Source organism: Georgenia sp. SYP-B2076 (genome assembly GCF_003991205.1).
In the GTDB taxonomy this organism is placed as follows: Bacteria; Actinomycetota; Actinomycetes; order Actinomycetales; family Actinomycetaceae; genus Georgenia.
In genome coordinates this window covers 1-57,671 of sequence record NZ_RXOZ01000031.1, presented here as the reverse complement: position 1 = coordinate 57,671, position 57,671 = coordinate 1, and the positions used below count along the sequence as shown (strand labels likewise).

The 57,671-nt window shown below is 70.2% G+C and carries 48 protein-coding genes and 1 pseudogene (1 of these 49 running past the window's edge); 42 read left to right on the top strand and 7 right to left on the bottom strand.

Annotated elements, in window-relative coordinates; translation table 11 throughout:
• The 13 genes from EJK16_RS11550 to EJK16_RS11490 all read left to right on the top strand — a co-directional run.
• A protein-coding gene (locus EJK16_RS11550; RefSeq protein ID WP_127129450.1) for a Xaa-Pro peptidase family protein crosses the window boundary here: on the top strand, nucleotides 1–504 show its final stretch. Its footprint begins 771 nt before the window's first position; only the last 504 of its 1,275 coding nucleotides appear in the window; the start codon falls outside the window, past its left edge; the stop codon is at nucleotides 502–504.
• Nucleotides 505–565: 61 nt separating this feature from the next.
• Entirely contained in the window at nucleotides 566–2,038 is a 1,473-nt protein-coding gene (locus EJK16_RS11545) for an NAD-dependent succinate-semialdehyde dehydrogenase (RefSeq protein WP_127129448.1), read from the top strand.
• A gap of 10 nt (nucleotides 2,039–2,048) precedes the next feature.
• A complete protein-coding gene (locus EJK16_RS11540) occupies nucleotides 2,049–3,716 on the top strand; it encodes an amidohydrolase (RefSeq protein ID WP_164737311.1) in 1,668 nt (555 codons plus the stop codon).
• Nucleotides 3,717–3,859: 143 nt separating this feature from the next.
• Nucleotides 3,860–4,318 (top strand): RidA family protein, encoded by a 459-nt coding sequence (locus EJK16_RS11535; protein ID WP_127129444.1) that lies wholly within the window; start codon nucleotides 3,860–3,862, stop codon nucleotides 4,316–4,318.
• Nucleotides 4,319–4,594: 276 nt separating this feature from the next.
• Nucleotides 4,595–5,431 carry a branched-chain amino acid ABC transporter permease gene (locus tag EJK16_RS11530; RefSeq protein WP_164737310.1) on the top strand — a complete coding sequence of 279 codons (837 nt, stop codon included), beginning with the start codon at nucleotides 4,595–4,597 and terminating at the stop codon, nucleotides 5,429–5,431.
• 56 nt (nucleotides 5,432–5,487) lie between these two features.
• A complete protein-coding gene (locus tag EJK16_RS11525; RefSeq protein ID WP_164737309.1) occupies nucleotides 5,488–6,459 on the top strand; it encodes a branched-chain amino acid ABC transporter permease in 972 nt (323 codons plus the stop codon).
• Entirely contained in the window at nucleotides 6,456–7,724 is a 1,269-nt protein-coding gene (locus EJK16_RS11520) for an ABC transporter substrate-binding protein (RefSeq protein WP_127129439.1), read from the top strand. The genes EJK16_RS11525 and EJK16_RS11520 overlap by 4 nt, the downstream gene beginning before the upstream one ends.
• On the top strand, nucleotides 7,724–8,524 hold the full coding sequence (locus tag EJK16_RS11515; RefSeq protein ID WP_127129853.1) for an ABC transporter ATP-binding protein: 801 nt from the start codon (nucleotides 7,724–7,726) through the stop codon (nucleotides 8,522–8,524). The genes EJK16_RS11520 and EJK16_RS11515 overlap by 1 nt, the downstream gene beginning before the upstream one ends.
• A complete protein-coding gene (locus tag EJK16_RS11510) occupies nucleotides 8,524–9,231 on the top strand; it encodes an ABC transporter ATP-binding protein (RefSeq protein ID WP_127129437.1) in 708 nt (235 codons plus the stop codon). Before EJK16_RS11515 ends, EJK16_RS11510 begins: the two co-directional genes overlap by 1 nt.
• A 251-nt stretch (nucleotides 9,232–9,482) precedes the next feature.
• Complete coding sequence (locus tag EJK16_RS11505) at nucleotides 9,483–10,382, top strand: hypothetical protein (RefSeq protein WP_164737307.1); 900 nt, start codon at nucleotides 9,483–9,485, stop codon at nucleotides 10,380–10,382.
• Between the two features lie 6 nt (nucleotides 10,383–10,388).
• Nucleotides 10,389–10,913, top strand: coding sequence for a DoxX family protein (locus tag EJK16_RS11500; protein ID WP_127129433.1), 525 nt, complete (start codon nucleotides 10,389–10,391; stop codon nucleotides 10,911–10,913).
• Nucleotides 10,914–11,024: 111 nt separating this feature from the next.
• Nucleotides 11,025–11,861, top strand: a complete 837-nt coding sequence (locus EJK16_RS11495; RefSeq protein ID WP_127129431.1) for a fumarylacetoacetate hydrolase family protein — start codon at nucleotides 11,025–11,027, stop codon at nucleotides 11,859–11,861.
• A gap of 241 nt (nucleotides 11,862–12,102) precedes the next feature.
• A complete protein-coding gene (locus EJK16_RS11490) occupies nucleotides 12,103–12,879 on the top strand; it encodes a sulfite exporter TauE/SafE family protein (protein ID WP_370276023.1) in 777 nt (258 codons plus the stop codon).
• A 75-nt stretch (nucleotides 12,880–12,954) separates the two neighbouring features.
• Here EJK16_RS11490 and EJK16_RS11485 read toward each other — a convergent pair whose 3' ends face one another.
• Nucleotides 12,955–13,662: a FadR/GntR family transcriptional regulator gene (locus tag EJK16_RS11485; RefSeq protein ID WP_127129427.1), complete on the bottom strand. Its 708-nt coding sequence runs from the start codon at nucleotides 13,660–13,662 to the stop codon at nucleotides 12,955–12,957.
• Nucleotides 13,663–13,878: 216 nt separating this feature from the next.
• Between EJK16_RS11485 and EJK16_RS11480 the strand changes: the two genes are divergently transcribed.
• The 10 genes from EJK16_RS11480 to EJK16_RS11435 all read left to right on the top strand — a co-directional run bounded on the left by EJK16_RS11480 (nucleotide 13,879) and on the right by EJK16_RS11435 (nucleotide 28,296).
• A complete protein-coding gene (locus EJK16_RS11480; RefSeq protein ID WP_127129425.1) occupies nucleotides 13,879–15,609 on the top strand; it encodes an amidohydrolase in 1,731 nt (576 codons plus the stop codon).
• Nucleotides 15,610–15,927: 318 nt separating this feature from the next.
• Nucleotides 15,928–16,899, top strand: coding sequence for an ABC transporter substrate-binding protein (locus tag EJK16_RS11475; RefSeq protein ID WP_127129423.1), 972 nt, complete (start codon nucleotides 15,928–15,930; stop codon nucleotides 16,897–16,899).
• A gap of 204 nt (nucleotides 16,900–17,103) precedes the next feature.
• Nucleotides 17,104–18,603, top strand: a complete 1,500-nt coding sequence (locus EJK16_RS11470) for a CoA-acylating methylmalonate-semialdehyde dehydrogenase (protein WP_127129421.1) — start codon at nucleotides 17,104–17,106, stop codon at nucleotides 18,601–18,603.
• A gap of 399 nt (nucleotides 18,604–19,002) precedes the next feature.
• A complete protein-coding gene (locus tag EJK16_RS11465) occupies nucleotides 19,003–20,721 on the top strand; it encodes a gamma-glutamyltransferase family protein (RefSeq protein WP_240645979.1) in 1,719 nt (572 codons plus the stop codon).
• A gap of 130 nt (nucleotides 20,722–20,851) precedes the next feature.
• Nucleotides 20,852–22,237 carry an FAD-binding oxidoreductase gene (locus EJK16_RS11460; RefSeq protein ID WP_205739727.1) on the top strand — a complete coding sequence of 462 codons (1,386 nt, stop codon included), beginning with the start codon at nucleotides 20,852–20,854 and terminating at the stop codon, nucleotides 22,235–22,237.
• 63 nt (nucleotides 22,238–22,300) lie between these two features.
• Complete coding sequence (locus tag EJK16_RS11455; RefSeq protein WP_127129415.1) at nucleotides 22,301–24,019, top strand: amidohydrolase; 1,719 nt, start codon at nucleotides 22,301–22,303, stop codon at nucleotides 24,017–24,019.
• 15 nt (nucleotides 24,020–24,034) lie between these two features.
• The gene (locus EJK16_RS11450; protein WP_127129413.1) at nucleotides 24,035–24,916 is read left to right on the top strand and encodes an alpha/beta hydrolase; all 882 of its coding nucleotides are present in this window, start codon (nucleotides 24,035–24,037) and stop codon (nucleotides 24,914–24,916) included.
• Nucleotides 24,917–25,124: 208 nt separating this feature from the next.
• Nucleotides 25,125–25,517: a RidA family protein gene (locus tag EJK16_RS11445; protein ID WP_127129411.1), complete on the top strand. Its 393-nt coding sequence runs from the start codon at nucleotides 25,125–25,127 to the stop codon at nucleotides 25,515–25,517.
• A gap of 157 nt (nucleotides 25,518–25,674) precedes the next feature.
• Nucleotides 25,675–27,030 (top strand): amidohydrolase family protein, encoded by a 1,356-nt coding sequence (locus EJK16_RS11440; RefSeq protein WP_127129409.1) that lies wholly within the window; start codon nucleotides 25,675–25,677, stop codon nucleotides 27,028–27,030.
• A gap of 243 nt (nucleotides 27,031–27,273) precedes the next feature.
• Nucleotides 27,274–28,296: a LacI family DNA-binding transcriptional regulator gene (locus tag EJK16_RS11435; protein WP_127129851.1), complete on the top strand. Its 1,023-nt coding sequence runs from the start codon at nucleotides 27,274–27,276 to the stop codon at nucleotides 28,294–28,296.
• A 4-nt stretch (nucleotides 28,297–28,300) separates the two neighbouring features.
• Here EJK16_RS11435 and EJK16_RS11430 read toward each other — a convergent pair whose 3' ends face one another.
• Nucleotides 28,301–28,621 carry a hypothetical protein gene (locus EJK16_RS11430; protein ID WP_127129407.1) on the bottom strand — a complete coding sequence of 107 codons (321 nt, stop codon included), beginning with the start codon at nucleotides 28,619–28,621 and terminating at the stop codon, nucleotides 28,301–28,303.
• A gap of 35 nt (nucleotides 28,622–28,656) precedes the next feature.
• On the opposite strand from EJK16_RS11430, the pseudogene EJK16_RS11425 reads away from it, so the two are divergent.
• Nucleotides 28,657–29,247, top strand: a pseudogene (locus tag EJK16_RS11425) (branched-chain amino acid ABC transporter permease); the annotation flags it as partial.
• Complete coding sequence (locus tag EJK16_RS11420; RefSeq protein ID WP_127129405.1) at nucleotides 29,244–29,975, top strand: ABC transporter ATP-binding protein; 732 nt, start codon at nucleotides 29,244–29,246, stop codon at nucleotides 29,973–29,975. The pseudogene EJK16_RS11425 and the gene EJK16_RS11420, both read left to right, overlap by 4 nt.
• Before the next feature lie 106 nt (nucleotides 29,976–30,081).
• Here the strand turns inward: EJK16_RS11420 and EJK16_RS11415 are convergent, their stop codons facing one another.
• Together EJK16_RS11415 and EJK16_RS11410 are read right to left on the bottom strand one after the other, a co-directional pair.
• Nucleotides 30,082–30,771, bottom strand: a complete 690-nt coding sequence (locus tag EJK16_RS11415) for a GntR family transcriptional regulator (RefSeq protein ID WP_127129403.1) — start codon at nucleotides 30,769–30,771, stop codon at nucleotides 30,082–30,084.
• Entirely contained in the window at nucleotides 30,768–31,295 is a 528-nt protein-coding gene (locus EJK16_RS11410; protein ID WP_127129401.1) for a VOC family protein, read from the bottom strand. Before EJK16_RS11410 ends, EJK16_RS11415 begins: the two co-directional genes overlap by 4 nt.
• A gap of 174 nt (nucleotides 31,296–31,469) precedes the next feature.
• On the opposite strand from EJK16_RS11410, the gene EJK16_RS11405 reads away from it, so the two are divergent.
• The 13 genes from EJK16_RS11405 to EJK16_RS11350 all read left to right on the top strand — a co-directional run bounded on the left by EJK16_RS11405 (nucleotide 31,470) and on the right by EJK16_RS11350 (nucleotide 50,016).
• Nucleotides 31,470–33,656 carry a thiamine pyrophosphate-dependent enzyme gene (locus tag EJK16_RS11405; protein WP_127129399.1) on the top strand — a complete coding sequence of 729 codons (2,187 nt, stop codon included), beginning with the start codon at nucleotides 31,470–31,472 and terminating at the stop codon, nucleotides 33,654–33,656.
• Nucleotides 33,657–33,658: 2 nt separating this feature from the next.
• Nucleotides 33,659–34,903 (top strand): dihydrolipoamide acetyltransferase family protein, encoded by a 1,245-nt coding sequence (locus tag EJK16_RS11400; RefSeq protein WP_127129397.1) that lies wholly within the window; start codon nucleotides 33,659–33,661, stop codon nucleotides 34,901–34,903.
• Between the two features lie 192 nt (nucleotides 34,904–35,095).
• A complete protein-coding gene (locus EJK16_RS19865) occupies nucleotides 35,096–36,067 on the top strand; it encodes a glycosyltransferase (protein WP_240645975.1) in 972 nt (323 codons plus the stop codon).
• A complete protein-coding gene (locus EJK16_RS19860) occupies nucleotides 36,060–36,893 on the top strand; it encodes a glycosyltransferase (protein WP_205739725.1) in 834 nt (277 codons plus the stop codon). Before EJK16_RS19865 ends, EJK16_RS19860 begins: the two co-directional genes overlap by 8 nt.
• Nucleotides 36,894–36,969: 76 nt before the next feature.
• The gene (locus EJK16_RS11390; protein WP_127129395.1) at nucleotides 36,970–38,943 is read left to right on the top strand and encodes a DUF6541 family protein; all 1,974 of its coding nucleotides are present in this window, start codon (nucleotides 36,970–36,972) and stop codon (nucleotides 38,941–38,943) included.
• A 206-nt stretch (nucleotides 38,944–39,149) separates the two neighbouring features.
• Nucleotides 39,150–40,337 (top strand): UDP-galactopyranose mutase, encoded by a 1,188-nt coding sequence (gene glf / locus EJK16_RS11385; RefSeq protein WP_127129393.1) that lies wholly within the window; start codon nucleotides 39,150–39,152, stop codon nucleotides 40,335–40,337.
• A complete protein-coding gene (locus tag EJK16_RS11380; RefSeq protein ID WP_127129391.1) occupies nucleotides 40,334–41,203 on the top strand; it encodes an ABC transporter permease in 870 nt (289 codons plus the stop codon). Before glf ends, EJK16_RS11380 begins: the two co-directional genes overlap by 4 nt.
• Nucleotides 41,203–41,946 carry an ABC transporter ATP-binding protein gene (locus EJK16_RS11375; RefSeq protein ID WP_127129389.1) on the top strand — a complete coding sequence of 248 codons (744 nt, stop codon included), beginning with the start codon at nucleotides 41,203–41,205 and terminating at the stop codon, nucleotides 41,944–41,946. The genes EJK16_RS11380 and EJK16_RS11375 overlap by 1 nt, the downstream gene beginning before the upstream one ends.
• A complete protein-coding gene (locus EJK16_RS11370) occupies nucleotides 41,943–43,697 on the top strand; it encodes a glycosyltransferase (RefSeq protein ID WP_127129387.1) in 1,755 nt (584 codons plus the stop codon). The genes EJK16_RS11375 and EJK16_RS11370 overlap by 4 nt, the downstream gene beginning before the upstream one ends.
• The gene (locus EJK16_RS11365) at nucleotides 43,697–44,596 is read left to right on the top strand and encodes a glycosyltransferase family 2 protein (protein WP_127129385.1); all 900 of its coding nucleotides are present in this window, start codon (nucleotides 43,697–43,699) and stop codon (nucleotides 44,594–44,596) included. The genes EJK16_RS11370 and EJK16_RS11365 overlap by 1 nt, the downstream gene beginning before the upstream one ends.
• A complete protein-coding gene (locus EJK16_RS11360) occupies nucleotides 44,593–45,831 on the top strand; it encodes an acyltransferase (protein ID WP_164737306.1) in 1,239 nt (412 codons plus the stop codon). Before EJK16_RS11365 ends, EJK16_RS11360 begins: the two co-directional genes overlap by 4 nt.
• Nucleotides 45,832–45,909: 78 nt before the next feature.
• Complete coding sequence (locus tag EJK16_RS11355; protein WP_127129382.1) at nucleotides 45,910–47,892, top strand: DUF6541 family protein; 1,983 nt, start codon at nucleotides 45,910–45,912, stop codon at nucleotides 47,890–47,892.
• A 201-nt stretch (nucleotides 47,893–48,093) separates the two neighbouring features.
• Nucleotides 48,094–50,016, top strand: coding sequence for a SpoIID/LytB domain-containing protein (locus EJK16_RS11350; protein ID WP_127129380.1), 1,923 nt, complete (start codon nucleotides 48,094–48,096; stop codon nucleotides 50,014–50,016).
• 100 nt (nucleotides 50,017–50,116) lie between these two features.
• Here the strand turns inward: EJK16_RS11350 and rfbB are convergent, their stop codons facing one another.
• A complete protein-coding gene (gene rfbB, locus EJK16_RS11345) occupies nucleotides 50,117–51,112 on the bottom strand; it encodes a dTDP-glucose 4,6-dehydratase (protein ID WP_127129378.1) in 996 nt (331 codons plus the stop codon).
• A 203-nt stretch (nucleotides 51,113–51,315) separates the two neighbouring features.
• On the opposite strand from rfbB, the gene EJK16_RS11340 reads away from it, so the two are divergent.
• On the top strand, nucleotides 51,316–53,625 hold the full coding sequence (locus EJK16_RS11340) for an N-acetylmuramoyl-L-alanine amidase (protein ID WP_127129376.1): 2,310 nt from the start codon (nucleotides 51,316–51,318) through the stop codon (nucleotides 53,623–53,625).
• Between the two features lie 121 nt (nucleotides 53,626–53,746).
• On the opposite strand, the gene EJK16_RS11335 is transcribed toward EJK16_RS11340, so the two are convergent.
• Nucleotides 53,747–54,592 (bottom strand): alpha/beta fold hydrolase, encoded by an 846-nt coding sequence (locus EJK16_RS11335; RefSeq protein ID WP_127129374.1) that lies wholly within the window; start codon nucleotides 54,590–54,592, stop codon nucleotides 53,747–53,749.
• A gap of 185 nt (nucleotides 54,593–54,777) precedes the next feature.
• The gene (locus EJK16_RS11330; protein ID WP_127129372.1) at nucleotides 54,778–55,392 is read right to left on the bottom strand and encodes a dTDP-4-dehydrorhamnose 3,5-epimerase family protein; all 615 of its coding nucleotides are present in this window, start codon (nucleotides 55,390–55,392) and stop codon (nucleotides 54,778–54,780) included.
• 99 nt (nucleotides 55,393–55,491) lie between these two features.
• On the opposite strand from EJK16_RS11330, the gene rfbD reads away from it, so the two are divergent.
• The 3 genes from rfbD to EJK16_RS11315 are packed head-to-tail and all read left to right on the top strand — an operon-like array spanning nucleotide 55,492 to nucleotide 57,570.
• On the top strand, nucleotides 55,492–56,358 hold the full coding sequence (gene rfbD, locus EJK16_RS11325) for a dTDP-4-dehydrorhamnose reductase (RefSeq protein ID WP_127129370.1): 867 nt from the start codon (nucleotides 55,492–55,494) through the stop codon (nucleotides 56,356–56,358).
• Nucleotides 56,351–57,118 carry a glycosyltransferase family 2 protein gene (locus EJK16_RS11320; RefSeq protein WP_240645973.1) on the top strand — a complete coding sequence of 256 codons (768 nt, stop codon included), beginning with the start codon at nucleotides 56,351–56,353 and terminating at the stop codon, nucleotides 57,116–57,118. Before rfbD ends, EJK16_RS11320 begins: the two co-directional genes overlap by 8 nt.
• Nucleotides 57,115–57,570 carry a DUF2304 domain-containing protein gene (locus EJK16_RS11315; RefSeq protein ID WP_127129368.1) on the top strand — a complete coding sequence of 152 codons (456 nt, stop codon included), beginning with the start codon at nucleotides 57,115–57,117 and terminating at the stop codon, nucleotides 57,568–57,570. Before EJK16_RS11320 ends, EJK16_RS11315 begins: the two co-directional genes overlap by 4 nt.
• The last annotated feature ends 101 nt before the right edge of the window (nucleotides 57,571–57,671 follow it).

The window sequence follows — 57,671 nt, the reverse complement described above, 5'->3', positions numbered from 1 at the left end:
TTCTCCGACCGCCTCATCCGGCCGGGTGACCAGGCGTTCTTCGACATCATCCAGTCCTACATGGGGTACCGGACCTGCTACTACCGCACGTTCGTGGTGGGACGGGCGACGCAGTCACAGCGGGACGCGTACACCAAGGCGCGGGAGTGGATCGACGCGTCGATCGCGATGATCAGGCCGGGCGTGACCACCGACCAGGTGGCCCGGGTGTGGCCCAAGGCCGAGGAGTTCGGCTTCGACTCGGAGATGGCGGCGTTCGGGCTGCAGTTCGGGCACGGCCTCGGGCTCGGGCTCCACGAGCGGCCGATCATCTCGCGCCTCGTCTCGCTGGAGAACCCCATCGAGATCAAGGAGGGCATGGTCTTCGCCCTGGAGACGTACTGCCCGGCCTCGGACGGGTTCTCTGCCGCGCGCATCGAGGAGGAGATCGTGGTCACCAAGGACGGGCCGAAGGTGATCACCCTGTTCCCCGCGGACGAGCTCTTCGTCACCAACCCGTACTAGCCCGCACGCCGCCATTGGTGCCGCCAGGCGCCACCGGCGGCACCTGTCAGCGAGGAGAACCATGACGGTACAGAGCACCTCCCTCGACGTCGTCGACGGCCTGTCGGTCCCCAGCGACCTGCTTATCGGCGGGGACTGGACCGCGGCAGGGGACGGCGGCCGCTTCGAAGTCATCGACCCGGCGACCGCACAACCGATCGGGTCGGTGGCGAACGGCACCGTCGAGGACGGCCTGCGGTGCGTCGACGCCGCCGACGCCGCCGCCGCGGGCTGGGCGACCACGGCCCCGAGGCAACGGTCCCGGGTGCTCACGCGCGCCTTCGAGCTGATGAGCGAGCGCGAGGAGCTGCTCGCCGAGCTCATCGTGCGCGAGAACGGGAAGTCCTTCCCCGACGCGCTCGGCGAGGTCCGCTACGCGGCGGAGTTCTTCCGCTGGTACGCCGAGGAGGCCGTGCGCATCACCGGCGAGATCCGCACCGCGCCGGCCGGCACGAACCGGATCATGGTGGTGCGCCAACCGATCGGCATCGCGCTGCTCATCACGCCGTGGAACTTCCCCGCCGCGATGGCCACCCGCAAGATCGGGCCGGCGCTGGCCGCCGGCTGCACGGTGATCCTCAAGCCCGCCTCCGAGACGCCGCTGACCGCCCTGGCCGTCGGCGCGATCCTGGCCGAGGCCGGCGTGCCCGCCGGGGTCGTCAACATCCTGCCCTCGCGCCGCTCCGGCGAGGTGGCCCGCGCGGTGCTCCGGGACTCCCGTGTGCGCAAGCTGTCTTTCACCGGTTCGACCGAGGTGGGGCGCGCCCTGCTGCACGAGGCGGCCGACCAGGTCATCTCCTGCTCGATGGAGCTCGGGGGCAACGCCCCGTTCATCGTCCTGGACGACGCCGATCTCGACGTGGCCGTCGAGGGCGCCATGGTCGCCAAGATGCGCAACGGCGGCGAGGCCTGCACGGCGGCCAACCGGCTGTATGTGCACCGCTCGATCGCCGCGGAGTTCGCCGAGCGGCTGGCCGCCGCCATGGCGGGGCTGTCCGTGGGGCCCGGGTCCGACCGGGGCACCGACGTCGGCCCCCTGGTCAACCAGGCGGCGGTGGACAAGGTCACGGAGCTCGTGGCCGATGCGCGCGACCGAGGGGCCGCCGTGGCCACGGGCGGCTACGCCCTCGACCAACCGGGCTACTTCTACGCCCCGACCGTGCTCACCGGCGTCACGCCCGGGTCGCAGATCCTGGCCGAGGAGATCTTCGGCCCCGTCGCACCGGTCGTCGTCTTCGACACCGACGAGGAGGCCGTCACCCTGGCCAACGCCACCGAGTACGGCCTCGTCGCCTACGTCTTCTCGCGCGACCTGGCCCGGGGGCTGCGGGTCAGCGAGGCCCTCGAGTCCGGGATGGTCGGCCTCAACCGCGGCGTGGTCTCCGACCCGGCCGCGCCCTTCGGGGGCGTCAAGCAGTCCGGGCTCGGCCGCGAGGGCGGGCACGAGGGGCTCCTGGAGTACACCGAGTCCAAGTACATCGCCACCAACTGGTGAGGAGAGCATCGTGCAGCAAGCTGAGATCGTGTTCCGCAACGGACGGATCTGGACGGGATGTGAGGATCTGGCCGGTGTCCCTCAGGAGGCCAGCGCGCTGGCGGTGCGGGGCGGCAAGATCGCTGCGGTCGGTACGGACGAGGAGGTCCGTGCCTTCGCAGGCGCCGCCGACGTCGTGGACCTCGGGGGACGGCGCGTGGTGCCCGGCCTCATCGACTCCCACATGCACGCGGTGCGCGCCGGAGTGAGCTGGAACCGCTCGCTGCACTGGGAGGACCTGCGCAGCCTGACCCAGGGGCTGCAGCAGATCGAGGAACGGGCGGCGGCCACACCGCCGGGCACCTGGATCTCGGTGGTCGGTGGGTGGCACTCACGGCAGCTGGCCGAGGGGCGCGGCCCCACCCGCGCCGAGCTCGACGAGGTGGCGCCGGATCACCCGGTCTACGTCCAGGAGCTGTATGACCGGGGCACGCTCAACAGCGCCGCGCTGCGGGCGTGCGGCTGGGACGACACCTCGGCCGAGCCCGACCGCGGCACCCTCGGCCGGGACGTCGAGGGCCGGCTGACCGGCGAGATCTTCGGTGTGGGCGCATTTGGCCGCCCCATCGCTCAGGCCCTGGCCACCACGCCGGAGGACGCCCGGGCGGGCACGCGCCAGATGTTCCGTGACTTCGCGGCCCACGGGCTGACGGGGGTCGACGACGGCGGCGGCCTGCTCATCACCCCCGGCGACTACCGGCCGCTCTACGACCTGTGGCGCGGTGCGAACCTGGACATGCGCGTGCGCCTGTTCATGTCCGCGTGGACGCGCGGCGACGAGGTGGGCGACATCGCCGCGCTGACCCAGGTCGCCCGGCCCGACTTCGGCGACGAGCTCCTCAGGGTCGCCGGCGTGGGCGAGATCCCTCATCTGGGCTGCCACGACATGGAGGGGCTGGATCCTTTCGCCCTGACCGACGAGGCCTACGAGGGCCTCGTCGAGGTGGTGCGGACGTGCGTGCACGCCGGTTGGCGGATGTCGGTCCACGCGGTGCTGGACAGCACGCTCACCCGGATCATCGATGCCTGGGAACAGGTGGAGGCCGAGACCGGGCTCGTGCGCGGCAGGCGCTTCTCGATCGTCCACGCGGACCAGGCGAGCGAGGCCAACCTCGACCGGCTGTCCCGGCTGGAGGCCGGGGTCATGGTGCAGAACCGCATGATGCTCAAGGCCACCGACTACCGGCAGGAGTGGGGCGAGGAGTCCCTCGCGGGGACGCCACCGATCGGCCGGATGCGTGAGCGCGGCATCCCCGTCGGTGGTGGCTCGGACGCCACGCGCGCCAACTGGTACGCCCCATGGGCGTCGATCTGGTGGCTGGTGACCGGCGAGTCCGTCGACGGCGTACCGCCCCGCGGTGCCGAGCACCGCCTGACCGTGGCCGAGGCCCTCGCCAGCTACACGCGCGATGCGGCCTGGTTCACCGAGGAGGAGGGGCACCGCGGGCGGCTGGCCCCCGGGTACGACGCGGACCTGTGCGTCCCCACCGCGGACCCCTTCGAGTGTGAGGCCCCAGACCTGCGGAACATCCGCAGCGACCTGACCGTGCTCGGCGGGCGGGTCACCCACGCGTCCGGAGCGTTCGCCGACCTGGCTCCCGCCTCGACGGACGCCCTGGCACGCGCGTCGGCACGGTAGCCATCGGGGTGGTGAGCCGGCGGCGCCGTCTGAAGGGTCTCGGTTTGGACACGACACAGATCAATCTATTGAACCTACGCGACTAGCCCCGAGGGGCTGCTAGCGTGCCAACGCAAGGGTTTGTCCAATGGAGGGCGAAGCACATGACCATCTCCGAGCAGGAAGCTGGTAGGCGGAAGCTCGACGTCGTGCACCACGAAGGCTACGACTCGACGATCTTCAGTCCTTACGTCCCGGCGATCCGTATCGCGGCCGGCGTCCCGGTGTTCATCTCCGGCGTGACCGCCGCGCCGCCGTATCATGACCACCCGCACAAGCCCGAGACCTTCGACAGCATTGCACTGGACATGGAAAGCCAGGTCGAGCTGCTCTTCGAGCATCTGGACCAGGCGCTCCGAGCGTCCGGGTGCGGCCGAGAGCACGTCGTGTCGCTCAGCCGCTTCTTCACGAACGTCCGCGAGGACCAGGACATCGTCAACCGTTACCAGGGGCAGTGGTTCGGTGGCCACGTGCCCACCTCGACGTCCGTCGAGGTGGTCTCGCTGGCGACAGACCCGCGTCTGCGTCTGGAGATCGCCGCGGTCGCCGTGGCTCCGAGCTGACCCTGCCGGCGGCCGCCGGCGTCCGGTCCCGCGTGGCCGGTGCGGCAGGGCCCGGACGGTGTCCTTTCAGGGCTGCCTCTCCGGGGCCGGAACGCATGGCGAAGTCCCAGGAACTGTCGATCTGCCCGATATAGCCCGATCGGTTGTGACCCGTTCGGATCGATATCCGTCATGGATGCTTGACGACACCCGCAATCGATTGCTTAGATCTCCGGAATGAGCGATGGCGCTCGTTCCCCACATTGGGAGGTAGGCGATTTGTTCGTCCTACAGCAAATGCTCAACGGCCTCAGCTTCGGGGCGCTGCTGTTTCTCGTCTCGAGCGGGTTCACGCTGGTGTTCGGCCTCATGAGGATCGTCAACCTTGCGCACGGCGCCTTCTACCTGCTCGGCGGCTATGTCGGGGTCGTGACGATGAGGGCCACGGGCAACCTGCTCCTGGCCATCGTCGTCGGCGCCGTCGCCGTCGCCGTCCTCGGCCTGGGCGTCGAGCGAATCCTGCTCCGCAGGATCCGCGGCCAGGAGCTGCCTGAGGTGCTGCTGACAGTGGGGGTGAGCTTCGTGGTCGCCGACATGTCTCTGGCGATCTTCGGTGGCGACCCCCACATATTGCCCCTCCCAGGAGCGATCGCCGGGAGTGTTCAGCTGGGCGGTTCCAGCTACCCGGTGTACCGACTTCTGATCATCGTGGTGACGCTGATCGTTGGTATCGGCCTCTACCTCATGCAGCGCTTCACCAGAACCGGGGCGATCGTCCGCGCAGGCGTGGATGACCGGGAGATGGTGGCCGCGATGGGCATCAACATCCAGCGGGTGTTCACCGGGATGTTCGTGTTCGGCACCGGGCTGGCTGCGCTGGCCGGCGTCATCGGCAGCGGCTTGGTGAGCCTGCGTCCGGGGGTCGAGAACGAGATCCTGCTCTACGCGCTGGTGGTGGTGATCATCGGCGGCCTGGGCAGCATCAAGGGCGCGGCAGTCGGTGCGGTGCTCATCGGCCTGATCGACGCCTTCTCGAAGGCCTGGATACCCGACCTTTCCTATTTCACGATCTTCGCGCCGATGGCGCTGGTGCTGGTCCTGCGACCCACCGGCTTGTTCGGGAGGACGGCATGAGAACACGGCGCACATGGAAGATCGCGGCGATACTCCTCGGCCTGGCGCTGGGGGTCATGGTGCCCTACACGGTGACGAGCTTCTACACGTCCCTCGCCTCCCTGATCCTCATCTCGGCGATCCTCGCGGCGAGCGTCAACCTGCTGGCGGGCCACGGTGGTCTGCTGTCGATTGGCCACGCCGGCATTGCCGCGGCATCAAGCTATGGGTACGCCTGGGCGATTCACGCCGGATGGTCGGTGCTCGGGGCCATCGGCATGGCTGCGGTGCTCACCCTCGGCGTCTCCCTGGTCTTCGGGCTGATGGCGATGCGCACCAGCGGGATCTTCTTCATCATGGTGACGCTGGCACTGGGAATGGTGGTCTTCGGCCTGACCTTCCGGTTGGCAAGCATCACCGGCGGCGAGAACGGGCTCAGCGGGATCCGCCGTCCCGGCTTCATCTCCGAGTACTGGCAGTTCTACTTCCTCTGCCTGGCGGCCTTCGTGGCGTGCACGGTTGCGCTGTGGGTCGTGGCCCGATCCCCCTACGGCACTTCGTTACGCGGCATCCGGGACAGCGAGAGCCGCATGCTGAGCCTCGGCTACCAGATCAGCCGCTACAAGCTCGGCGGGATGATGATCTCCGGCTCGGTCGCCGGCATCGCCGGGCTGCTCGCCGTCTGGCACAGCCAGTTCATCAGCCCTACCTCCGCCGGGTTCGGCCGCTCAGCCCTGATCGTGGTGATCGTGATCCTCGGCGGCGTCGGCACGACGTTCGGCCCTCTGGTGGGTGCGGCCGTGGTCATGTGGATCGAGAACGTCCTGAGCAGCTCGGTCGAACGATGGCCCACCCTCCTCGGCCTGGCCTTCATCCTCGTAATTGTCTTCGCACCCCAAGGCATCGTCGGCGGAGCGCGTGAATTGGTCTTCCGTCGACGTGCGCGGCGATCCGTCTCGCCACCGGAGCTCGAGTCGGTCGACCCCGCCTCGCCGGCCGCAGCTGTGACACCCCCTCCTCACCCTCAAAAGATTGGACACGACCGATGAGCAGCTTGAGACGACGACGTGGCCTGCTGGTCGCAAGCCTCGCGACCACCGCTCTGGTCCTGGCGGCAGCCTGCGCCCCGGGCGAGGGCGAGCAAGACGCCATCGCCTCCGACGGTGAGGTCAGCGTCGGCTTCATCGCCCCGCTGACCGGTGTCGTCGCCGTCGCGGGCAAGGAGATGCAGGAGGGCTGGGACCTCTACTGGAAGTTGAACGGCAACAAGGTCGGCGACCTGACGGTCAAGACGATCGTGGAGGACGACGCCGGCAACCCCGACACCTCCCTGACCAAGGCCAAGCGCCTGGTCGAGCAGGAGAACGTCGACCTCATCGTCGGCCCGCTGCTGGCGAACACGGCCCTCGCCGTGTCGGCCTACACGGCCGAGGTGGGCGTGCCGAACCTGCACCCCATCAGTGCGGCTGACGACATCACCCAACGGCTGCGGAACGACCTGACACTCCGGTCAAGTGCCATGACCGGGTCGCAGATGAACTTCCCGGCCGGGGACTGGGCCTACAAGCAGGGGCACCGCACCGCTGTGACGCTGTGCCCTGACTACGCGTTCGGATGGGAGAGCTGCGGCGGATTCTCCCGGGTGTTCACGGAGTCCGGCGGAGAGGTCGTCGAGCGGATCTGGTACCCGCTCGGCACGCAGGACTTCAGCACCTATATCACGCAGATCCAGAACGCCGGCGCCGACATCGCCTTCATCGGCGCCGCTGGTGGGGCGGATGGTCCGAACATCTTCAAGACCTTCAACTCGTTCGGGCTCAAGGGCAAGCAGGCCGTGCTGACCAACTGCTGCGTTGTGGACCAGTCGACCCTGCGCACGATGGGCGCCGAGGTGGAGGGCGTGAACTCCGTCAGCTACTTCACCGAGGGAGCCGACAACCCAGCCGTGAAGGAGTTCACCGACGCCTACGAGAAGGCCTACGGCCGGCTGCCGTCCCTCAACGACGCAGGGGGCTGGGGGACCGCGGCCGTGCTGGCCCGGGCGCTCGAGAACCTCGGCAGTGACTTCACCGGTGAGGAGCTCATCGCGGCAGCAAAGGGGCTCACCTTCGAGGACAGCATCTACGGCAAAATCTCGTACGACGAGTACAACAACATGACCGCGCCGGTCTCCATCCGTGAAGTCGTGCAGCGGGAAGACGGCACGTGGTGGAACGTGCCCATCGAGACCTACGACGAGGTCAGCCAGTTCTGGACCTGGGACCCCAAGAAGTACCTCGAGGGCCCCAACTACAGCAGGGACTTCCAGGGCTGATGAGCCAGGATCCGACAGTAGGTACGGTGGCCCCGGGTACGCCCGGGGCCACCGCCCCCACCCTCCAGCTCGACGAGGTCACGAAGCGGTACGGCGGGGTGACCGCCGTGGCCGGCGTCAGCTTCGACCTGGAGCCGGGGCAGCGCATGGCGGTGATCGGTCCCAACGGCGCGGGCAAGACGACGCTGTTCAAGATCATCGCCGGTGATGTGCGGCCCACCACCGGGAGCGTGCACATCTTCGGCGAGGACGTCACGACGGTTCCCGCCTTCCGTCGGGCCCGCACGGGCCTGGGCCGCACCTTCCAGGTCTCGAACCTGCTGGCAGAGCTCTCCGTGCTGGACAACGTCCGGGTCGCCGCCCAGGCAGGCACGCCCGCCAGCAGGCGCTTCTGGCGCCCCCAGCGCCCGGATGACGACGTCACCACCAGCTCGCTGGAGATCCTCGCGAAGGTCGGGCTCGAAGCCCGGGCATCGCACACCGTGGCAGACCTTTCCCACGGCGAACAGCGCCAGCTCGAGATTGCCATGGCCCTGGTGAGGCGCCCGACCCTCCTCCTGCTCGACGAGCCGGCCGCCGGCCTCTCGGCAGCGGAGCGTGTGGTGCTTCGCGAACTGCTGGAAGGGTTGCCGCGCGAGCTGTCGATGCTCCTGATCGAGCACGACATGTCCTTGGCCCTGGAGCTGACGGACCGTGTCCTGTGCATGGACAACGGCAGGCCCGTCATTCTCGGCACACCTCAGGAGATCAGGGCGGACCGGACCGTGCGCGAGATCTATCTCGGAAGGAGCGTGGCCTAATGCTGTCCATCGAAGATGTGCACGTCTCCTACGCGACCGCTGGCGTGCTCCGCGGGGTCGAGCTGCACGTGGGGGCCGGGGAGACGGTCTCCTTGCTGGGACGCAACGGGATGGGCAAGACCACGCTCGTCCGGGCGGTGTGCGGCCTCACGCCGCCGCTGCTCACCCAGGGCCGGGTCAAGCTCGACGGTGAGGACATCACGGGATGGTCCAGTCATCGCATCGCCCGTGCCGGCATGGGCCTGGTGCCTCAGGGACGGCGGGTGTTCGGCAGCCTCACCGTGGAAGAGAACCTCAAGGTGGTGGCGACCGCTAAGGACAAGGGGTGGACCGTGAAACGGGTCTACGACTTCTTCCCTCGGCTGGCCGACCGCTCGGCCTCCCTCGCCGGGGCCCTCTCCGGCGGGGAGCAGCAGATGCTGGCCATCGGCAGGGCGCTGATGACAAACCCCAGGATGCTGGTCATGGACGAGCCGTCGGAAGGTCTCGCACCCGCTGTTCTCGACACCATCCGCGACCGGCTGGCCGAGCTGAGCAGCACCGGGCTGTCGGTCCTGGTGGCGGAGCAGAACGTCGACCTGGCACTGGATCTTGGTTCTCGGGCCGCGATCCTCGGCGGTGACGGCACCATCGCCTGGGCCGGGACCACCGACGAGCTGCGGCAACGCCCGGAGGTGTTGGCTCAACATCTCGGCGTCGGTGTGTGAGCGGCCGGATCGACGCCGGCCAGCCCGCTGGTCCTGCTCGGTGATACTGCGCACGGGCGGTCGGCAGGATCGTCCGGCTCGGAAGGACGCGTCCGATCGTCGTCCGGGAGTGTTGACAATCACAAGGTTCAATGGGTTGAATAGGCCGCAGAGGGTGTCGAGGGTGGGTAGTCCTCGTTCGCCGGGTGAATGAGCGCAGCGATCTCAATGAGGAGAATGCGATGAGGCCATTAGTTCAGCGGTTGGGGTACATGGCAGTGACCGCGGTTGACCCCGAGCGACTCGCCGCGGACACCGCGAACAGCATCGGCGCACGGGTGGTGCGTCGGGACGGCGACACGATCTTCATGTCGTCGAACCGGAGACACGCCGAGTACATCATTCGCAAGGGCACTGACAACCTCCAGGCCGTCTGCGGGCTGGAGGCGGTGAGCGCGTCTGCGGTCGACGAGGTGCACGAGCGTTGCCGCGACGCGGGCCTGGCCGTGCTGAGCACCACCCCGTCCCTAGACGTCATCGAGAAGTCCGTGACCTTCGCGACATCGGAGGGCCACGTGTTCGAGGTGCACACGCCCATGCCCAACGACAGGGAGGCGCGATACGCCGGCCCCGGCCTTCGTCCCAAGGGGCTGGACCACGTCAACTTCACCGCAGCTGACCCGGAGAAGTGGGCGCGGGAGATGAACCTCTCCTGCGGTTTCCTGCTCACTGAGCGCACAACGGGATACGAGATCGCCTGGATGCGCGCGGCGGACGGGCGCCACCACACCGTTGCCGTCGTCAAGTCCGCTGCGGGCGGTCTGCACCACACCAGCTGGGAGTTCAACAGCTTCCAGGACTTCAAGGGCCTCGCCGACGCGTTGATCCCCGAGAGCCGACGACTCATCTGGGGCCCCGGGCGCCACGGGGCCGGTGACAACCTCTTCCTCTACTTCAAGAACTCTGCCGACTTTCTTCTCGAGTGCATCGCCGAGATGGAAATCATCCACGACGAGGATATGGAGCCTCGTGTGTGTGACCCGGGGGAGAATCTGTCGAACTGGAAGGTCGTCAACCAGTGGGGCCCGCTGCCGCCGATCGAGTGGGTCGAGCACCACACGCCCTTGGCGCCGCTCCCCTCTGCGGTCCCAAGCCCGGTCACCACGAACTGAGGCACCATGGACAGCACATCGGTTGATCTGGGACTGCTGGTTATCCGCATCGGGTTGGCCTTCATCCTGTTCGCTCACTCCACCCAAAAGCTTCTCGGCTGGTTCTCCGGTGCAGGTCTCGAGGCGTCCGCTGCGCTGTTCGAGAAGCTGGGCCAACGGCCCGGTCGGCGGATGGTCTACCTGGCCGCCATGTGCGAGATGGCCGCAGCGGTCAGCCTCTTGCTGGGATTCCTGGTCCCTCTCGGCGTTGCAATCGGCCTCGGGACGATGGTGGTGGCCGGCGGCTCCCTCATCACCGCCAGCGGCAAGTTCTGGAACGCGGCTGGTGGCGGGGAGTATCCCCACTTCATCGCCCTGGTGCTTGCGACGATCGCCTTCACGGGCCCAGGAGCCATAGCGCTCGACGCGCAGTACGAGCTGCCGTGGTCTGGCCGCCCGGTGCTGGCGGGGCTCGCGGCCGTCGTCGTCGGCCTTCTCGCCGCCCTCCCCCCGCTCGTCCGAACCCGTAGGGCGGTGGCCGGCGCGTCCTGAGGCCGAGCGGCACACGTGGTGCCGCGGCCGTAGCCCACTGACGCACAACACCGCAGCGAGCGGTCCCCGGGGCGTGACACTTCCCCGCACACAATGAGAACGGAGACTGGAATGCCCCTGATCGGCTACCAACAGAATGATGTCAGGTTCATCGGCGAGCTCGAGGAGGACCGCGTCTACCCGGTGGGGTCGGTCACCGACTTCTACTCGGGACGGGCAACGACGGCGGTTCGGGAGAACGGAGGTCTCGCACGCGCCGAGCTGACCGAGGTGCCCTTCGTCCCCGAGACGTCGCGCATCTTCTGCGTCGGGATCAACTACCACTCGCACGCGGACGAAGCCAGGGACGCGACCGGCTTCGACATCCCGAAGTTCCCCATGGTCTTCGGCCGGTGGCAGCAGAGCCTGGTGACGGACGGCACGCCGGTGCCGGTGCCGCCGCGCGAGGAGGGGCTGGACTGGGAAGTCGAGCTGGCCGTGGTCATCAAGGACACCGTGTGGTTGGCCGATAAGGAGACCGCGCTCGACCACGTCATGGGCTACTGCGTGTTCAACGACCTGAGCGCCCGGAACAAGCAGCTCGCCACCCCTCAGTTCACCTTGGGCAAGAACGCCGACCGGAGCGGGCCCATCGGCCCGGCGCTGTTCCGACCGAACGAGATTGGTGACGTCTACGACCTCGAGGTTCAGACCCGGGTCAACGGCGAGGTGATGCAGCGGGCCAACACCCGGGACCTCATCCACAAGATCGAGGACATCATCGTCTACATCACCGACACCGTGACCCTGCTGCCTGGAGACGTCATCGCCACCGGCACGCCCGGCGGGGTCGGCCTCGGGCAAACACCTCCCCGTTACCTCAAGCCCGGGGATGTCGTGGAGACCGAGATCTCCTCACTTGGGATGCTCCGCACCCCCATCGTCGCGCGCGAGGACCTCGACCGATAGGACGTCGAATGGTCGCCGCCGCGTCGGCGCGCCTCCGCCGCACGCCTCGTGTCTGTTGCCGGCGTCCGAATCCCATCGACGACGGCGTCGCATTCCGCCTCACGCAGGAGCGATCACGCGCGCCGGACGCAACCGTCACGATCGGGAAAGGTACGGTGGATCACAGGTGCGAAGTTCATCCAGGTCGACGCGGGAGCAGCGCTCGCGGCAAGGTCCAGGGCGCTCCCCTGGGGGCTCACCGGTGATGCGTCCGACGGCATGGTGGCGTCTCGCGATCATCGGGGTGGTCGCAGGGTTCTTCTCAGGGTTGTTCGGTGTGGGCGGAGGCGTGCTCATCGTGCCCCTGCTGATCATGCTGGCGCACTTCGATCAGCGACGAGCAAGCGGCACCTCTCTCACCGCGATCCTGCCGACGGCGATCGCGGGAGCGGCCGGATACGCGGTGCGGGGGGAGATCGACTTGATCGCGGCGATCTGCGTTGCCGGCGGTGCTGTCGGGGGTTCATTCGTCGGTGCGTGGCTGTTGCACCGCATCCCTCAGCGCGTCCTGCGGTGGATCTTCGTCGCCTTCCTCGTGCTGATGGCGGCTCGTATGGCGCTATCCGTACCGGATCGCGGTGCGGAGATCGAGCTCGGCATCGCCTCGGTGTTGGCGTTGGCCGGGCTGGGGCTCCTCACCGGAGTCCTGTCCGGACTGCTCGGTGTCGGCGGGGGAGTGATCGTCGTGCCGGTGCTCATCGTGCTCTTCGGCATGGGTGACCTTGTTGCGAAGGGCACCTCGCTCCTCATGATGATCCCGATCTCGGTCACCGGCACGGTCGCGAACGTACGACGTGGGAACAGCGATGTCCGTGCGGCAGTGATCCTGGGACTGCTCGCAGTGCCGGCCTCGCTCGCCGGCGTGGCCGTTGCCACGACGGTGCCCCCGCAGCTGGGCGCCATCCTCTTCGCGGTTCTGCTGCTGTTCACCGCGGTGCAGCTCGGTGCGCGCGCGCTACGCACCCGCGGGTGCCTCTGAAGCTTCCGCTCGCGCATGTCCCGGCCATCGCCCTGCGGGAAGAGCTCACGGGGGCGGAAGTGGCTGCAAGGCCTGTCAGGTGGCCAGCAAGTGGGCGATCACCTCGGCGTGGCCGCCCTCGTTGGCGTGCCCGACCGACGCAGCTGCGCAGGCGCGTGGGTCCTGCGACTCGATGGCGTCCACGAGCGCCTGATGGACGCGGATGCGTTCGATCTTCTGAGCGACGGTCTTCGCGCGTACCGAGTCGACGTTGTTCGCGATGAGCTCCAGTAGTCCCAGCGTCGTGGACTTGAGGATCTCGTTGCGTACGGATGCGTAGATGCCGCGGTGGAAGTCCCAGGTGGCATGGGCGAACGCCAGGTCCTCCCGAATCGTGCGGTGCATGCCGTCCATGGCCTGCGCGAGTCGCTCGAGGTCCGACTGGGTGCGGTGTTGACTGGCGTCCAGCACGGCCAGGGGCTCGAGGGCCTCACGGACGGCGATGGCGTCCGCAACGGTCGTGGCGTCGCCCCGGATCTTCACCATTGCTTGCCCGATACGCAGGAATGGATCCGGTTGTGCGCTGAACACCCCGCCGTTGGGGCCCGTCTTCATGGTCACGAGGCCATCGGCCTGGAGCACCTGGAGCGCTTCGTTCAGGGTTGCTGCCGCTACCCCGTACTGTTTCCGGAGTTCGCCCTTGGTGCCCAACCGCGTGTGTGGTTCGAGGCCCTCGATGCGGCGGGCGATGCGATCTGCCACCTCAGCGGCGAGGGAACGGGATACCACAAGCTCCAATGACATAGATTGATCATAGTCTGTTAGGCCTCAACGCGCCTGGTCCATCGGCAGTCACGTCGAGACCGGCGGGGGGGGGGTCGCGGCGATGGTGCTGCCCGGACCCTCCGAGACGCCGCAACGCGACGCCCCTCCGGACAATATGCGTCTAATAAATAGGTTTGAGGCTGGTAGCGTCGGCGAACGACGCCAAGACCTTCATCGCGAAGGCAGGGAGGAGTCATGTTGTCGGCTGACCGCGTGGACGACTTCCCCCGCACGTTCGTGGTGAAGAACGCGGCGCTCATCTCGATGGACGATGAGCTTCCGGAGCAGGTCCCAGGCGCGGCCGTGCTGGTTCGCGACGGGATCATCGACGGCGTGTTCGCCAGCTCCTCGGCCATGCCGTCCGACCTCTCGGACGTGCCCTCCATCGAGGCTGGCGGCCGCGCACTCCTGCCCGGACTCACCGATGGGCACGCGCACCTCGACCGGGAGACGCTGGGGGACGATCTACCCGGCTTCGCCGGGGCGAGGAGTCGCCGAGACGTGCTCGACGTCATCGCCGAGGCGGTGGCGCAGCGCCACCCCGGAGACTGGGTCGTCACGAGGCCTCTCGGCACGCCACCCCGCTACCCGGACGCTGATCGACCATTGAGCGGGGGGTGGCTGCCCGACCGGTACGACCTGGACTCCGTGAGCCGCGACAACCCTGTGTTCATCCGCCCCATCTGGGGGTTCTGGAACATGGCCGCCAAGAAGATCTCCTTCGCGAACTCCTTGGCGCTGGCCGCCGGAGGGATTACTGCCAGCACCGTCTCTCCGCACGAGGATCTGACGATCGTCAGGGACGAGCGGGGCGAGCCCACCGGCATGTTCGTCGAAACGGGTCAGCAGGCCATGGTGGAGCACACGTTGCTCCGAGCGGCCCCTGGGTTCAGCCGCCAGCAGCGCACGGCGGCGATCGGACGCGCGTTCGGGAGGTACGCGTCCTACGGCACGACGGCCTTCTTCGAGGGGCACGGCATCGCGGGTGAGGTGCTGGACGCCTACGCGGACGCCTACGGCACCCCTGCGCCGCTGCGTGCGCATCTGCAGCTGAGCCCGTTCTGGCCAGAGATCGCGGACCTCTCCACGACGCTCGAAGGATGGCGTGACCGGCTCGACCGTCACGCCGGTCCCTTCGCCAGGGTCGACGGGATCTTCGTCGAAGCGACCGACGACCCGCTCCGCTACGAGCTGGTGGCATCGGACCACCCGCGAACCGGATGGGCGGGATTCTCCGCCGGAGCGGTCGTGCCGGCTGCGCGACTCGAAGCGACCCTGCTTGCCTGTGCTCGCGCTGGAATACGGGTCTCGGGCATCGCGGCCAACCTGCTGGACGTCATGGCGCGGGTCCACCGAGCGAGCCCGATCGACGGGCTGCGGTGGACCCTCGGTCATCAGGCGACGCTGAGTGCGCAGCAGATCGACAACGCGGCCGAACTGGGCCTGTTCATGACGACGGTCACCGGGCACCACCTCCATCGCGGTGTGTACACACGCGCACTCGTCGGCACGACCCGCGAGAAGGACATCGTCCCCGTCCGGTCGCTCATGGCCGCCGGCGTGCCTGTGGTCCTGGGGTCGGACAATCGGCCGATCTCGCTGTGGGAGAGCGTGGAACACGTCGTGACCCGGGAGGACGACCTCGGCAACGTTGTCGCGCCGGAGCAGGCGCTCACCCGTCACGAGGCGCTCGGCCTGATCACGACCAACGGTGCGCGCCTGACCGGCGATACCGATACTCGCGGGGTCCTCCGGCGCGGCTACCAGGCGGACATGGCACTCCTCGACCGCAACCCGCTCGACTGTGACGCTCGAGAACTCCACGCCACGCGCTCGGTCGCGACGTTCGTGGCCGGCCGGCCGGTGAGTGCCGACAGCTCGGTGGTGCGCCGGCTCGGTCTGGCCCCCGGCCACCGCTGGTTCTGACCCGCCGCTCCGGCAACGGCCCTAGGTCGCCACCCGGGGTCGCGCACGAGCGTGATCAGCAGCAGCAGCAGCGGCTCGGCGTCCTGGGTGTGCGGGCCCGCCGTGGTCGACAGTCGCAACCTGGGCGCCAACCTGATGCTGACGCGGCGAGTTGAGAACGTTGAACCTATTGAACTGCGCAGGGCGGCGCGGTAGCGTCTGGGCGAGCCGGCATGGATTCCATCGCAACGAGGCATGGATCGCGAGCCGGGCGCTCAGCACCGAATCTTTGACGCCCTCGCAACATGACCGTCTACTCGGAAACTGAGAGGTCAAGACATGAGCCATACGAACATGCGCCTGGGCGTGCTCGCCCTGGCCGCCGCTCTCGTTCTCGGCGCTTGCGGAGATGGGAATGCAAGCGGCGAGGAGGCGGGCGGGGAGGACGGCGAAGTCCGGACAGTCACCGTGGGCATGGCGCCGATCGCCACCGCGGGCGCAATCCGCGCCGGCATGGAGCAGGGCTTCTTTGAGAAGCATGGGATTGAGCTGAAGTTTGAGACCGGCACCGGCGGTGCCGCTCTGCTGCCGAGCGTGGTCGCCGGACACATCCAGTTCGCGACAGCCACTCCGGTTTCGCTGCTTCAGGCGCGGGACCAGGGACTAGAAGTCCGGGCCATCGCTGGTTGGACCTCCGCCCTGGAAGAAGGATCGAACGTCAACGTGGTCAGGGCGCTGGATCCCGGCATCACGACTGCCGCAGACCTGCAAGGCAAACGGGTCGCCGTCAACACCTTGAACGGGATGGGTGATCTGACGATACGCGAAGCGGTCCGTTCGAACGGGGGCGATCCAGACGCCGTGGAGTTCGTGGAGCTGCCCTTCCCGGAGATGCAGGCCGCCCTCGAGCAACGGAACATCGACGCCGCGTGGGTGCCCGAACCCTTTGGCACGCTCCTGGAGGACGCCGGAGCGCATGTCGTCACGTATCCGTCCGATGAGTCGGTGCCGGGTCACCCGTCACAGCTGTTCTTCACGTCGACCGAGTTGGCGGAGTCCGATCCGGATCTGGTCGAGGCGATGGCAGCTGCGATCAGGGAATCTGCAGCGTTCGCGAATGAGAGTCCGGAGGCGGTGCGCGAGGGTGCCGCGGAGGTGGTCGACATCGATCCGGGCATTCTGAAGAGAATCGTGCTGGAGCAGTTCAACCCCGAGATGCCGCTGGAACGCCTGACGGCCCTCGGTGAACTGATGTACAGCGACAAGATGATCAAGAACCCGCCCGACATTGAAGGTCTCATCGGGAGGTGAGTCCGTTGCGCGCCATGGATTGGGATGCTCCCCTCGCTCCTGGTCTAGCCCGCCGGCAGTTGGGGTGCCGACGAGGACGTTAATGACACGATTGAATAGGTTGAAGCGCAGGGTGTGGTGCGGTACGGTCCGAACCACGAGGCATGGACTGCAACGTGTGGCGGACCCGCCGCCGCCTGCAATGACGCAGCTGGAGGAGCACGGATGGTTTATGAGCTGACGCACTTCATTGGTGGCGAGCATGTGGCCGGGGGGTCCGGCAACTTCCAGGACGTCTACGACCCCAGTGCCGGACGGGTGCAGGGCCGCGTACCGCTCGCGTCCGCCGACGAGACCCGTCACGCGATCACCGTTGCCGAGGAAGCGTGGGGCGCCTGGGCGGAGACGAACGCGCAGGTCCGCGCTCGGGTGCTCATGCGCTTTGTCGACCTCGTCCACAAGGACATGGACAATCTCGCCCAGACCCTCTCCGCTGAGCACGGCAAGACGCTCGCCGACGCGCGGGGCGACGTCATGCGCGGCCTTGACGTGGTGGAGGTCGCAATCGGCGCCCCGCACCTGCTCAAGGGGGAGTACAGCACCCAGGTGGGCCGGGGCGTAGACACCTACTCGATGCGCCAGCCGCTCGGCGTCGTGGCCGGCATCACGCCGTTCAACTTCCCGGCGATGATTCCCCTGTGGAAGGCCGGCGTGGCTCTGGCTGCCGGGAACTCCTTCATCCTCAAGCCGAGCGAGCGCGACCCCTCGGTCCCGCTGCGGCTGGCCGAGCTCTTCCTCGAGGCGGGGCTGCCCCCGGGGGTCTTCAACGTCGTCAACGGCGGCAAAGAGGTCGTCGACGTGCTCATCGAGGACCCGCGGGTCAAGGCGATCGGCTTCGTAGGCTCCACCCCGATCGCGCAGAGCATCTACGCGGGCGCGGCGGCCCACGGCAAGCGCGCGCAGTGTTTCGGCGGCGCCAAGAACCACCTCATCATCATGCCCGACGCCGATCTCGACATGGCCGCCGACGCCCTCATCGGTGCCGCGTTCGGCTCCGCCGGCGAACGCTGCATGGCGATCTCGGTGGCCGTCCCCGTGGGTGCGGCGACCGCCGATGCGCTCGTGGGCAAGCTCAACGAGCGGATTGCGAACCTGCGGCTCGGTCACAGCTTCGACGAGGAGGCCGACTTCGGTCCCCTCGTGAGCAGGGAGGCGAAGGAGCGTGTGGAGACGCTCATCGGCGTCGGCGTCGAAGAAGGTGCGGACCTGCTTGTCGACGGCCGTGGAGTCAGTGTCACCGGCTACGAGGGCGGCTACTTCGTCGGTGCCACCCTGTTCGACAACGTCAAGCCGCACATGCGGATCTACAAGGAGGAGATCTTCGGCCCCGTCCTGAGCGTCGTGCGGGTCGGGGACTACGACGAAGCACTCCGGGTCCTGGACGAGAGCCCCTTCGGTAACGGCGTCTCGATCTTCACCCGCGACGGCGACTCCGCACGTGACTTCGCCGCCCGGGTGGATGTCGGCATGGTTGGCATCAACGTGCCCATACCCGTTCCGATCGCCTACTACACCTTTGGTGGCTGGAAGGCCTCCGGCTTCGGTGACCTCAACCAGCACGGCGCCGACGGCTTCCGGTTCTACACCAAGACCAAGACGGTCACCTCCCGCTGGCCCTCGGGCATCCGCGCGGGCGCCAGCTTCGTCATGCCGACCGGCACCTGAGGCGCAAGGTAGGCAGAGGCGCTCCAGGCGGTGCCCATCCCTCCTCTCGACCGCAGGGGCGAGGAGGGAGCCGCCTGGGGCGCCTCGGTCGGCTGCGCTTTCCGCTGCGGCACCCAAGCCACGACTCAGTCCGTTGAACCCGTTGAATCCATGGAACTGCTCCGGTAGCGTCTCGGAACGGGGCACGATTGACATGCCAGGCCCGACGGCGAGGCGATGACGCCTGTGTCGCGGCCCGGGGCGAGACATTGGTGCTCAAGACAGGAGCCGAATCAGGATGAAGCAGCGTCCGGCATCCACACGTGACGGAACGGAAGCGAGATGACCCCACCACGTCCTGAACTCTCAGGCACGTTCGGCATGGTCGCCTCAACCCACTGGCTGGCGTCCGGTGCAGGCATGTCGATTCTCGAGCGCGGCGGAAACGCTTTCGACGCCGCCGCTGCGACGGCGTTCGCGCTCCAGGTGGTCGAGCCTCACCTGAACGGGATGGGCGGTGAGCTGACGGGGCTGCTCTGGTCCGGCGACCACCAACGCGCCGAGGTGCTGTGCGGTCAGGGCCCGGCCCCCGCAGGGGCCTCGATCGAGCGCTTCAGCTCCCTGGGGCTGGACGCGGTACCGGGGACGGGGCTGCTGGCGGCGTGTGTCCCGGGTGCGTTCGGTGCGTGGACCGAGCTCGTCGAGCGCTACGGGCGAATGGAGATCGGGGACGTTCTCGAGCCGGCCATCGCGTTCGCGCGGGACGGGTTCCCGGTCAGCGTCAAGCTGCACCGGAGTATCGCCAGGGTGGCGGACATGTTCCGCGAGCACTGGCCCACGTCCGCCAGCCTGTGGCTGACGAACGACGGCGTCCCCCCTACCGGTTCGATCCTCCGCAACCCGCAGCTCGCGGAGACGTACTCGCGCCTGGTGCAGGCCGGTGAGGGAGGACGCACCCGGGAGGCCCGCATCCGGCAGACCCACGATGCCTTCTACCGTGGCTTCGTCGCCGAGGCCATCGACGCGTTCGGGCGAACGGCCGAGGTCATGGACAGCTCGGGACGTCCCCACGGCGGGCTGCTCACCGCGGACGACCTCGCCCAGTTCGCGCCCGGATTCGAGGCGCCCATCAGCCTCGACTACGCGGGCGTGACGGTCCACAAGGCGTCGACGTGGACCCAGGGCCTCGTCTTCCTCCAGCAGCTCGCGCAGCTCGCCCACACCGACGTCGCCGAGGTGGGACGCGGCTCGGGACGCTTCGCCCACCTCGTCGTCGAGTCGGCGAAGCTGGCGCTGGCGGACCGCGAGGCGTGGTACGGCGACCCCGCGTTCGTCGAGGTCCCGATCGAGGGCCTCCTGGATCCGCGGTACGTGGCCGAACGCGCACGCCTGATCGGCGATGAGGCATCCCTCGAGCTGCGCCCCGGAGCGCCCGGGGGGCGCCGCCCCCAGCTGGCGCCGGACCTCCGCGTCACGCCGGGGGCGTTCGGGACCGGGGAGCCCACCATGGGGGAGAGCGGCCAGCGCGAGCCCGCCCTCGCGCTACCTCCACACGGGGACACGGTCCATCTCGACGTCGCGGATCGCTGGGGCAACGTCGTCGCCGTGACCACGAGCGGGGGCTGGCTGCAGAGTTCGCCAGCGATCCCCGGCCTGGGATTCTGCCTCGGCACCCGGGCGCAGATGTTCTGGCTCACGGAGGGTCTGCCGAACTCCCTCGCGCCCGGCAAGCGGCCGCGTACGACGCTGACGCCCACCCTGGCGACGCGTGAAGGCAAGCCGTGGCTCGCCTTCGGGACAGCGGGGGGCGACTCGCAGGATCAGTGGTCGCTCGTGCTGCTGCTCACCGCGCTGCACTACGAGGACGACCTCCAGCTGGCCATCGACGCACCGACCTTCTACACGACCCACGCCCCGAGTTCCTTCTACCCGCGCAAGCGCGAGCCCGGCCGGGTGTACATCGAGGGACATGCGGACGCGGAGGCCGTGGCGTTCCTGCGGAAGCACGGGCATGACGTCGTCGTCGACGAGCCGTGGTCACAGGGCTGGCTGAGCGCGGTCGGGCAGGGGCCGTCCGCGGGATGGCTTCGCGGGGCGGCGTGCGCTCGGGAGCGGCAGGGATATGTCGTCGGCCGGTGAGGCGGCACACCCCGCGGTGCGCGGCGCTGATCGCCGCGGCGGAGATAAGAGTGCAGAGACAGGGTTCTTACAGGCAGGAGACGGAAAAGTGGTCGACGACGGCTCCGACGGACGCACGAGCGTGGACGATTTGAGGAACGCGGTTGAGGGCCCGGTGCTGTTCGCGGGGGACGACGGCCTCGCCGAGGAGGTCCAGACCTTCAACCGGGCCGCGGCCCATGCGCCGGCGGTGGTGGTCGGTGCCACCAGCGGGGCGGACGTGGTGGCCGCGGTGCGTTACGCGAACCAGCACGGGCTGCCGGTCGCCGTGCAGTCGACCGGGCACGGGGCGTTCGTCCCGACGCGGGGCGCAATGCTCGTCACGACGAAGCGGATGACTGACATCGCCCTGGACGTGGAGGCCAAGACCGCGAGGGTGCAGCCGGGCGTGAGGTGGGGGCAGGTCATCGAGCTGGCCGCCCCCCACGGGCTCGCGCCGATTAACGGCTCCTCGCCGGTCGTGGGCGTCGTCGGGTTCATCCTCGGCGGCGGTCTCGGCCCGATGGGCCGGAAGTTCGGGTTCGCAGCCGACCACGTCCGCAGCCTCACGCTCGTGACGGCCGACGGCGTCGAGCGCGCGGTCGACGAGGAGCACGACCCCGATCTCTTCTGGGCGGTCCGCGGTGGCAAGGGCAACTTCGGGATCGTCACGTCCATCGAGTTCGATCTCTTCGACGTGCCGAGCCTCTACGCGGGCGGCATCTTCTTCCCTGCCACGGCCACGGAGGCCGTCCTGCGCGCCTACCGGGACTGGGTCGAGGCGCTCCCGAACGAGATGACGACCTCGATCGCGTTCCTCAGGCTGCCGCCTGCGCCCGAGCTGCCCGACGTGCTCCGCGGGAAGTTCGTCGTCCACCTGCGGGTGGCCTACGTGGGGGACCCGGCCGAGGGGGAGCGCCTTGTGGCTCCCATGCGGGCCGTCGCGGACAGCATCATCGACGGTGTCGGCGTCATGCCCTACAGCGAGGTGGCGAGCATCCACCAGGACCCGACGGAGCCGGCGCCGTACTGGGAGGGTGGGCTGCTCCTGCGGGAGCTGCCGCCGGAGGCGGTGGGCGCACTCGTGGCTGGCGTCGGTCCCGACGCCGACATGCCGGTGCAGCTGTTCGAGGTGCGTCAGATGGGTGGCGCCCTGAGCCAGGCCCAGCGAGGACCCAACGCCGTCGGCGGCCGTGACGCGCGCTTCCACGCGCTGGTCATCGCCGATCCTGCGGAGGAGCAGGCCGCACGCCGGTCGCTCGAGATCGTGGCCCCGTACTCCACCGGCGGTGCGCTGCTCAACTTCCAGGGCAACGCGACCGCTCCCGACCAGGTCGCGAAGGCGTGGGCGCCGGCGGACTACGCGCGGCTCCAGGAGCTCAAGCGCAGGTACGACCCGTCAAACGTGTTCCGCCTGGGGTACTCCATCGCGCCGGGCGCCGACGCCTCGGGCGGCCCGGTGACCGCGGCCGCAGCGCAGGGGAGCGGTCGCCCGTAGCCCATTCGCCCGAGCAGCACCTCATCCCGATCCGACGCTGTGTGACTTCAAAGGAGTAGCCGCATGCGAACACTTGTCAGTGGTGGACCGATCCTGAGCTGCGACGAGGCGATGTCCTCGCACGAGGCGCTGGTCATCGAGAACGGCCGGGTGCTCGCCGTGGGCGCCCAGGACGAGATGGCGAGCCTGGCAGGCGCCGGGGCCGAGCGACTCGATCTCGACGGCGCGACGGCCATGCCCGGGCTCGTCGACGGCCACTCGCATCACCAGCACTTCGCGGCCCTTCAGCTCGGCACCGTGGACCTTTCCGACGCGCGCGACCACGACGACATCGTTGAGCGCATCCGGGCGGTCGCCGCGGTCACTCCGCCCGGCCAGTGGATCCGGGCGACGCCGGTCGGTGAAGCGCACTACTTCGTCCGCAGGTCCTACCGCGACCTGACAGAGCAGGTGCTGCCCGACCGGCACGTCCTGGACCGGGCGACCACCGACCATCCGGTGATCATCCAGGGGTGGACCCCGACCACGCCGAGCGTCACAGCGTTCAACAGCCTGGGCCTGCGCGAGGTGGGGATCGACCGCGGCACTCCTGACGTGGTCGGCACCGTCACCATCGAGAAGGACGGGGAAGTCCCGAACGGACGGCTCCTCGGCCCCGTCTACTACTACTACACCAGCGACCCCTTCTGGCTCTCCATCCTCGCGAAGATGCCGCCGCCGCCCGAGGGGATCTGGGACATGGGCGCGCGAGCGGCGATGGCGACCGCCAACCAGGCGGGCATCACCAGCGCCTACGTGTGTCACGCCATGCACCCCGAGCACATCCAGGGCTGGCAGAACGTGCGTGACGCCGACGAGCTGACCCTGCGGGTCCTGGCCGTGCTCGACGTCGCCAACTGGTCCTTCGAGCCCACGCTCGAGCCCACCCCCGACTACATCAGGGCACGCCTCGAGCTCGCTACGGCGCTGACCCAGGTCGACGACGACATGATGCGGGTCAACGGCGTCACCCTCGGTCGCGGCGGTGTGATCGCGACCGGGGCGTTCCGGCACCGTACGCCCTACCGGCACCCTCTCGGCGGGATGGGCGGCGACGCGGCCGCGATTCCCAAGTGGGTGGAGGAGATGGTCGTCAAGTACTGCTGCGAGAACGACCTCCGCCTCAACATGAACATGTACTCCTACCTCGACCACGAGGACTTCTTCCACTCCATCGAGCCCTACGTCGAGAAGTACGACATCAAGAGCCGCGACTGGGTCGCCCAGCACTGCCTCATCACCAGCGCGGCCCAGGCGAAGCGCTATGCGGAGCTGAAGTTTCAGATCACCGTGGGCGCCGGATTCGGCTGGGGGATGGGCGACACCTTCGTCGACCTCCTCGGCGAGGAGGTCCTCGCGGACCTCTCGCCCATGAAGCGGTTCGTCGATCTCGGCCTGAACGTCTCCGCCTGCATCGACTGGGGCCCGAGCAGCCCGTTCGAGCAGATGTGGCTGGCCGAGACCCACGAGTCAGCCGGCAGCGGCCACCGGAACCTCCTCGCGGGGCAGGTGCTCACACGGCAGGAGTCGCTCGCCACGTGGACACGAAACGGAGGCCGGCTGATGCAGTGGGAAGGGATCGGTGCGCTGCTGCCGGGCTACCACGCCGACCTCGCCATCGTGGACCGCAACCCGCTGACCTGCCCCCTCGACGACCTTCCCGCGGCCGAGGTGCTGCGCACCGTCGTCGCCGGCCAGACGGTCTACGACGCCGGAGCCCTCGTCCACTCTGACGCCCGCTGATCAGGAGAAACACACATGCACACCCTGTACCAGACACCGGTCGGCAAGCGGTTCACCTCGCAGGAACAGCTCGACCAGGAGTACGACATCGAGGCGACGGTGCCGCCGGAGCAGCTCGCGGAGCTGGGCGCACGGTTCGTGAAGGACAGTGCCCAGGCGCGCGACGAGCTCGACGCTGTGCTGGACGTCCCGTACGGTCCGACCCTCGCGGAGCGGCTGGACGTCTTCCCCGGTGAGCCCGGCGGCCCCGTGGTGGTGTTCATCCATGGCGGGTACTGGCGCCTCAACACCCGGAAGAACTTCAGCTTCATGGCCCGCGGACTCGTAGGCCGGGGCGCGACCATGGTCATCCCGTCATACGCGCTCTGCCCGACCGTCAGTCTTGATGAGATAGTCCGACAGCAGCGTGCCGCGGTCGCCTGGACCTACCAGCACGCGGCGGAGCTCGGCGCCGACCCCGAGCGCCTCATCGTGTCGGGACACTCCGCCGGGGGCCATGCGACGGCGGTCCTCCTCGATACCGACTGGGCGGGCCAGTACGGCCTCCCGGAGAACACGGTCCGGGGCGGCTGTGCCATCAGCGGTGTCTTCGACATCCGCCCCCTGCGTCACTCGTTCCTGCAGCCGTCTCTGCAGCTGACCGAGGACCAGGTCATGAGACTTAGCCCGATGCTCAACCTACCGACGGCCGCGCCGCCGCTCCTGGTCACCCACGGCGGACGACAGACCGATGAGTTCGACCGGCAGTCCAAGGACTTCCTCGAAGCCTGGCGCGGTGCGGGGCTCGACGGTGACTACTACCTGCAGCCCGATCGCAACCACTTCGACGAGCTCTTCGCGTTCATGGACCCGGACAGCGAGCTGATCAACCGGATCATCGACCTGAGCTCGCGTTGATCGCACAAGTCGGGGCGCCGACCGAGCGCATTCGTGACGGAGCCCCACCTCGGAGGTCACCTGAGCCGCGCCGGTCACGTGGCCTCCTGCGACCACCCGGCGAACTGAATTCAGTATATTCAACCTGTTCGACCGCCGTTTCTGCGGTACGGTCGACAACTGGACGGCGTCCGTTCGACGCCGGTGTCAAGACGAAAGGCGGTACGTCATGCCCCGCACCCTGGTAAGTCCCCCCCAGATGCACCTTGCGCCCTCATACAGCCACTACGCGATCGCCGAGGGCAGCACCCTCATCTGTTTCGCGGGCCAGGTCGCGCTGGACAACGACATGGAGATCGTCGGACCCGGGGATCTCCACGCTCAGACCGTCGCGGCGATGCGTAACCTCGAGACCGCGATGGGCGTGGCCGGCGTGGGCTGGGATGACATCGTCCGGCGCACCATCTACACCACCGAGCCGCATGAGCTGGAGGCGTTGGGGTCGGCGATCAAGGAGGTCACCGGAGACGCCGAGAATCCGCCGCAGACGATCGTCGGCGTGACCGGGCTCGCGCTGCCCGAGCTGCTCGTCGAGATCGAGTGCACTGCCGTCATCGCATGACGGAGCCGTTCACGCCACCACGTGGGGAACCGCGCTGAATCCTAAGAACCGGCAGAGCGGTTCAGGGCGCGGGACATCCATCTCGCAATTCCCGAGGCGCGCCGCGACACCAGTCGCGAAACGTCCTCAGAGGTCAATAACAACAAAGGAGAAGCCCATGCCCGACACGTCCAAGGCTCCCCGGGGCGCCTACCTCATCCGCGGTGGCACGGTGCTCTCGGTCGACCCTGCGATCGGGGTGCTTCCCCGCGGAGACGTCCTGGTGCGCGACGGCGTCATCGTCGAGGTCGGTACCGATGTCCAGGCGCCCGACGCAGAGGTGATCGACGCGTCCGACATGATCGTGATGCCTGGCCTGGTGGAGACCCACTTCCACATGTGGAGCGCCCTCGGGCGCAACTTCGTCGACGAGGGGTACGAGTACTTCCCCACGAAGTGGGAGACCTCGGCGCACTACCAGCCCGAGGACTTCTACCGGAGCGTGAAGCTGGGACTGGTCGATGCGGTCAACGCCGGAATCACCACGGTGCACAACTGGTCGCACAACACCCGCAGCCCGGAGCACGCGGACGCCGAGCTGGCGGCCCACCGCGACGGCCTGATCCGGGCCCGCTACTCCTACGGCCACCGGGACCTGCTTCCCGAGGACGAACCACTCGACTTCAGCGACATCGATCGTGTGTCGGACGAGTGGTTCGGGAACGGCTCGGACCTCGCACACCTCGTCCACCTCGGCGTCAACCTGCGAGGTCCGGACATCGCCGAACAAGCAGTGTTCGACGTGGAGTCCCGCGACGCTCGCGAGCGCGGGCTGCCCATCTCGATCCACACGATGCAGAGTGGGTCGACGAAGGTCCGTGCCACCGAGCTGGAGGCCAAGGGGCTTCTCGGTCCGGACTTCCTGCTCTGCCACTACCTGGCGGCGACCCAGGAGGACCGCGATGCCATGGTGCGCACCAACACCCCACTGAGCTTCTCGGTCCACTCGGAGATGCGGCTCGGCGACGCCGGTGACCCGCGGGCCGCGCTGCTCAAGATGCTGGCCGCGGGCGTCTCGGTGTCGTTGTCCATCGACGCCACGTCGATCGCACCCATCAACCTGTTCGAGGCCATGCACATCGCCTGGAACATGGGCATCCCCTGGGTGGGAACGGATACGGCCGACCTCCCCGCGGTGTCGTTCAGCGACTGCATCAAGATGGCGACGATCAACGGGGCGCAGGCGCTCGGACTCGCCGATGTCACCGGCTCACTGACCCCCGGCAAGCGAGCCGATCTCATCCTCATCCGGAAGAACGACGTCAACGTCGCACCGGTCGTGAATGTGGAGGCGACAGTGGTGCGGTCGGTCACCCCGGCGAACGTGGACACGGTCATCAGCGACGGACGCATCCTCAAGCAGGGTGGGAAGCTCGTCGCCTTCGACGTCGAGCGCGTCATCAAGGAGGCCGAGGAGTCCTCCAACGCGGTCCGCCGCCGTGCCGGCGGGCGACTGGCGCCCTCCCTGTCCTAGTTCGTGACGGCCGTGGTTCGGGCCCGCTGCGTCGGGCCCGAACCACCAGCCTCGGGCTCTCCTTCGGCGTGGTCGCCGACCCGGCCACGCCTTTCGGTGGCGTCAAGCAGTCCGGACCCGGCCGGGAGCGTGGGTGCGTCGGCCGCGTCAGTCCCGGCAGTATTCTTGGAGGTCGATAGCGTGAGACGAGCCGGCGCGCGGGCCGAGACGTCCCGAGGGGGCAGCCGAGAGGGCGTGACCACTATGAGCCGCAACGCCACCCTGAAGGACGTCGCGGAGCGGGCCGGCGTCCACCCGGGCACGGCGTCCCGCGCGCTCAACCCCGAGACCCGGTCGCTCGTCAGCGAGGGCACGGTCCGCAGGGTCCTGCAAGCGGCGAAGGCCCTCGCCTACACCCCCAACCCGATGGCCCGGAGCCTGAAGACGAACCGCACGATGATGGTCGGGATCATCGTCCCGGACCTGGCCAACGCCCTGTTCCCGCCGATTGTCAGGGGTGCCGACTCGGTGCTGACCCCCGGCGGGTATCTCAGCATCATCGCCGAGACGGACAACGACGCGGCGCGCGAACGGGAGATCTTCGACGCCCTGCTCGCCCGCCAGGTCGACGGCCTCATCATCGCCTCGGCCCGACGGGAGGACGAGGCGGTCCGCGAGGCCGCCGACCGGCACCTGCCTGTGGTCCTCGTGAACCGCCGCGACGACAGCGCCCGCCTGCCCGCGGTGGTCGGTGACGACACGGACGGCGTGGAGCAGGCCGTACGGCACCTCGTGGACCTCGGCCACCGGCGCATCGGGCACCTCGCGGGACCCGCGGAGCTCTCGACGGGCATCCAGCGTGCGCGCGCCTTCCGGCAGTGCATGCACGAGCTGGGCGGCGATCTGGACCCCGCCCTGATCGTGAGCTGCCGCGTCTACTCCGAGGAGGAGGGGGCCCGGGCGGCCCGGGAGCTGTTCGACACCGCCGTGCCACGGCCGACGGCGGTCCTCGCGGGCAACGACCAGCTCGCCGTCGGGCTCTACGAGTTCCTGCGCGAACGCGGGCTCAACGTGCCGGGGGACGTGAGCGTCGTGGGGTACAACGACATGCCCTACGTCGACAAGCTGTCCCCACCCCTGACGACCGTGCGCGTGCCGCACGCCCGGATCGGGGCGGAGGCGGCGCGGATCCTGCTACGCCGGCTGGTGGACGACGTGTCCGACGCGACCACCGTGAGCCTCCCGGTCGAGCTGGTCGTGCGCGGGTCGACGGCGGCCCGCCGCTGACGCGTCAGTCGCCGTACCGGTGACGGGCGACCAGCACCGCCACGGCGAGGGTCACCATGACGGCGAGGCCCACGCCGAAGTGCGGCGCCGTGCTCCCGGAGGCCACGTACTCGACGCCGAACGCCGTCCCCGCGGCACTGCCGAGGAAGAGCGCGGACGCGAAGAGGCTCACGACGGTGGCACGGGACTCGGGTGTCACGTCGATCGCCCACTTCTGCAGCGAGGAGTGCAGGAACGCCCACGCACCGGCCAGGAAGAGAGTGCCGCCGAGCGCCCCGGCGAGTGCCTGGTCGAGGACGAGCAGCAGGTAGGCGAGCACGCCCATGACCGCGCCGACAGGTCTTCTTCTACCTCTATGCCGCCGCGCTCGTGCTGGCGCTGCTCGTGTGGTGGATGATCGACCGGTCCAGGTTCGGGATGGGCCTGAAGGTCATCCGGGAGGACGAGGACAAGGCTCAGTCGCTCGGGGTGCCGACGTTCTTCACCAAGCTCGTGGCGTTCGTGTGGTCCGCCTTCTTCACCGCCCTGGGCGGCGGGTTGTACGCCCTGTGGTTCGGCGACCTCGACCCGGTCTTCCAGTTCTCGATCCTCATGGGCGCCCACATGGTCCTCATGGCGCTGCTCGGTGGTGTGCGCTCGCTGTTCGGTCCGCTGCTGGGTGCCATCGTCGTCGGCTCCGCGATCGAGTTCTTCAAGCTGCAGTTCGGTGACAGCCAGTTCCACCTCGTCGCCACCGGTCTCCTGCTCGCGCTGGTCGTGCTGTTCATGCCCGAGGGCGTCATCCCGGCCGGCAAGCAGCTGCTCGCCCGGTTCGGTCCGCAGGCCTCCTCCATCCGCGAGGTCACGGCCCGGGAGCTGGCCGACGCCGTCGCCTCGGAAGGGCCCGGCACGGCCGGCCGCAACGACATCAAGGAGCCGCTCAGCCTGACCGAGAACGGGAGCAGGTCATGACCAACGGCGCGGTCACCCTCCAGGTCCAGTCGCTCTCGAAGGCCTTCGGCGGCGTCCACGCCGTCGACGACGCCAGCGTGGACTTCCTGCCGGGGAAGATCAACGCGATCATCGGGCCCAACGGCTCGGGCAAGACGACCTTCTTCAACTGCGTGACGGGCATGATCAGGGCGGCCCCCGGCACGGTCACGCTCGCGTGCAAGGACGTCACCCGCTCCACCCCGGACCGGATCGCGCGCCTCAACCTCGGCCGCAGCTTCCAGGTCTGCCGCGTCTTCCCCAGGATGACCGTCCTGGAGAACATGCTCGTCGCGGTCCGGCACGCGTCCGTGACCGGGCCGTGGGGCAAGGCCCGCAACGAGGCCGCGACCGACCGCGCCCGTGGATGGCTGCGGCGGGTCGGCATCGACCACCTCGAGCACAGCGAGGCGCGCAACCTCTCCTACGGCCAGCAGAAGCTGCTCGAGCTGGCCGGCGTGCTCATGGGCGAGCCGGACATCATCATGCTCGACGAGCCGGCCGGCGGCGTGAACCCGTCCCTGATCGGCCGGATCTCCACGCTGATCCGAGAGCTCAACAGCGAGGGCCGGACCTTCATCGTCGTCGAGCACAACATGGAGCTGGTCATGAGCCTGTCCGACCACGTGGTGGCCTTCGACCGAGGCCGCCCCATCGCGTCGGGACCGCCCGCCGAGGTCCAGTCCAACCCACAAGGGTCCCGCCCGTGAGCTGCTCGACGACCCCGAGCTCTCGTCGCTCCATCTCGGCGGACGCCCGGTCCGGTGAGGAGGCGGTGACGGGGCCGGCCGGGGATACCGCGGCAGCCGGTGATGGTCAGGCGGTGTCGAAGACCTCGGGGTGGCGCGCGAGCTCGTGGCGCGTGCGCCGGATGTGCATCCGCTGGAGCACCTGGGCGTCCTCGACGTCGTGGCGGCGCACCGCGTCGACGAGGAGAGCGTGCTCGTAGTGGGTGGTCCGGCTGTGCTGGATGTCCACCAGCACCGCGAAGGCACGACGGTAGTGCTGCGTGGTGTTCCACAGGCGCAACACCTGCTCGTGCAGGACGGGCGTGGTTGCTGCTGAGAAGGAGAGCAGGTGGAACTCACGGTCGAGGACGAGGAACCGCTCGAGGTCGGCCCGTTCCATCTGGCCGACGAGATCGGCGAGGCGCTCGACGTCGTCGTCGGTCAGGTGCGGGAGGGACTGGCTCAGCAGCAGGGGTTCGAGCTGCTCCCGCACGAGGTAGGCCTCCGTGCACTCCTGGAGGCTCAGCCGCGCGACCCAGGCTCCCGTGTGCGCCACGAGGCGGACGAGGCCCTCGGCCTCGAGGAGTCGAAGCGCCTCGCGGACGGGCAGGCGGCTGGCGCCGAACTCGTGCGCGAGCTCCTCCTGGCGGATCCGGGAGCCGGGCGGCAGGTGCCCGCCGAGGATCTGCGCGCGGAGCCCCGCGACGATGCGCTCGGACGCCGTCCGGTCGGGCGGCCCCGTTGGCGCACCCTGGGCGCCGACCTCGTGGGTGCTCACTCGCCCGGGTTCGCGGGGTGCCACAGCAGGGTCGTCGCGGTGCGCTCGTACGCCTTGCCGTTCGGGTAGCTCACGAGCTCGAGCTGCATGCCCCAGGGGGAGAGGAAGTACACCCAGCGCTGCCCCTCGTTGTGCCGGGTGCTTGCGGTCGGCGCGCCCAGGACGCGGACATCCTTTGCCCGGAGGTAGTCGACGGCGGCGTCGAGGTCCTCGACGTAGAACGCGAGGTGGTGTCCGCCGATGTCGCTGTTGCGCGGCTGCGGCGCGGGCGGCTCGGGCGGCTCGTAGGCGAAGATCTCGAAGTTCGGGCCGGTCCGGCACCGGAAGAAGCGGTTCTCGCGCATCACGGTCCGGGGGTGGACGGCCAGATGCTCGGTCATCCAGTCGCCGTCGTCCTGGAAGGGGCCGAGGGAGTAGAGCCACTCGCAGCCGACGACGTCGACAAAGAACCGGGTGGCCTCCTCCAGGTCCGGCACGGTGAAGCCGATGTGCTCGGTGCCGACGAGTCCAGGTATTCCAGTCATGATGTCCGCTCCCAACGCCCGATGGATCCAATACTTCGCCAAGGATGCCGTATTGCCGGAACTTCGGGGCCCAAACGAGCGCAATGGTATCCAATGTAGTTGTAGGTTGGGCGGCGATGACCGTGCCGGCGTTGACCGCCGCGGATCCACTTCGTTCGAAGGAGAACGACACCGATGCCCCACACGACCCCGTTGGCCCCCGCCTCGCCGTGGGTGGAGCTCAGGACCACGCCGGAGGACTGGGCGGCGGCCGACCCCGCGCTACTCGCGACCATGCTGGGCCAGCTGCACCTAATCCGGGCGTTCGAGGAGACGGTCCTCGAGCTGGCCGGCGAGGGCTTGGTCCACGGCCCCGCCCACTCGAGCGTCGGCCAGGAGGGCGGCGCCGTCGGGTCCGTCGTCGGCCTGCGCTCCACCGACGGCGTGAACGGCTCGCACCGCGGTCACCACCAGTTCCTCGCGAAGGCGATCAACCACGTGGCGCACGAGGGGCTGGACCTGAGCGACCTGGTCGGCGGCGAGGTGCGCACGGTGCTGCAGCGCACCCTGGCCGAGATCCTCGGGCTCGCACAGGGGTTCTGCCGCGGCCGCGGCGGCTCCATGCACCTGCAGTGGCACGAGGCCGGGGCGCTGGGCACCAACGCCATCGTCGGCGGGGGCGTGCCGCTCGCGGCGGGCAACGCCTGGGCGCAGCGGCACGCCGAGACCGACGACGTCACGGTGACCTACTTCGGGGACGGTGCGGTCAACATCGGGTCGGTCCTGGAGAGCATGAACCTCACCTCCGCCTGGGACCTGCCGGTCTGCTTCTTCATCGAGAACAACCTGTACGCGGTCTCCACCCACGTCAGCGAGGCGACCGGCGAGCCGCGGCTCTCCGCGCGTGGTCTCGGGTTCGGCATCCCCGCCTGGCGGGTCGACGGCATGGACCCCCTCGCAGTGCACCTGGCCACGGAGCAGGCGCTGGCGTACATGCGCGCCGGGAACGGGCCGACCGTCATCGAAGCCGAGGTCTACCGGTTCTTCCACCAGAACGGCCCGTACCCCGGCAGCGCGTTCGGCTACCGCGACAAGGCCGAGGAGGCCGCGTGGCGCGAGCGCGACCCGCTGGACCGGGTCGCGAACGAGATGATCCGGCTGGGCCACATCGACGCCGACGGCGTGGCCGCGGTCCGCGCGCAGGCCACCGCGGCGATGGCCGGTGTGGCCGCCGCCCTGGTCGAGGCGGACCCCGCAGGCAAGCCCGGGACTCGTCGCATCCGCCCGGACCTGTGGCCCGAGCCGAGCTTCGTCGACGTCGGAGTGCGGGGCGACCTCAGCGAGCTCGCCGGTGTCCGCACGGCCGAGGAGGCCTCCTTCACCGGCGCCCTCGAGCCGAGGAAGTTCATCGACTGCGTCGCCGGCGTCATGGCGAGGCGGATGGACCAGGACCGGTCGATCGTCATCCTGGGGGAGGACGTCCACCGCCTCAACGGTGGGACGAACGGCGCGACCAAGGGACTGAGCAAGGCGTACCCCGAGCGTGTCCTGGGCACGCCGATCAGCGAGAACGCCTTCGCCGGCCTGGGTGGCGGCATGGCCCTGGACGGGCGCTACCGCCCGGTCGTGGAGTTCATGTACCCGGACTTCCTCTGGGTGGCCGCCGATCAGGTCTTCAACCAGATCGGCAAGGCCCGGCACATGTTCGGCGGTCACAGCGACGTCCCCCTCGTGCTGCGCACTAAGGTCGCCGCCGGCACCGGGTACGGCTCGCAGCACTCCATGGACCCGGCGGGCATCTTCGCCACCAGCCCCGGCTGGCGCATCGTCGCCCCGTCCACCCCCTTCGACTACGTCGGCCTCATGAACACGGCGCTGACCCTGAACGACCCCGTCCTCGTTCTCGAGCATGTCGACCTCTACGCCTCGACCGGATCCGCGCCGGTGGACGACCTCGACTACCACCTGCCCTTCGGCAAGGCGGCCGTCCGCCGACACGGCGAGGACCTGACCGTGCTGACCTACCTGTCGATGGTCGGCCACACCCTCGACGCCGTCGAGCAGACCGGGACCGACGCCGAGGTCATCGACCTGCGCTGGCTTGATCGGGCGAGCCTGGACTGGGAGACCGTCGGCGAGTCCATCAGGAAGACGAACAACGTCCTCATCGTCGAGCAGGGGGCGCTGGGCACCTCCTACGGCGGGTGGCTCTCCGACGAGATCCAGCGACGATTCTTCGACTGGCTGGACCAGCCCGTCCAGCGGGTCACCGGCTCCGAGGCCTCGCCCAGCATCTCCAAGGTGCTCGAGCGTGCGGCCATCGCCAAGCACGAAGAGGTCGTCGATGGCCTCGCCCGCGTCGTCGCTGGATTCGGAGGCTGACCATGGCAACGATCATCCGTATGCCCGAGGTGCTCGCCAACGCGACGGAGGCCATCATCGCGGCCTGGCTCATCGAGGAGGGCACCCACGTGGCCGTGGGTGACACCCTCGCCGAGATCGAGACCGAGAAGGCCGTCGTGGAGTACGGCGCCGAGCTCGACGGCGTACTCGCCCGCCACCTCGCCGCGCCGGGACAGACCGTCGACGTCGGCGCCCCCATCGCTCTCCTTCTCGCGATCGGCGAGGACGAGCCGGACCTCGCCGGGCTGCTCGGGAACGCCGCAACGCCCGGGACGGCGTCGTCCCACGCCCCGGTACCGGCCGACGACGGGAGGGCACCCGTGCGCCGGTTCGCCAGCCCGCTCGCCCGCAAGATGGCCAAGGATCGTGGTATCGACCTCGCCCGGCTCACCGGCAGCGGGCCCCAGGGACGCATCGTCCGGCGGGACATCGAGGCCTATCTCGCGCCGGTGGATGAGCCTGGTGCCACCGACCCTGCGAGCACGGGCGCCACGCCGGCCGCCGGAGCGCAGCCCTCCGCGGCGGCGGCTCCCACCGGTGTGGCGCCGACCTTCACCGAGGTCCTGCACACCGGCATGCGCCGTGCGATCGCGCGACGGCTGACGGAGAGCAAGTCGTCCGTGCCGCACTTCTACGTCACGGCGGACTGCCGCGCGGACGAGCTCCTTGACCTGCGCGCCCGGATCAACACCGTCGGCACGGTCAAGGTCTCGGTCAACGACCTGGTCGTCAAGGCCGCCGCCGCGGCGTTCCGAGAGGTGCCCGAGGCCAACGTGATCTGGACCGACACGGCGCTCCGCCGCTTCACGAGCGTCGACATCGCCGTCGCCGTGGCTACCGACGGGGGCCTGCTCACGCCCGTCCTGCGCGGGGTGGACACCATGTCGCTGAGCCAGGTCAGTGCCGTGACCGCCGAGCTCGCGGGGCGGGCACGTCAGGGGCGGCTGAGGCAGGAGGAGCTCGAGGGCGGCAGCTTCACGGTCTCCAACCTGGGGATGTACGGCACGAAGGAGTTCTCCGCCATCCTCAACCCACCCCAGTCGGCGATCCTCGCGGTCGGTGCCGCGCTCGACCAGCCGGTCGTCGCCGATGGCGTCGTGCAGGTCGGAAAGGTCATGCGCTGCACCCTCTCGGCCGACCACCGCGCCATCGACGGCGCCCTCGCCGCGCAATGGCTCCGCGCCTTCCAGACGGCGATCGAGAACCCCCTGGCGATCCTCGTCTGAGAGCACCTGGCCGGGGCACGGACGGTGTCGGAAGCGCGGCAGCGGACGGCTTGCGGTCGTCACGGTGCACAGGCGCGGGCGGTCCTGAGGGCACGACTAGGCTGCTGGAGGCAGTTGAGCCAGTGAACGGCGTACGGCGCTAGCGATCTGGCTGTCAGTGACCGGGCCACCGGCAGACCAGGAGAACGATCAGTGAGCACCTCACCACACCCCGAGCCCAGGGTGGTGGCCGTCGTCGTCGCCTACAACCGGCGCGATCTCCTCGTCCAGACCCTCGACGGCCTGCAGGGGCAGACCCGGCCCGTGGACGCCGTCGTCGTGGTGGACAACGCCTCCACGGACGGCTCCGGCGACGTCGCCGCGGCCCACCCCCTCGCCGCCGACGTGGTCACCCTCAGCCGCAACACCGGGGGAGCGGGCGGCTTCGCCGCGGGGATCGCACACGCGCTCCAGGCCCACGGCGCCGACCTCGTGTGGATCATGGACGACGACACCGTCCCCACCGGGACAGCCCTGCTCGAGCTCCTCCTCGCCCGCCAGGCCTACCCCGGCGACCCGGCCGTGCTGGCCTCCCGCGTGGTGTGGACCGACGGGCGGGACCACCCGATGAACACGCCGCGCCCGCGGCCCGGGGTCCGCGCGCGGCTCGCGGCCCGGGCGCGCTCGGCCGGCGCGGTGCAGGTGCGCTCGGCGTCGTTCGTCTCCCTGCTGCTCGACGCCCGCGCCGTGCGCACGGACGGCCTGCCCATGGCCGCGTACTTCATCTGGAACGACGACTTCGAGTACAGCGCCCGGCTGCTGCGCCGCCGCGTGGGGCTGTCCGTGCCGTCCTCGGTCGTGCGCCACCTGACGAAGACCTTCGGATCCACCGACGCGGACCCGGGGGAGCGGTTCTACTACGAGGTCCGCAACAAGATCTGGCTCTTCACCCGTTCGCGCGCCCTCGGGCCCGCCGGGACGGTCCTCTACGGCGGCTCGACCGTGGTGCGGTGGGGCCGGACGATCCTGAAGTCGTCGAACCGACCGGTGCTGCTGCGCGCCGGCGCGCGCGGGTTCCGCGACGGCCTCGCGACCCGACCGGACCCGACGCCGGCCGTGCTCGCGGGGATGGGCCCGGTCAGCGACGAGGTGGCCGCCATCGAGCGCGGGGCCGGGCGTGACTGAGCCCTTCAGCGTCCTGCTGCCCGTGTACAGGGGCGACACCGCGGCGCACTTCGAGCGGGCCGTCCGCTCCGTGACCGTCGACCAGGTGCTCCGGCCCAGCGAGCTCGTCGTCGTCCGTGACGGGCCGGTCGGCCCCGCGCTCGCGGCCGTCCTCGAGGCGCTCGTCTCCGGGGCCGCCACGTCGCCCGCGGGCGACGTGCCCGTCACGATCCTCCAGCTGGGCCGGAACCAGGGCCTCGCGCGGGCGCTGGAGCGCGGCCTCGCGGCCTGCGCCCACGAGATCGTCGCCCGCGCCGACGCCGACGACATCTCCCTGCCCGATCGGTTCGCGACCCAGATCCCGCTGGTGGTCGGCGGGCTGGACCTGCTCGGCTCCGCCATCACCGAGTTCGAGGACGACGAGGCGTGCCGCGGCCTGACCCGCGTGCTGCCCGAGCGGGCCGACGACATCGCCGCCACCGCGCGCTTCCGGGACCCCTTCAACCACCCCTCCGTGGTCTACCGCCGCGCCGCCGTGCAGCGCGCCGGCGGCTACCGGCACCTGGACCTCATGGAGGACTACTGGCTCTTCGCCCGCATGATCGCCGCGGGCGCCCGCGTGGGGAACGTGTCACAGCCCCTGGTGCTCTACCGCGTGGGCGCGGGGGCGTACCGGCGCCGCGGCGGGTGGAAGCTGCTGCGCTCGGAGGTGGCGCTCCAGCGCCGGTTCCGCGCGGCCGGCTTCACGACGACCGCGCAGTTCGTGCGCAACGTCGCCGTGCGCGGCGGATACCGGTTCGTTCCTGAGCTCGTCCGGAAGGTTGCCTACCGGCGGATGGTGGGCTGAGCGACGGGTAGCCTGCTCCCGTACGCAAGGTCCGGGGTACGGGCGCGGTTCGCGGGGAAGCCCGGAGGAGAAGTCGATGTCGTGGTGGTCCGGGCTGGACGAGGCCGCGATCCTGACGTTCTTCCTCTTCGGCCCGGGGCTGCTCGTGGGTGCGGTGCTCGGGCTGCGCCGAGTGTTGCTGCTGGTCGCCGCGCCGGCGCTCAGCGTCGCGATCCTGTCGGCGTCACCCGTCCTGCTGGGCCCGCTGGGCATCGCGTGGACCCCCGCTAGCGCCGTCGCCAGCACGCTCGCCGTCGCGGCCGGCTTCGCCGCGTTGCGGCTCCTGCTCCGCCACAGCTGGCGAGTCGGATCCGACCCCGCGGGCGCGTTGTGGCCGGTGCTCGTCGCCGTCGTGGTCGCGGTGCCCTTCGCCGCGATCCCCTTGCACAACGGCATGGGCTTCCCGGACTCCCCGCCGCAGACGTGGGACGCGGTGTTCCACCTCAACGGCAGCCGCGCGATCCTGGACACCGGGGACGGCTCGTCCCTGACCCTCGGACGGCTGAACGCGCCGGCGAAGGATCTCGCGATCTACCCCGCGGCCTGGCACGACGTCGCCGCCCTCGCCGTGCGCGACGACATCGTCGTCACCGCCAACGTCCTCACCCTCCTCATCTCCGCGGTGGTCTGGCCCCTGGGGCTGGCCGGCCTGGCGAGCGTCCTCGTGCGGAGCAGCAAGGTGGCCCCGGTCGCCGCGGCGCTCGCCGGCACGGCGCTCGTCTCCTTCCCCGCCCGCGTGATCTCCTACGGCACCCTGTGGCCCACCGCGCTCGCCTACGCGCTCGTGCCAGCCGCGCTCATGGTGACGCTCGTCGTCGTCGCCCGGCTGCAGGCGCTGGGCACGCACAAGCGTGCGTCCTTCCCCGTGAGCGAGGTCATCACCCTGCTGGCGGTGCTCGGGGGCGCCGGCCTCGCGCATCCCACCGCAGTCCTCGCCTACGCCGTCATCGCCGCTCCGATCTGGATCCCCCTGTGGTGGCGCGGGCTCACCGCGGCCCGCCGTGCGGGCGGGGCGTGGCGCTGGGCCGGCGTGGTGGCGCCGGTGCTGGCGTGCGTGGTGGCGGCAGTGCTCGCCAGGCCGCTGTTCCGTGCCAAGGAGATCAACACGCGCGACCCCTACGGCACGGCGGCCGACGCCATCGTCGGCGCCCTCACCGACTCCCAGTTCGCCAACCAGGGATTCGGCAACCCGGAGAAGTCCTGGCTCCTCGGCGCCCTCATCGTCGTGGGCATGCTCGCGACCCTGGTGGTGCGCCGACACCGGTGGCTGGCCATCGGGATGGTCACCACGACGGCGCTGTTCGTCCTGGCCGTCGACTCCGCCCTGCCGGGGGCCTTCCTCGTCCGGCCCTGGTACTCGGACCCGGTCCGGCTGGGCGCGATGGTCGCGCTGGTCGTGCCGCTGCTCGTCGCCGTCGCGGTCGCCTGGCTCGGCGAGCTGGCGACGCGGTGGATGCGTGGGCCGGCGCGACGCCGGATCCTGCTGGCCGAGGTCGTCTCCGCGGCGCTGGTCGTGGTGCTCGTCCTCGGCACCGGCGGGCTGCGCGGGCAGCTGCGCGTCCACCAGCTGCAGATCAACTACGCGTTCATCCCGCAGTCGGGGTTCAACTCCCTCGTGAGCCCCGACGAGCAGGCCCTGCTCGAGCGGGTGGACGACGAGCTGCCCGATGACGCCGTCGTGCTGGCGAACCCCTACACCGGCGCCCCGCTGCTCTACGGCCTCTCCGACGTCGACGTCGTCTACCCGCACCTGGGCGGCAGCTGGGGGAAGCAGCAGAAGTTCCTCGCGACGTCCTTCGACCAGATCGAGACCAACCCCCGGGTGTGCGCGACCCTGCGGGACCTCGGCGTCAAGTACGTCTACGGCGACGACCTGCTCTACTGGCCCGACCACGAGGACATCGGCAACTACCGCGGGCTGTTCGACCTCGCCTCGGTGGCGGACGTGCTCGAGCCCGTGGACTCCGGCGGCGGCGCCACGCTCTACCGCATCACCGCCTGCGGCTTCTGACGCGGCCGCGCACGTTCGGGCGCGGGCCGCGCACGTTCTGACTCGGGCCGGGCACGTTCTGCCGCGACCGCCGGGCGCCGAGACGCGGCGCTGCGCGCACCGGGGGAGCGGTGGCATCCCTCACCCTTTCGCCCCAGACGTTCGGTCCACCTTTCGGACGGGCTAACCTTGCGGGGACTGTTGGCGATGAACGAGGAGATTCCCGAGTGAATTCGGACCTAGTCGTGGTGGGTTCGGGCTTCTACGGCCTGACCGTGGCTGAGCGGCTGGCCACGGAGCACGGGCTCAAGGTGCTCGTCATCGACCGCCGCGCGCACATCGGCGGCAACGCGTACTCCGAGGCGGACCAGGCCACGGGCATCGAGGTGCACCGCTACGGCGCGCACCTGTTCCACACCTCCAACGAGCGCGTGTGGGAGTACGTCAACCGCTTCACGAAGTTCACCGACTACGTGCACCGCGTGTACACCACCGTGGCCGGCGAGGTGTACCCCATGCCGATCAACCTCGGCACCATCAACCAGTTCTTCCGCTCGGCCCACGGGCCCGAGGAGGCGCGGGCGCTCATCCAGGAGCAGGCCGGCGAGATGGCCGGGACCGACCCGCAGAACCTCAACGACAAGGGCATCCAGCTCATCGGCCGCCCGCTGTACGAGGCGTTCATCAAGGGCTACACGGCCAAGCAGTGGCAGACCGACCCGCACAACCTGCCCGCGGGGATCATCTCCCGCCTGCCCGTGCGCTACACGTACAACAACAACTACTTCAACGACACCCACGAGGGCCTGCCGGTGGACGGCTACACCGCGTGGATCGAGCGCATGGCGGACCACCCGAACATCGAGGTCCGCCTGGACACCGACTTCTTCGACACCACGCAGCCGGTCAACAAGGACGCCGTCGTCGGGCAGGTGCCCGTCGTCTACACCGGACCGGTGGACCGCTACTTCGACTACGCCGAGGGCGAGCTGAGCTGGCGCACCCTCGACTTCGAGCGCGAGGTCCTCGACGTCGGTGACTTCCAGGGCACGTCGGTGATGAACTACGGCGACGAGGACGTGCCGTACACCCGCATCCACGAGTTCCGGCACTTCCACCCCGAGCGGGACTACCCGACGGACAAGACGGTCATCATGCGGGAGTTCTCCCGCTTCGCCCAGCACGGCGACGAGCCGTACTACCCCGTGAACACGGCCGACGACCGCGAGCGGCTCCTGAAGTACCGCGACCTCGCGAAGGGGCAGAGCGACGTCATCTTCGGCGGGCGCCTGGGCACCTACAAGTACCTGGACATGCACATGGCCATCGGCGCGGCCCTGTCCACGGTCGACAACAAGCTCACGCCGCACTTCCGCGACCACGAGGCGCTGAAGAGCGGCGGAGTCGACGAGTGAGCGGCGGCACAGCCGCCGTCGACCAGTTCGTCGAACCCGGGCGCGGCGGCGGGCTGCTCGACGTCGTCCGGCAGCGGTACCTCCTGAGGCTTCTCGTCCGCAAGGAGCTCCGGGTCCGCTACCGCGGCTCGGTGCTCGGCATGGCGTGGTCCTACGTCAAGCCCGCCGTGCAGTTCATCGTCTACTACTTCGCCGTCGGCGTCTTCCTCCAGATGAACCGGGCGGTCGACAACTTCGCCGTCTACCTCTTCGCCGGCATCGTCGTCATCAACTTCTTCGGCGAGGCCTTCGGGAACGCCACCCGCGCGATCGTGGGCAACAGCGCGCTGGTGAAGAAGATCTACCTGCCGCGCGAGCTCTTCTCCGTGTCCTCGCTGTGGGTCGCGACGGTCCACTTCTTCCCCCAGCTGCTGGTCCTGCTGGTCGGCGCGCTCATCTACGGGTGGCGCCCCTCGCCCGCCCAGCTCGCCGCGGGCGTGCTCGGCTTCGTCATCCTCACGATCTTCTCCCTCGGCCTCGGCCTGATCTTCGGCGCGGTCAACGTGATGTTCCGCGACGCCGAGAACGTCGTGGACCTGCTGCTCATGGTGGCCACCTGGGCGTCGCCGGTGCTGTACGCGTGGACCGCCGTGTACGACGTCATCGGCAACACCTGGCTGTGGACGCTGTACCAGCTCAACCCGCTGACCCCCGTCGTCGAGCTCTTCCACTGGTGCTTCTGGGCGCCCACGGCCGGCGTCGACTACGTCGGGACGCCGGACCTGGCCAAGTGGGTCGCGATTGCCGGCGCCATCTCCGTGCTCACGCTGCTTATCGGCGAGTGGGTGTTCCGCCGTCTGGACGGGCGCTTCGCCCAGGAGCTGTGATGACCACGAACCACACCCCGCGGGTCGTCGTCACCGACGTCTCCAAGCACTTCACCCTGCGCCACACCCACACCGCCAAGGACTGGGTGGTGTGGAACCTCAAGGGGCGCCCCGCCGCCCGCGCGGACGACTTCGTCGCCCTGCACGACATCACGTTCACCGTGGACGACGGCGAGGCCGTCGCGCTGCTCGGGCTCAACGGCTCCGGGAAGTCGACGCTGCTCAAGCTCATCTCCGGCGTCATGCGCACCGACACGGGCTCGATCCGGGTGCGCGGGAAGATCGCCGGCCTCATCGAGGTGGGCGCCGGGTTCCACCCCGACCTCACGGGCCGGGAGAACGTCTTCCTCAACGGCGCGATCCTCGGGATGAGCGAGAAGCAGATCACCGAGAAGTTCGACGAGATCGTCGCGTTCAGCGAGATCGAGGAGTTCATCGACACCGAGGTGAAGTTCTACTCCTCGGGCATGTTCCTGCGCCTCGCCTTCGCCGTCGCCGTCCACACCGACCCCGACGTGTTTCTCGTCGACGAGATCCTCGCGGTCGGGGACGAGCCGTTCCAACGCAAGTGCCTGGCCAAGATCCGCGAGCTCCGCGACGCCGGCAAGGCCCTGGTCATCGTCAGCCACGACCTCGACATGGTCGCCCAGCTGTGCGACCGGGGCATCCTGCTCGAGCGCGGCCGGATGGTGGCGGACGGGCCGATCGAGCACGCAGTAGCAACGATGAGGGGAGAACGATGACGGTCGAGGTGGAGAGCCTTCTCGAGGAGATCCAGACCGAGCCGGACGGGCTGGGCCTGCTCGAGGAGCTGCGGGCGCAGTTCGACGGGCGGGAGATGGCCCTGTCGCTGACGGCCGACGGTGTCGCCGCCGCCGAGGCGGTGGGCGCCCCGTGGCTCGCCGCGGCGCTGCGCTCCCTCACCCTGGCGTACCCCGGCAGCCCCGTGGAGCTGGTGCTGCGCACCTCCGGGACGGAGCCGATGGCCGAGGGCTGGGAGGCGGTCCCGGCCAACGCCGGCAGCTTCTTCCTCGGCCAGGGCGGCGTCGGCCGCCTGTCCGTCGCCGGCACGGACACGGGCGCCGCGCCCGTGCGGCGGGTGCTGCAGATGCCGCGGCCCGAGCTGCTCACCAGCGAGGGCGACTACGCGTTCATCCAGCCCACCGACCCGGTCCGGCGCGCCGCGGGCAAGCTGTACTCCACCCTGTACCGCAAGACCCCGCTCGCCCTGGACACCTGGCGCCAGGGCCGCAACTCCACGCCGCCCGGCGGCCGCTCGCCCATGGTGCCCAAGGCCCAGACGATGACGTCGGCGGGCCGGACCGCGCTCCTGCTGGCCCCCGAGTCCCGGCGTCCCGCCGTGTGGGTCGCCATGCACTGGCTCGAGTCCGGCGGCGCCGAGGCGTGGGGCTTCCGCTCCGCGGAGATCGCGCGCGACGCCGGCTACGAGGTGGTCATCACCGCGGACCGCAGCTCGCCGCAACGCTCCCTGGCCCGCGCGCTGGCGATCACGCCGCACGTCTACCTCGGCGCCAACGCCCTCTTCAACGAGGACTGGGAGCCCTTCCTGCTGGGCATCCTGCAGCGGCACGACATCGCGCAGGTCCACATCCACCACTCCGCGAAGGTGTACCGGTTCCTGCCGGAGCTGCGGCACCGCACCCGGGGCGTGACGGTGATGGACAGCACCCACCTCGTCGAGCACCGCACCGGCGGGTTCGTGCGCAACAGCCTCGAGTACTCCCACCTCATCGACGCCCACCACGTCATCAGCCCCGAACTGCGGGACCTGTACCTGCTCGACGCGCGCGTGGACCCGGACAAGGTCGCCTACCGTCCGCTGACCGACCTCGCCAGCCCCGCCACCGCGTCGGTCGGCGAGCCCCTCGAGAACGACGAGGTCGCGGCCGCGGCGGTGACCGGTGCCAGGAGCGACCGGCGCGGCGACGGGCCGCTGCGGGTCGGCTTCCTCGGCCGCCTCGCGCCGCAGAAGCGCCCGTTCCTCTACATCGAGCTCGCCCGCCGCCTGCACAAGGCCCACCCGGACCAGTTCTCGTTCCTCATGCAGGGGTCCGGGGCGCTCGAGTCCATCGTCGCCGAGCAGATCGCCCGCAGCGGCCTGGGCGGCGTCCTCACCCGCCGCGAGTGGGGGCCGGCCGCCGAGTTCTTCGACGACGTCGACGTGCTCGTCGTGTCCTCGGACAACGAGGGCCTGACCCTGACCACCATCGAGGCGGAGGAGCACGGCGTGCTCGTGCTCTCGGCGGACGTGGGCAGCCAGCGCACGGTCATCGCGCCCGGGCTCCTCGTGCCGCGCCGGCCGCGCGGCTTCCTCATCACGGCCCAGCGCGCCCTCGAGCGTGTCGCCACCGACCCGCGCGCCTTCGCCCTGGCACGGTCGCAGCAGCGCAGGCTGCTGCGCGGCCTGCGGTCCGTGGAGCCCGCCGGGCAGTACCTGACCACCTATTACGCACGGAAGAAGGAGCAGGCCTGATGCGCGTCGGAGCCGTCGTCGTCACGTTCAACCGGTTGGCCCTCTTGGAGCAGACCCTCGCGGGGCTGGAGGCGCAGGAGCGCCCGGTCGACCACATCGTCATCATCAACAACGCCTCGACGGACGGCACCAAGGAGTACCTCGAGAGCCGCGAGTACGCGGTCCCCGTCACCGTGCGGCACCTGGCGACCAACACCGGCGGCGCCGGCGGGTTCTCCGAGGGCACCGAGGTGGCCTACGGCCTCGGGATGGACGCCATCTGGCTCATGGACGACGACACCGTGCCCCGCCCGGGCGCGCTCGGCCCGCTCGTCAGCTCGCTCCAGGACGCCGAGGAGCGCCTCGGGTTCCTGCCCAGCTTCGCCTGCTCCATGGTGCTGTGGGACAAGGACGGGTCCCTGTGCGAGATGAACACGCCCGAGCCCACCTGGGACTGGGCGCGCTCGCTCGCGCTGGGCGCCGACTACACCCTGATGAAGTCCTGCTCCTTCGTCTCCGTGCTCATCACCCGCGAGGCCGTCCACGCCGTCGGGCTGCCCTCGGCGAACTTCTTCATCTGGTACGACGACGCGGAGTACACCCAGCGCCTGTCCAAGTACCGCCCCGGCATCTTCGTGGCCGACTCCAAGGTCGACCACATGCTCCCGGCGAACCGCGGCGTGAACTGGGGCGACGTCAACGAGAAGAACATCTGGAAGTTCGAGTACGGCGCCCGCAACCAGGTGGCCTCCGCCATCAAGTTCCGCAGCCCCACGATCGCCGCCAGCCTCGCGGAGAACATGATCAAGCAGATGAAGGGCAGCGGCGTGCCGAGATCCCTGCGCCTCCGGCTGGTCAAGGCCGCCGCGAAGGGCCTGGTCTTCAAGCCGACGGTCAAGCAGGCGCGGACCATCCAGTGAGCACGACCCTGGTGGGGGAGGAGGTCGCCCGCGCCGGGGCGGCCGCCGCCCCCCTGGGGCCGCCGCCGCGCCGCCCGGTGCACGCGCTCACGGGCATCCGGATCGTCGCCGCGCTGTGGGTGGTCCTCTTCCACATCCGTGGCAACCTCTACTCGGAGTTCCCCGGCCTCGACCGCTGGGTCGGGCCGGTGCTCGACCAGGGCGGCCTCGGCGTCGACCTCTTCTACGTGCTCTCCGGCTACGTCCTGGTGCTCAACTACGGCTCGCGGATGGGGCAGCGGTTCCACCTGGGCGCGTCGGGCCGGTTCTGGTGGGCGCGGCTCGCGCGCGTGTGGCCCGCGTACGTCGTCACGCTGATGGTCGCGGCGCTCTGGCACGGGTACCTCCTGGCCACCGAGCAGAACGACCCGGCCGCCCCGCGGGACTTCTCCGTGCTCAGCTTCCTGCGGCAGATGTTCCTCGTGGTGCAGTGGACCGAGCCCGACTCGGACCGGCTCACCTGGAACGGGCCCGCGTGGACCGTCTCCGCGGAGGCCCTCGCCTACGTCGCCTTCCCGGTCCTCATCCTGCTCGTCTACCGCTTCGCCGCCGTGTTCTCCGCCCGCGGGCTCGCGGTCCTGGCGCTCGCCTGCGTCGTCCCGACGGCGATCCTCATCGCCTCGTTCGGCACGCTGTACGCGCCGTTCCTGTGGATGCTGCGCATCGGCGGGAGCTTCCTCGCCGGGGCCGTGGCGTGCGCCGCGGTGCAGCACCTGCGCGGCTCCTCGCGGGAGCGCGCCTGGGCGAGCCACCTCGCCCTCGGTGTCGTCGTCGTGATGGTCGCCGGGTTCTTCGCCGCCGACCGCGCGGGCCTGGCCCACGTCACGCCGGCGTTCGCCATCCCGCTCTTCGTGGCCCTGGTCGGCGCCCTCGGGCTCGCCGACCGGCACCTCGCCCGGCTGCTCAGCACCCGCGTGTTCGTCGTCGGCGGCATGGCCTCGTACAGCGTGTACCTCGTGCACATGCTGCTCGTCGAGCCCGTGTGGTGGCTGCAGGGCGAGTACGACGTCCTCGCGCCGGGCACCACCGGGTCGGCGGTGGCGTTCGTCGCCCTGCCGTTCCTCATCGTCGCCGTGGGGTACGCCCTGTGGCGGTGGTTCGAGGAGCCGGCCCGCCGGCGGATGAAGGCGATGGGCGCCGTGCGCGCCACGGCCGTGCCCACGGCCGGCGACGCGGCGCGCGCCGCCCGCCGGTAGCAGCGGCGCGGGTGTGCCCGGACCCCCGGCGCGCCCACCACCAACACCAGCACGAGCAACAAGGAATGAGACCGACACATGGCGTTCGCTGACATCGCCGGCACCGTCGTCGTCGCGGCCCTGCTGACCTGGCTGCCGGGACTCCTCGTCCTGAGCCTGGCCCGCCTGCCCCGGCTCACCGTGCTGGCCCTCGGCCCCGCCGTGACGCTCTTCCTGGCCTTCGCCGGCACGCTGACCGCCCACGCCGTCGGGGTGCGCTGGTCGGTGCTCTGGCTCGCGCTGGGCACCGCCGTGCTCATGCTCGTCGTCGTCCTGCTGCGCCGGTGGCGGGGCCTGCCCACCACACGGGAAGCCGCCTGGCCCCCGGCCGGCGCCGCCGTCGTCGCGGTGCTCGTGCTCGTCGCCGTCGGGATCGGCGCCCACGCCTACCTCGCCGCGTCGCAGAACTTCACGATCATCCCGCAGGACTTCGACTCCGTCTTCCAGGCCAACGCGGTGCGCTGGATCGCCGAGACCGGTGACGGCACGGCGCAGGGGCTCGCCGGCGTCAACAACTACGCGTCGACCGCGCCGTTCTACTACCCGTCCACCCTCCACGCCCTCATGGCGCTGACGTTCCAGCTGACCGGGACGGGCGTCATCGCCGCGGTCCACGCGCACATCCTGCTCTGGATGCTCACGCTGCCCCTGGGCGCCGCGGCCCTCGCCCGCGCGCTGGGCGCCGGGCCGGCCGGCGCGGGCGCCGCCGCGCTCGTCTCGACCAGCTTCACCGCTCTGCCGTACGAGCTCATCTGGCGCGGCCTCGTGCCCTACACCCAGACGCTCGTCCTCGTGCCCGCGCTCCTGGCGACGCTGGTGCTGGCCGCCCGCCGCCGCTCGGTGGTCGACACGGTGCTGCTCGTCGGCGCCGCCGCCGCGCTCGTCAGCACCCACACCTCGGCCGCGACGACGCTGCTGGTCTACGGGCTGCCCCTGGTCGCGGCGCTGCTCATCTGGGCGCGCGGCGAACGCGGCGAGCTGCTTCGGTGGGCCGGCGGCGCCGTCGTGTTGCTCGTCGTGCTGCTCGCCCCCACCGTGGCCGGGCTCCTGGGCACGTACGGCCAGGACGACCTCACGTGGGACTGGCCGGCCATGCTCGGCGTCCCGGAGGGCCTGCGAACCGGCCTGCTGTTCGGCACCGGCTTCAAGGACACCGTCCAGCTCCAGCTCGCGGTCCTGGTGTGGGCCGGCGTGGCGTGCGCGGTCGTGCTGCGCCGGTACCGCCGCGCCCTCGCCCTGGCGGTGGGCATGGTCGCCGCCATCGGTCTCTACGTGCTCGCGGTGGCCGTGGACGGCCCGCTCTCCCTCGCCCTCACGAGCTTCTGGTGGAACGACCAGCTGCGCCTGTCCGCGCTCGTGGCGATCGCCGCGCCCGTGTTCGTCGGCATCCTCGCGGACGCCGTCGTCACCGCCGTCGGGCGCCTCGCGCGACGGCGCGGCCGGACCGCGCCGGTGGGCCCCGCAGGGCCCTCCGCACGGCCCACCGCACGGCCCGCCGTGCGCGTGGTCGCCGCCGTCGCCGGGGCCGCCGTCCTCGCCGCCGGCTACCTCGCCGTCACGGGCGGCGGCTACTCCGAGCGCAACCGCGGCACGATGGCCTTCCGGTACGCGGACGGCCCGACGGTCACCGCGGACGAGCGGGAGGGGATGACGCACCTGCCGGAGCTCGTCCCGGCCGGCAGCCGCGTGATGAACGACTTCGGCGACGGCTCCGCGCTGATGTACGCGCTCGAGGGCGTGCGGCCCGTCTACGGCCACATGCAGTTCGACAAGAACACCCCCGAGCACGTGCTCTTCGGCATCCACTTCGACGAGATCGCCACGAACGCCGAGGTCCGGCAGGCCGCCCGGGCGCTCCACGTCGACTACGTGTGGCTGGGGGAGGGGTTCCTCCAGCCCGGCCACACCCGCCTGTCCGGCCTGGACACGATCGCCGAGCAGCCCGACGTGTTCGAGCTCGTCTACTCCAACCCGGGCGCCCAGCTCTACAAGATCAACTGGGACGCCCTAGGCGAGTCCTGACCGACCGGCACGGCGTCGCCCCCACCCCCCGGTAGCGCTCGAGCGGTCAAGTACTCGCGGCCCGGGGCGGGCGGGGCGCGGTCCCCGAGGGGCCCGCCTCACGAGTGCCAATCCCGCCTAACAATTCGCTGACGTGCCACGATGGTTGTGAATGGGGGCGACCATGCCTCTTTTCAGATGCTTCTCGTGAAAGTGGTGTGTATGAGTCGGCTCAGACGCCTTCTGCAAGCGGCCCTCGTCGGCGTGATGGCGGTCGGTACGGCGACGATCGCGCCCGTCACCGCCCAGGCGGCAGAGACGGTCTACACCCCGCCCGCGTCGGGCGCGTGGGAGGTCCGCGGGCACGGGTACGGGCACGGGATCGGCATGTCGCAGTGGGGCGCCCGCGGCGCCGCGCAGCAGGGCCGGTCCGCGGGCGAGATCCTCGACTTCTACTACCCGGGCACCACCACGAACAACATCGGCAACCCCCAGATCCGGGTTCAGCTCTCGGCCTTCAGGTCGACGGCGGCGGCCACGTTCTGGAGCCCGACCGGCAGCGCCAACGGCGTCGCCGTCGACGGCGGCGGCGCGCGGGTCGAGGGCCCGGGCGCGTTCACGGTGCGCCTCGACGCGCAGGGCTTCGTCGTCGACCGGACCACGGCGGGCGGCACGGAGACCACCCGGCTCCCCGGCAACGACATGTGGGTCCGCACGGTCGACGGCGTCGTCGCGGCGCCCGCGGGCGCCGGCGAGGGCGTCTGGTACCGGGGCGCCATCCGCCTCGTGCGCACGGGGGAGACGACCTACGACGTCGTCAACCTCCTGTCCATGCAGGAGTACCTCTACGGGGTGGTGCCCCGCGAGATGCCGTCCGGCTTCGACGCCGCCGCCCTGCAGGCGCAGGCCGTCGCGGCCCGCAGCTACGCCCTGTCCGTGTCCCGCCCCAACGCCTCCTACGACCTGTGCGACACGACGGCGTGCCAGGTCTACGGCGGACGCGCGGCGGTCACCCCGGCGGGCAAGGTGACGTTCAACCGGGAGGCCGGATCGACCAACGCCGCCGTGGACGCCACGGGCGGCCAGGTGCGCTGGTACCAGGGCGCGGTGGCGTTCACCCAGTTCTCGTCCTCCAACGGGGGCCACTCCCGCGCCGGCAACAAGCCGTACCTCGTGGCGCGCCCGGACCCGTGGTCCGGCGCGGCGCGCAATGACACGGTGCACTCGTGGACGGCGCAGCTCTCCGTCGGGGCCGTGCAGGCCAAGTGCCCGGCCGGCGGGACCCTGCAGCGCCTGGTGCTCACCTCCCGCGACGGTCGCGGCGACCTCGGCGGGCGCATCACCGGCGCCCGTGTGGAGTGCACCAACGGCAGCACCATCGTGAACACCGAGTCCGCGCTGCGGTTCGGCCTGAAGTCCTCGTGGTGGGTGCCGACGGCGGCGGCGGCGGCCCCCACGGGCGCCGGGAACGGCTACTACCTGTCGAACTCGAACAGCACCGGCAAGGCCGACGTCGTCTTCCGGTACGGCAACCCGGACGACACCGTGCTGGTGGGCGACTGGGACGGCAACAGGTCCGACACCCTGGCGGTGCGCCGCGGCGGGACGTACCACCTCTCGAACTCCAACACGAGCGGCGTCGCCTCCGTGGTCATGGGCTACGGGAACCCGGACGACACGGTGCTGGTGGGCGACTGGGACGGGAACGGCACGGACACCCTGGCGGTGCGCCGCGGGGGGACGTACTTCCTGTCCAACTCCAACAGCACCGGGACGGCGGATGTCGTGATGGGCTACGGGAACCCGGACGACACGGTGCTGGTGGGGGACTGGGACGGGAACGGCACGGATACCCTGGCGGTGCGCCGCGGGGGGACGTACTTCCTGTCCAACTCGAACAGCACCGGGACGGCGGATGTCGTGATGGGTTACGGCAACCCCGGGGACACGGTGCTGGTGGGGGACTGGGACGGCAACCGGTCCGACACGCTGGCGGTGCGCCGCGGCGGGACCTACTTCCTGTCCAACTCCAACGCCACGGGCGTCGCCGACATCGTCATGGGCTACGGCAACCCCGACGACATCACCATCGTGGGTGACTGGGACGGCAACGGCACCAACACGCTGGGCGTCCGGCGGCCGTGAGGCTGCTGCCCGCGTAGGCGCACATGGCTGAGGCCCGCACCCCTGATGGTCAGGGGTGCGGGCCTCGGTCGTTGGCGGGTACGCGCTGCCGGTGATGCCGCTACTGCCCCTGGGCGGCGTACTTCGCCTCGACGGCGGCCTTCTGCGGGCGCCACCAGCCCTCGTGCTCGCGGTACCAGGCGATCGTGTCGGCCAGCCCCGAGCGGAAGTCCTGGAACTCCGGCTCCCAGCCCAGCTCCGCGCGCAGGCGCGTGTTGTCGATCGCGTAGCGCAGGTCGTGGCCGGGCCGGTCCGCGACGTGCTCGTAGTCGGCGGGGTCGCGGCCCATGAGCTCGAGGATGAGCTCGACGACCTCCTTGTTGTTCTTCTCGCCGTCCGCGCCGATGAGATACGTCTCCCCGATGGCGCCCTCGTCGATGATGGTCCAGACCGCGCGGTTGTGGTCGCGCACGTGGATCCAGTCGCGCACGTTCGCGCCGGCGCCGTAGAGCCGGGGGCGGACGCCGTCGATGAGGTTGGTGATCTGGCGCGGGATGAACTTCTCGATGTGCTGGTACGGCCCGTAGTTGTTCGAGCAGTTCGAGAGGGTCGCGGCCACGTTGAACGAGCGCACCCACGCGCGGACCAGCAGGTCGGAGCCCGCCTTCGTCGACGAGTACGGGCTCGACGGGTTGTACGGGGTGTGCTCGGTGAACTTCGCCGGGTCGTCCAGCTCGAGGTCGCCGTAGACCTCGTCGGTGGAGATGTGGTGGTAGCGGGTGCCGTGGCGGCGCACCGCCTCCAGGAGCGTGAAGGTGCCCAAAAGGTTGGTGTGGACGAAGGGGGAGGGGTCGTTCAGCGAGTTGTCGTTGTGCGACTCCGCCGCGAAGTGGACCACGACGTCGGCGTCGGCGACCAACGGGTCCACCGTGTCGGCGTCGGCGATGTCCCCCTCGACCAGCGTGATGCGGTCGGCGACGTCCGCGAGGGAGTCACGGTTGCCGGCATAGGTGAGCTTGTCGAGCACCGTGACGTCGGCGTCGGGACGGTCCTCGAGGGTCTGGTGCACGAAGTTCGCGCCGATGAAGCCGGCACCTCCGGTGATGAGAACTCGCACACACGCCTCCTGGGCCGCTAACAGTTCGGGTGGGTCTGACCGATTGTCTCAGGTGGACGACGCGCCCCGGCAACCAAATGCGGAACGCCGTCGACTAATGACGAGGATCGGCAATCCGGCACGGTACCGTCGCGAACAGGACGCACGCAGAGCCCAAGGTCCGATGCGTCCGACTTTCCAGATCTCCGACCGAAGGGCACCTCGTGGCGATCCGCCGTGCCAGTGCCGCAGCCTCCGCTGCCGCGCTCATCCTGCTCATCCCCGGGGGCTCGGCCCTCCCCGCCCTGGCCGCGGCCGTGCCGGGTGACGCCCCAGCAGCGATGGGCGTCAGCGCCGCCGATGCCGCCGCTGGTGGCGCCGCCGGCACCGCCACCGGTGCCGCGGCCGGGCCCAAGGAGCCGGTCACGCTCTTCTCCCTCACCGACGGTTCGGGCGAGCCCACCAACGTGGCTGTCGAGGGCATCGAGCAGCTCGCCGCCGCCGGGACCACGCCGGGCAGCGGCGCCTCCACCAGCGGGGCGTCGGCGCGCCTGTCCACCGACGGCGCATCCTCGGGCGCGACGATGCGTCTCGCCTCGACGGGCGCGGCTGCCGCGACCGCCGCATCGACCCCGGCGGGCGACGTCGACGTCGACAACATCGCCGTCCTCACGGCGCCGACGGCCACCGACGAGTTCGTCGTCGCCGGCCTGACGTGGGACGCCGACAGCCCGCTGGCCGCCGACGCGCGGATCTTCGTGCGCGTGCAGGAGGGTGATGACTGGTCCACGTGGATCGAGGTCGAGGAGGAGGGCGAGGCCGACCACGCGGGGGCCCAGGCCACCACCGGCACCGGGCCCTTCCTCACCGGCGGCGCCAAGGCCGTCCAGGTCCAGGTGACCGGTGCGGCGGCCAAGCTGCCCACCAACCTCGAGCTCAGCCTCATCCCCTCCAACCCCGTCCCGGCGGAGAAGGTGCTCACCGAGCCGGGCGCGCGGCCGCGCCAGCTCCCCGTCGAGGAGCCGACCGCGACGACGGAGCCGGCGGCCTTCGAGAGCCTCGCGCCCCTCGGTGGACCGGTGGACGCGGCCGCCCCCACGGCCGGCCTGGACACCACCTCGACACCCTCCTTCCGGCTCGCGTCCGCGACGACGGCGAGCGTGCCCGCCGTCGGGCAGCCGGCGTATGTCACCGACATGCCGGCCGTCGCGCCCGCGGCCCTGGCCGGCGGCGTCGTCGCGACCAGCGCGCCCCGCCCCAGCATCATCAGCCGGGCGGGCTGGGGGGCCGACGAGTCGTTCATGTCCTGGAAGCCGTCGTACAAGACGCTCAAGGCCGCGATCGTTCACCACACGGCGGGGACCAACAACTACGCCGCGTCCCAGTCCGCCTCGATCGTCCGCGGCATCTACTACTACCACGCAGAGACCCGCAACTGGGGGGACATCGGCTACAACTTCCTGGTCGACAAGTACGGCCAGGTCTTCGAGGGGCGCTCGGGCTCGATCCCCGCGCCAGCCGGGACCATGCCCCAGGGCGCGCACGCCGCCAACGCGAACATCGGCAACTTCAACCCCGGCACCCTCGGCATCTCCGCGATGGGGGACTACACCCAGGTCGGCGCCCCGCAGGTGATCCTCGAGCGGATGGCGGACGTCATCGCGTGGAAGTTCGACCAGGCCGGGATCGACGTCAACTCCGCGAGCGGGATCATCTCGCCCGGCACGGCGGCACGGCCGAGGGGGCAGAACCTGCCCCGGATCTTCGGGCACCGCGACGTCGGCGCGACCTCCTGCCCCGGCAACGACATCTACGGCCGTCTCGGCGGCCTGATCAGCTCGGTGGACAAGCGCCTCGCCCACATGTTCTACCTGAACAACGCCTTCACCGGGCGGGCCGACATCGCCTTCGACTACGGCAACGCGAACGACACGTTCCTCGTGGGCGACTGGAACGGCGACGGCGTCGACACCCTGGCCATCCGCCGCGGCAACACGTTCTACGTCCGCAACTCCAACACCACCGGCGCGGCCGACACCGTGTTCTCGTACGGCAACCCCGGCGACGTCGTCCTCGTGGGCGACTGGGACGGCAACGGCACGGACACCCTCACCGTGCGGCGCGGGAACGTCTTCTACGTGAAGAACTCGATCAGCACCGGCGTGGCCGACGCGGTCATCGCGTACGGGAACCCGGGCGACGAGGTGCTCGTGGGCGACTGGAACGGGGACACCAAGGACACGTTCGCCGTCCGCCGCGGCAACAGCTTCTTCGTGAAGAACACGGTCACCACCGGGGTGGCGGACAAGGTCGTCATGTACGGCAACCCGGGCGACGTCGTCGTCGTGGGGGACTGGAACGGCGACAAGGTCGACACCTTCGGGGTGCGGCGCGGCATCACGTACTTCCTGAAGAACTCGATCACCACCGGCGTCGCCGACACCGTCTTCGCCTACGGCAACCCCAGCGACGAGATCCTCGTCGGTGACTGGGACGGCAACGGCACGGACACCCTGGGCGTCCGCCGCCACTGACCCGCCCCCTCTTGCGGTGACCGGTCAAGTACTAGCGCAAGAGATGACAGCGGGATCCGCACCCGACGTGTCACCCGGGCGTCAGTAGATGACCTGTCGCCGGATCGGGGGAGGCCTGGCTCTACTGCGCGTTGGCCCGCAGCCACTCCAGCGCAGCCGGGGCCGAGCGAAGGACTGAGATGTGCCCGTCGTCCGGGGAGAGGCGTAGCTCCGCCCGCGGGCAGCGACCCGCGAGCCACTCGCTGTGTGCGGCGGGGACCACCCGGTCGCGGCCACCGTGCAGGAGAAGCACAGGGGCCGTCACCTCCGCGGGGTCGAACCCCCACGGGGTGACGGCCGCGACGTCGTCGTCGATCAGGCCGTCCGGGCCCGCCTCCACGGCCGGGCGCACGACGTCCAGGAGCCAGGACCATTCGCCCGAGAGCGCGTCCAGGTCCGCCGCGGTGAACTCCGGGTCGTACTCGGCTCCTGAGGCCTCGTACGCCTCCTTCGCGGCGCGCCCCTCGGCGGCTGCCCGCAGCGAGGCGACGCCGGAGGTCGCCATGCCCGCGAACCAGTCGAGCCCCGGGGCACCGAACGGGGCCATCCCGGCCCCGCCGACCACCGCCAGGACACGGTCCGGCAGCAGCGCGCCGCAAGCCAGCGCGTGGTGCGCCCCGCTCGAGTGACCCATGACCGCGAACCGGTCGATGCCCAGCGCGTCGGCGACGGCGGCGACGTCTTCGGCCGCGGAGGCCACTGACCGGCCCGGGCACGCGGTCGACTGCCCGTAGCCGGGCCGGTCGTAGGACACCCAGCGGATCCGGAGCCGGTCCGCCGCCGGGAACAGCGGCTGCGGTGGCGCGCCGATGTTGGGCGTGCCGTGATGCCAGAAGACAGGAAGACGATCTGCGGCGTCGTGCCCGCCGGTGTCGTACACGTGCAGCGTGCGCCCGGCGCCGACTTCCACGTTCAGCTCAGTCACCATGCGCGGAGCCTAACGAGGGCGTCCCTCTCCAAAGCCGTGCGAGGAGAGGACACGCCTCATGGCCGGACTCCGGGCGGGCGGGGGCGGACGCCAGTACTTGACGGGTCACCGGGTTGGGGCGGGCGCCGGTGCTGACCTGTCACTGACGAGGCGGTTAGTACTTGACCTGTCACCGGGGGTGGGGGCTACTGGAGCGTGGCCAGGAAGGCCTGGACGTCGTCGTAGCTCGGCAGCAGGCCCTGGTCCTTCGCCTCCGTCAGGCTCGGCGCGGCGGAGTCCTTCTCCGAGAGCAGGAGCTCCAGGGCGCTGCCGTTGCGGGCCGTGGTGGGCCACTCGATCCCCAGCTCGGGGGAGAGCGGGTTGATGCCGTGCTCCCGACCCGGGGCGTACCCGGCGGAGCAGAGGTAGACCACGGTCGAGTTGTCCTCCAGCGCGCAGAACGCGTGGCCCAGCCCCTCCGAGAGATAGATCGCACGCCGGTCGACGTCGTCCAGGAGCACGCTGTCCCACTGCCCGAACGTCGGCGAGCCGACCCGGATGTCGACGACGACGTCCAGGACCGCGCCGCTCGGGCACGTGACGTACTTCGCCTGCGACGGCGGGACGTCCGCGAAGTGGATCCCGCGCACCACGCCGGCGGCGGAGACGGAGCAGTTCGCCTGCTTCAGGTCCAGCGGGTGGCCGACCGCCTCGACGAAGGCGTCCTCCTTGAACAGCTCGAGGAACACCCCGCGCGGGTCGCCGAACTGCTGGGGGGTGATCTCCCAGGACCCCGGGATGGTGAGCTCTCGGAACTGCACAGCACTGTCCTCCTACCGCGCCGGGCGGGCGCCCGGCCGTCCCACACTAGCGACGCGGCTAGGCTGCTACCGGTATCTGGACGGGACGAGGAGAGTGGCATGCGCTGGTTGGTGGCAGGATCCACCGGGATGCTGGGCACCGATCTGGTGGCAGAGCTGGGCAGGGCCGGGCACGACGTCGTCGCCGCCCGGCACGCCGACCTCGACATCACCGACCCCGTCGCCGTCGCCCGGCGGGTCCGCGACGTCGACGTCGTCGTCAACTGCGCGGCGTGGACGGCGGTGGACGACGCCGAGACCCGGGAGGCGGACGCCTTCCGCCTCAACGCCACCGGCCCGCAGCTCCTCGCCCGCGCCGCCCGCGCGGCCGGGGCGCGCCTCGTGCAGGTCTCCACCGACTACGTCTTCGACGGCGCCGCCACGTCCCCCTACGCGGAGGACGCCGCCCTGAACCCCGTCTCCGCCTACGGCCGCACCAAGGGTGCCGGCGAGTGGGCGGTGCGCGCCGAGACCGACGACTACCTCATCGTGCGCACCGCGTGGCTCTACGGCGCCCACGGCGCCTGCTTCCCGCGCACCATGGCGCGCCTCGCGGGCGAGCGCGACACCCTGCAGGTGGTCGACGACCAGGTCGGCCAGCCCACCTGGACCGCCGACCTCGCCGGGCTCATCGTCCGGCTCGTGACGGCCGGCGCGCCGTCGGGCACCTACCACGGAACGTCGTCGGGGCAGGTCTCGTGGCGCGGCTTCGCGCAGGCGGTCGTGGCCTCCCTCGGCAAGGACCCCGCGATGGTGGCCGCGACGACGTCGGACCAGTTCGTCCGCCCGGCCCCGCGCCCCGCGTACTCGGTGCTCGGGCACGACGCCCTCGCGACGGCCGGCGTCGAGCCGATCGGGGACTGGTCCCAGCGGTGGGCCGAGGCCGCCGCCGTCGTCCTCGAGCCCTCGGGGCAGAGCCGTGCCTGACCGCTCGCTGCGTCCCCGGGCCGAGCTGCTCATCGTGCTGCCCGCCTGGAACGAGGAGGAGGCCCTGCCCGCCGTGCTCGAGGAGCTGCGCGTCGCCGTGCCCCAGGCGGACGTCGTCGTCGTCTCGGACGGCTCGGTGGACGCGACCGCCGACGTCGCCCGCCGTGCCGGCGTGCGCGTCCTGGAGCTGCCGTTCAACCTGGGCGTCGGCGGGGCCATGCGCGCCGGGTACTCCTACGCGTACCGCAAGGGCTACCACCGGGTGGTCCAGCTCGACGCCGACGGCCAGCACGACCCCCACGAGGTCGCCACCCTCCTCGAGACGGCGGACGCCACGGGCGCGGACCTGGTCATCGGCGCGCGGTTCGCCGGCAAGGGCGACTACGAGGTGCACGGGCCCCGCAAGTGGGCCATGAAGCTCCTCTCGGCCGTGCTCTCCCGGGTGACGCGCACGAAGCTGACGGACACGACGTCCGGGTTCAAGCTCGCCGGTCCCAAAGCCATCGAGCTGTTCGCCCGCGACTACCCCGCGGAGTACCTCGGCGACACCGTCGAGGCACTGGTCCTGGCCGCCCGCAACGGCCTGGTCGTGCGCCAGGCCGCCGTCGTCATGCGCCCGCGGGCCGGCGGCACGCCCTCGCACAACCCGGCCAAGGCGGCGCTGTTCCTCGGGCGGGCGTTCGTGGCCCTGTTCGTCGCGCTGAGCCGGCCCCGCGGCGTCGATCCGGGGTCCACCCCGAACATGGAGGCCGGCCGATGAGCGGGTATGTCTTCGCGATCTGCTTCGCGCTGGTCACCGTGGTGTTCATGTTCGCGCTGCTGCGCAACCGGCACATGCGGGAGAAGTACGCCACGGCCTGGGTGCTCGTCGCCCTCGCGGTCCTGATTGTGGCCGTCTTCCCCGGCATCCTGGACTGGTTCGCGGACCTGTTCGGGATCAAGACGCCGATCAACCTCGTCTTCTTCGTCGCGTCCCTGGCGCTGCTGCTGATCTCGGTGCAGTACTCCGTCGAGCTGTCTCGGCTGGAGGAGCAGAGCCGGAAGCTCTCCGAGGAGTGCGCGATCCTGCGCTCGGACATCGACGACCTCCGCCGCGTGATCGCCGGCCGCGTCGGCCCGGGGGAGCCGGGCGGCGCGGGTGGCCCGGAGGGGCCGGGCACGCCGCGGTCGCCGCACGGGCCGGGCGCGCCGGCCGAGCCCGACCGGGGCTGACGGAGGGGGACGTCGTGCGCGTCATGATGGTGCCATGAACGACACCACCGCGGCCCCGGCCGGCCTGCGCCTGACCCACCTCGACGAAGCCGGGCACGCCC

Coding starts and splice junctions, on each gene's coding strand:
- rfbD (WP_127129370.1), top strand. CDS start 55,492: ATGCGCTGGTTGGTGGCAGGATCCACCGGGATGCTGGGCACCGATCTG.
- EJK16_RS11515 (WP_127129853.1), top strand. CDS start 7,724: ATGAGCCAGGATCCGACAGTAGGTACGGTGGCCCCGGGTACGCCCGGG.
- EJK16_RS11475 (WP_127129423.1), top strand. CDS start 15,928: ATGAGCCATACGAACATGCGCCTGGGCGTGCTCGCCCTGGCCGCCGCT.
- EJK16_RS11480 (WP_127129425.1), top strand. CDS start 13,879: ATGTTGTCGGCTGACCGCGTGGACGACTTCCCCCGCACGTTCGTGGTG.
- EJK16_RS11505 (WP_164737307.1), top strand. CDS start 9,483: ATGGCAGTGACCGCGGTTGACCCCGAGCGACTCGCCGCGGACACCGCG.
- EJK16_RS11375 (WP_127129389.1), top strand. CDS start 41,203: ATGACCACGAACCACACCCCGCGGGTCGTCGTCACCGACGTCTCCAAG.
- EJK16_RS11510 (WP_127129437.1), top strand. CDS start 8,524: ATGCTGTCCATCGAAGATGTGCACGTCTCCTACGCGACCGCTGGCGTG.
- EJK16_RS11485 (WP_127129427.1), bottom strand. CDS start 13,662: ATGTCATTGGAGCTTGTGGTATCCCGTTCCCTCGCCGCTGAGGTGGCA.
- EJK16_RS11525 (WP_164737309.1), top strand. CDS start 5,488: ATGGTGCCCTACACGGTGACGAGCTTCTACACGTCCCTCGCCTCCCTG.
- EJK16_RS11520 (WP_127129439.1), top strand. CDS start 6,456: ATGAGCAGCTTGAGACGACGACGTGGCCTGCTGGTCGCAAGCCTCGCG.
- EJK16_RS11545 (WP_127129448.1), top strand. CDS start 566: ATGACGGTACAGAGCACCTCCCTCGACGTCGTCGACGGCCTGTCGGTC.
- EJK16_RS11315 (WP_127129368.1), top strand. CDS start 57,115: ATGAGCGGGTATGTCTTCGCGATCTGCTTCGCGCTGGTCACCGTGGTG.
- EJK16_RS11365 (WP_127129385.1), top strand. CDS start 43,697: ATGCGCGTCGGAGCCGTCGTCGTCACGTTCAACCGGTTGGCCCTCTTG.
- EJK16_RS11500 (WP_127129433.1), top strand. CDS start 10,389: ATGGACAGCACATCGGTTGATCTGGGACTGCTGGTTATCCGCATCGGG.
- EJK16_RS11445 (WP_127129411.1), top strand. CDS start 25,125: ATGCCCCGCACCCTGGTAAGTCCCCCCCAGATGCACCTTGCGCCCTCA.
- EJK16_RS11390 (WP_127129395.1), top strand. CDS start 36,970: ATGTCGTGGTGGTCCGGGCTGGACGAGGCCGCGATCCTGACGTTCTTC.
- EJK16_RS11350 (WP_127129380.1), top strand. CDS start 48,094: ATGAGTCGGCTCAGACGCCTTCTGCAAGCGGCCCTCGTCGGCGTGATG.
- EJK16_RS11355 (WP_127129382.1), top strand. CDS start 45,910: ATGGCGTTCGCTGACATCGCCGGCACCGTCGTCGTCGCGGCCCTGCTG.
- EJK16_RS11435 (WP_127129851.1), top strand. CDS start 27,274: ATGAGCCGCAACGCCACCCTGAAGGACGTCGCGGAGCGGGCCGGCGTC.
- EJK16_RS11400 (WP_127129397.1), top strand. CDS start 33,659: ATGGCAACGATCATCCGTATGCCCGAGGTGCTCGCCAACGCGACGGAG.
- EJK16_RS11430 (WP_127129407.1), bottom strand. CDS start 28,621: ATGGGCGTGCTCGCCTACCTGCTGCTCGTCCTCGACCAGGCACTCGCC.
- EJK16_RS11410 (WP_127129401.1), bottom strand. CDS start 31,295: ATGACTGGAATACCTGGACTCGTCGGCACCGAGCACATCGGCTTCACC.
- EJK16_RS11470 (WP_127129421.1), top strand. CDS start 17,104: ATGGTTTATGAGCTGACGCACTTCATTGGTGGCGAGCATGTGGCCGGG.
- EJK16_RS11335 (WP_127129374.1), bottom strand. CDS start 54,592: ATGGTGACTGAGCTGAACGTGGAAGTCGGCGCCGGGCGCACGCTGCAC.
- EJK16_RS11450 (WP_127129413.1), top strand. CDS start 24,035: ATGCACACCCTGTACCAGACACCGGTCGGCAAGCGGTTCACCTCGCAG.
- EJK16_RS11405 (WP_127129399.1), top strand. CDS start 31,470: ATGCCCCACACGACCCCGTTGGCCCCCGCCTCGCCGTGGGTGGAGCTC.
- EJK16_RS11535 (WP_127129444.1), top strand. CDS start 3,860: ATGACCATCTCCGAGCAGGAAGCTGGTAGGCGGAAGCTCGACGTCGTG.
- EJK16_RS11465 (WP_240645979.1), top strand. CDS start 19,003: ATGTCGATTCTCGAGCGCGGCGGAAACGCTTTCGACGCCGCCGCTGCG.
- EJK16_RS11495 (WP_127129431.1), top strand. CDS start 11,025: ATGCCCCTGATCGGCTACCAACAGAATGATGTCAGGTTCATCGGCGAG.
- EJK16_RS11370 (WP_127129387.1), top strand. CDS start 41,943: ATGACGGTCGAGGTGGAGAGCCTTCTCGAGGAGATCCAGACCGAGCCG.
- EJK16_RS11530 (WP_164737310.1), top strand. CDS start 4,595: ATGCTCAACGGCCTCAGCTTCGGGGCGCTGCTGTTTCTCGTCTCGAGC.
- EJK16_RS11455 (WP_127129415.1), top strand. CDS start 22,301: ATGCGAACACTTGTCAGTGGTGGACCGATCCTGAGCTGCGACGAGGCG.
- EJK16_RS11420 (WP_127129405.1), top strand. CDS start 29,244: ATGACCAACGGCGCGGTCACCCTCCAGGTCCAGTCGCTCTCGAAGGCC.
- EJK16_RS11440 (WP_127129409.1), top strand. CDS start 25,675: ATGCCCGACACGTCCAAGGCTCCCCGGGGCGCCTACCTCATCCGCGGT.